Genomic DNA, 57,263 nt, shown 5'->3' with positions numbered 1-57,263 from the left:
CATGTTTAAACCGTATGCAGAAGAAAGGAGGGGTAACCCGTGTCAAATTCAGCCGAACAATCTAACATAATCAGTCCGAAGACAAAAAGCGAATCGGTTTGGGATGTATTTGGCTATCTGTTTTATATTGGATCAATCATTTTTTTGATTGCTGCATGGGGTACATTGCCCGATTTTGGATTATTCATCATTCTTTTCATGCAATTCTTAGAGAGGCATCCCTAGATTTCAACTACCCAAAGCGCCTGAATGAAACAAACGCCGCACAGTTCTACTTGCTCGGCAGAAAACTGATCAACCGGTTAAAAAATGCATTTTTTCTCTAATATTATTTGAATCGGAATCGAACGCTTTAGGCTGGGGAAGCGGATTTGGCAAATGGTTTTCGCCTATAACAATACTCGGTACCTTGGTTCCAGTTGTCATCCATATCATGCAGCAAAGTAAGTTACAATACTCCCTGCAGTATATTCTGAAAACCGTCCATCAGACCCCATTATCTTCTACAAATTAAAGAAGATTAACGGAGGAAACGAAAATCGGACAGCTAATATACCTGCCCTTTTCCTATTCGTTTCATATTAAAACAGTCTCTTCCTTGGAAACATCATCAAAAAGCAAACGAATGGAGCCGATCGAAGTCGTCAATTTCACCTTTAAAGCAGCGGATTAAAACCGCAGCTTTACAATCGCAGGCCGCAATCATTATAGCATGGCTCAATTCCCGCACCTCTTGCCTGCGTTGAGAAAGAAAAGTGAAAAGTGATCACTGCACGTTGTTATTGCTTTATCGTTTGATTTAAAAAAGAGCATTCCGTTGTAGAATGCTCTTCATTAGTTTTATATTACCAATTGATGCAGACTGCCAGTCCGCCGACGCCTGTAATTTCAGCTGCTAAACTCTTAAACGCACTGCCTCCGACCCTTAGTTTTTCTTCCCATGTCGTAGCACCGGCTAGAAGTTTAGCAGTTTCTTTAAGTCCACCAAGTTCCTTTATATATTTCTTCACTCTTATTATTTTTGCAGCTGCAAACAAGTTTGATCCAATGAACCACGCTATAGCTGCAGAACAAGCTCCGATTTTAGCCCAATCAGGATCTGCGATAACTGGAAATGCGGTGTTTTCATTGAAATCTATTACTTGAATCAATGAGTTTCCCTCGACTCTAAAATGAGAAGGAACATCATTTTTATTCGCATCTTTTGCCCAAGCTGGACTGAAAACACTTGTCACAATGTTATTAGAATCAACAACAAACACTTCTCCCGTGTCAAACTCTTCACCTAGGTATTCTGCTGCAGTCATTAGTTTGCTGCCTTCAGGCAATTGCAAATCATATTTATATTCTTTAGGAGCCGTTTTATTTTTTATTTTAATTAAATTTCTTACTCCGTCTTTTGTTGGTTGAACGCCAAAACCCACACTGCTATTTGGATGATCAAAAACTATTGTTCCATTTTTAGTTGCAACACCCGGTGCGTTTACTTTTTCAGCTGGTAAATGGATGCTTGTTGATACATTAGTCAATTGTATTGCTTTTTTTGAATCTTTAGGTATTTTTATGATTCCAGTCTCATTTTTAATGACTGAGTATGTATCGGTACTTTCGTTTGATTTCATTATGTTTTGAATTCCTGTAACATGTTCAATATCCTGGGCTGTTTGCTGAATTTCCTTATGAATCTCAGTTGTTTTAGCACTTGATGCTTTTGGCTGGATAACTGAAATGACCAGTGCCAAAGACAAAATTAATGGTAAAGACACAAATAAACGTTTCTTTAAACTTCTCATTTTTGTCTCCTTTCTTATACAAGTAATTTTATAGTATACTTATTTTTAACATAAAATATAATTACTGTAAATGGAGGTATTGTATGTTTGAAGCAATTATTCTGCTAATTTTAGGATTATCGGTTCTCGCGGCTGGCTTTTTAACTTTAAAAAGAGAGTTGTCGATTGAATCTGTTTCTATATCTTCAGCTGATGAAGCAAAATCAGAAATGAAAAAGATTTTAGACGACCATGGCTGGTTTTACCTGTCTGGAATCGCCCTTTTCATGCAGTTTGTTTTTCGGGGATTTGAATTCACATTTGAGTATTTCTTTCATGCATTTTTAATTAGCTCCGGAATCCAGTCCCTATTTTACCTTTTCAATAAAAAGGAGATGGGCTATAAAGTCTGTGCGGTTATTGTTGTTAGCTTTTTAGTTATTTATTTATAACAAACAAGAAAAAGAGTGATGAATCGTCCATCACTCTCTTTTTCTATTCCTTTATCTTCTTCCTGCCAAACGGCCACCAGTTGCCTTCTCCAAACGTGACGATGATGGCCGGAATAAGCAGCGGAAGGACGACGAGTCCGTAAAGCAGCAAGCCGACAATGACAACGGTGGCGACCTGCATGAGCGTATTGACACCTGAAGGCATCATCGCCGCAAATGTTCCGGCTAAAATGATGGCTGCTGTCATGATGACAGAGCCCATCTTGCTCATTGATCTGACGACGCCTTGATGGATGCCGAGGTGGACCTCTTCTTTAAACCGGTCAAGCAAGAAGATCGAATAATCCACCCCTAAAGCAATCAAGATCACAAAGCTGAAGAATGGAACGGCCCAGCTCACCCCGTCATTTCCCATGATATCGACAAAAATGAATTCCGTGATCGACATCGACGTATAATACGTGATAAATAGTGATGCAATCATATAGACAGGCATGATCATGGAACGGAACAAAATGGTTAACACCGCAAACAAACCAATGACCATAATCAGCATCGTACGGGATAAATCCATTGTCGATAGTTCTTTTAAATCTGCATTCTGGCTGGTCACCCCGCCGTACACGATCACCGCATCTTCCAAAGGTGTACCGGCTGCTTCGTCAGCTAAGGCTTTTTTTATCTTATTGACTGTCTCAATGGCTTGTTCTGAATAAGGATTGATGTCCAATACCACGCTCAATTGAACTCCCTTGCCGTCTGAAAAGGAATAGTTATCAATTGATTTTTGAAAATCTTTGTTTTCCATGACACGATTCGGTATAAATATCCCCGTGTCTTTCACGGTTGAACTGTTGCTCATGTCCTCCAGCATATCACTGGATGCCGTGATGCCGTCGGAAATTTTGGCCAGCCCGTCTTTCGCACTCTTTACACCGTCTGCAAGCTGCCCCAGACTTTCTGTAAGCGTTCCGGCTTGCTTTCGCTGTGCTTCAAGCCGTTGATTTGCCTGTTCAAGCCCGCTTTGAATTTTTCCCAACTGGCCGCTGATGGCTGTCAGCTGCGGCACCGCCTGTGAAGCGTTGCCCGTTTGTTCCATCTGCCCGCTGACAAGCTGCAGCTGGCTATTGATTTTTCCCAGCCCATCGGCCGCATCCCCAAGCGATCCGCCGGAGTCGCCATTCGCACTTGAACCTGCGGTCTGTCCGGCTATTTGTCTTAGCCCTTCTTCTACATCTGTTAAACCGCTTTGAACATCGCCAAGTCCTTTCGTTGTCTTATTCAACCCGTCTGCTACCGCCCCCAGCTGATGGTCAATAGATAAACCTTCGATTTCCTTTCCAGTTGGCTGTGTGATGGTCATGACAGAATCAACATGTTCCACTTTCTCGATGGCTTTGCTGATATTTCCGAGATAGGGGATTGTTTCAGCTGTCGTTAACTTGTTTTCTCCTTTCATCACGACATTCACAGGGAACGCTTTTCCTTCGCCAAGACCTTCTTTAATCGCCTCGAGACCTTTAACCGATTGATAGCTGCTGCTGATTTCTGAAGTAGAATCAAAGGAAATTTGATCATCATACGTCAGAATAAACGGTACGGTAATGATGGCTGTGATGACGATAAATAAGAATGGACGCGCCACCGAATGCTTTCCAAGAAAAGCCCATAATTTATTATCATTATGCGAAAGAACCTTCTTCGATGGCCAAAATAATGTTTCACCCAGCGTCACCATAAACAACGGCAGCAACGTATATAAAATAATCATTAAGACGCCCACGCCGACGGCGACTCCTACGGCAGATTGGAATACAGCAAACTTTGCAAAACCAAGAACAGAAAACCCAACTAATACAGCAAAACCGCTGATAAAAAGTGTTTTCCCCGCCGTGCGGTAAGCGATCAGCGTCGATTCGACCTTGTTATGTCCGTTGGCCAGCTCTTCGCGGAAACGTGTGAGGAGGAGGATGCAATAATCCGTCCCTATCCCAAACAATATGGCGACGAGAAACGTTTGGGTGAAGGTCGAAATCGGAAAGCCAACATTGTGGACTAAAATCGCTAATAAGGATTGGCTGATGAAATAGGAAAAACCGACAACGATAATTGGTACGAAAGGCGTGACGACTGAACGGAAAACGACCAGCAGCAAGCCGACAATTAAAATGACCGTGATGACTTCTGTTTTCTTCAACCCTTCCTCTGAGCTGTGGGCGAAGTCTTGATTGATGAGGGATGCTCCTGTAATGTATGCAGTCAAATCATCGGGAACAGCCTTATAAATGTGATCCGCAATCTTTTCCACTTGTTGATCAGATCCCGTCACAGTGACAGGAATCAGGATTGTTTTCTGATCCTTTGACATGAGTTGATCGCGAATTTCCCGATCGCCTGATAAAGGAGATGTCACACCTTCTATACCATCGATTTTTTTTGTTTCAGTGATGAATTCGCGCAGCTGATCTTTTTCATTTTTCTTTAAAGCGTGGTCTAATGTAACGACAACGCTTATCACATTATGGTTTTCCCCTGCATCTTTTAAAATCGCACTTGCTCTTTCCGACATCGAATCCGCCGGAAGCTGAGCCTGCCCCTTTTCATTGGCCAGCTCAGTCAAGTTTGGCGAAAATAGACTCAATATGACCGTCAATGCTAAAACAACCGCCGCGATGACCCATTTAAATTTGACGATAAATCTCATTCCGTATGGTCTCCTTTAAATTTTCTTTTTAAAATGGTGAAAATAGCAATAAAGGAATCTAAATGCTCCTCATCGGCATCATCAATCAGTTTTCTTAAAGCCTGAAAAATGGCTGAATCGAGTTCTGCCATAATGTGTTCGCCTTTTGCCGTAATTTTAATATGCTTAGAGCGTTTATCATGATTGATGTGGGATTCATCCCATTCCACAAATCCTTTTTCTAAGAGCTTTTTCAGCCTGTTGGAAACAGCGCTTTTATGTACGTTTTGTATTAAAGCCAAGCTGCCTGGAGAAGTAGGGCCTTTTATCTTTAGAATCGTTAACAAGTCGGCCTGTTCTCTGGAAATGTGTTGAAATACATCCTGGTTGATTTCACGCTGCACAAACTCCGTGCCTTCAAACAATACTTCCGCGAAGAGATCGATTGCCCGGCACAATTTCTTTTCATCCAACAGTTTTCACCTCTGCATTAGTTTATACCGCTAAACTTGCTAATATGCCATATAGTTTATACCGTTAAACTATATGGTGTCAATATCGTATTTAGACATAAAAATGGCTGAATGTTTTGCCGTTATAAACAAAAAGAGCCTGAATGATTGTGTAATCATTTACAGGCTCTTCTAAGGCGGAAAGCTTATGATAGCGCCGCTTGATCAGGCCGCTTCATGTTTTCTTATTTCTCAGAAATACTATCTGCGATTTTCGCCAATCCTTCTTTAATCGGTGTTAATGGACGGCCTAAGACTTTTTCGAAATCATCGCTCTCGACTGCGAGTGTGCCTTCGCGAATGCCTTTTTGGATATCAACAAGCATTGGAATAAGGAAGTCGGGTAAGCCGGCGTTTTTCATCACATCGGCATAGGCAGCATCATCTACCTGTTGAACAGGCACTTCTTTGCCCAATACCTCGGCAAGGGCTGAAACGAATTCTTCTTGAGTCAATAATTTGCCGGAAAGCTCATAGACGGTATTTTCGTGGCCATTGCCGGAAAGCACCGCTGCCGCTGCGTCTGCATAGTCCTGCTGCAGCGCCCAGCCTGCCTTTCCATTGCCTGCCGATGTCACCCAAGGAGCTCCTGCCAGAACGCCTTGGATGCTTGACGTTTCATTTTCCAAATACCAGTTATTGCGCAAGAAAGAATACGGTATTCCTGTTTTTAGAATGGCCTCTTCTGTCGCCTTATGCGTCGGCGCAAGGAAGTTTTTGCTTTCGCGCGCATTCGCGATGCTCGTATAAGCGATAAACTTGACCCCGGCGCGCTCTGCGGCAGCTACCGCATTGCCGTGCTGCCGGATTCTTGTTTCATTGTCTCCATCCGCAGAAATCATCAGCAAACGGTCGATGCCTCTAAACGCCGAATCCAATGATTCAGGACGATCAAAATCTCCTTGGCGCACATCTACCCCGCGAACTCTTAAGCCTTCCGCTTTTTCCGGATTACGCACACTGACAGCCAATTGATCAGCAGGTACTGTTTCAAGCAATCTTTCTACAATTTTTGAACCTAATTTTCCTGTTGCCCCTGTTACTAGCATTTTCATGTTTTATTCCTCCTGAATAATTTGTCGCAATCTGTAACAAAAAATGTTACACCAATATGTAACTATAATAATTACAAATGAGTCCTTTGTCAACAGATTGTTGACTGGTGCAGATCGTCATGCGTTATATTTATGCGCAATTTTTTACATATATTGTGTTAATATCAAATCAGATGTGAAAGGAGGGAAAAATGTGAGAAAAAACCTCGGCACGGAAGAAGCTATTAAAAGGTGGGATAGATTCGCTGATACATATTCCGCACTTCATACAGAACAAGGCGACATTCATAAGAAAGTACTTTTAAACCCCGCTTTATTGAGCTTAATGGGAACCGTAAAGAATAAAAATGTGCTGGATGCCGGGTGCGGCGAAGGGTATTTAAGCAGAATGCTGGCCAAATCGGAAGCTCATGTAACGGCAGTGGACTACTCACCGCGAATGATAGAAATCGCCAAGGAAAGAACGCCGAATGACTTGCCCATTCATTACAGAGAGGGCAATTGTGAGAACCTGCATTTTTTAGAGGATAATAGCTTTGATTTAATCGTATCGAATATGGTCATTCAAGACCTCGCCGATTACGAAAAAGCCTTTCAAGACATGTATCGGCTATTAGCAGACGGGGGATGTTTTATTTTTTCAATCTTACACCCTTGTTTTGTTACGCCAGACAGCGGCTGGGAGAAGACAAACGACGGTAAAAAACTGCACTGGAATGTAGATCAGTATTTTTATGAAGATGCATACGAACAGAGGCTGGGTGATCAGGAAAAAATGCTGTTCTTCCATAGAACCTTGACAAGCTATATCAATACGATCATCAAAACAGGCTTCCATTTGGAAGGCATCATAGAACCGAAACCATCAAAAGAGATGCTGAAACTATACCCTTCATTTGAAGAAGATTTGCGGTGCCCTGATTTTATCGTTTTTAAATTAAGAAAGCCTTTAAGAATTCAAGATCAATAAAAAAGCAGGCGGCTTCGCCTGCTTCATCAAAGTCATTTTTCTTTTGCTAACTTGATAAATAAGAAAAAAATCACGATTGCGATACAGTAATTTAAAGGGTTTTTAAAAATGCTCATATGTAATGCTAGCTGCAATAGAATCCACAACATAAAAATGACGATTACAGAAGGCAATATTAACTTATTCATATGACATCACCTTTTAACATATTAGATTAAAATAACGAGGGAATTTTCATTTCCTCTCGTTTTTAACAGTTATTCAAAACAAGATGCCGCAGCACCAGTAGTCCTCCGCCTACAATCGTTCCTTTCATGGTTATAAATACTTCTATTAAAGAACTTTATTGCTATTTTTATAGAAAAAACAAAAAAGGTAGGCTCTTGCCTATCCTTTTTTCATCTCATCTTTCTTCGCGACCAAATGACAGCTGGGATAAGAGCTAAGGATAACAGCCCTCCTGTCAAAGATAATGCGGCATAGCTTGAATGAGCGACAACCATTCCGGAAAGAGCCCCGCCGGATGCTCCTGCTAACGCAATAAAAACATCAAGTGTTCCTTGAACTTTTGCACGTGTTGAAGGCTCTGTCGAATCAACAATTTGAGCAGTACCGCTGATTAATCCAAAATTCCACCCTAATCCAAGCAAAGAAAGAGCAACGATTAAAAGCACCATTGAATCACTCGCCGCCAGTGCTGCTACTACACCAGCCAGCAGCAATGTAATACCAGAAGCAATACTCATGGCTGTCCGGCCAATTTTATCAACAAGGACCCCTGTTACAAGTGAAGGAAGATACATTGCACCTATATGAAAACCTATCACAACCCCGACTTCACCTAAACTATGTCCGTGGTTCTGCATATGAACCGGGGTCATGGTCATAATGGCAACCATCACAATTTGAGTAAGTACCATCACTGTTGCGCCCACTGTAATACCCTTTTTATCATCCGCAGCACCAACAGATTTCGAATGGTCCTCTGCTTCATTTGCTTGTTTATAGGTTTCGATTTTACTCGCGATTTCTAATGGATCCGGCCGAAGCATTATATAAAGTACAAGCCCTGCCAAGATAAAAGCTGACGCTGATAAAATAAACGGTCCTGCAAGCGGCGGAACACCGATCATTGAAGCAAATTCCCCCATTACATTGACCAAGTTGGGGCCTGCAACTGCTCCAAATGTTGTCATCACCATTGTGACGCTTATCGCAGTAGCCCGCTGTTTCTTATCAGCCAAGTCTGTACCTGCATACCGGGCTTGTAAGTTTGTCGCTGTACCTGCTCCATAAATAAACAGGGAAACGAACAACAAAATAATGCTGTTGATCATAGCTGCAGCAACAACCCCAATTGCGCCAAATCCCCCCGCAATAAAGCCGGCAGCTAAACCTGTACGGCGTCCATAACGTTGAGACAATCTTCCTACGATCAAAGCAGCTCCTGCTGAACCTAAAGTAAATAAAGCGGAAGGCACACCTGAAAATGCATCCGTCCCAAGCATTTGCTGTGCTAAAAGGGCACCTACTGTAATCCCTGCGGCCAGCCCTGCACCCCCAAAAATTTGTGATATGCTCACAATGATTAATACTCTTTTATATAATTTCTTTAATTTTTCCGGTGAATCTATGTAACTCTTAGCGGTACTATCAGAATAGCTCGTCACTTTAAACACCTTCTTATCAAAAATTTGATCATCTCTCCACCGCCCTTTCTCTCAAGATGTTCTCCTCTTCATCACAGTGCATTGATGCCTTTAGCCGCCTTCTGCAGCTTTTGTTGGCATTAGATCCGCATATGCGGTTATTTTCACATTTTTCATTAGGTATAAAAACAGCATCAGCAATCCTGAATGAAAAAGAGTTTTAAATGTGGAGACATATTTGCACTTTTTACTAAAGCTTCTGCAAACTTGAACCTTGTACTTCAGCCTATTCTGGTGAACTCTTTCGTTTATGAATAGTTGAATTTTACTACAAAAGAACCTTTTGTCAATTTCGTTATTCCAAAATGTTGAGGAGGCCATTATTTTAATGGCATGGCCTTCTCAACATTTTATGAATTGAATCTATCTATATTCCGGCTTTAGTTGATGAAGTTCATCATAATGAGCATTATGATCGTATTTAATTGAGGGAGTTCGATAGGATATCTATAAAGGTAAAAAAGAAACTAGTCACGAATCGGCAACTAGCAAGGGATTTTCACATATATCTTTATTTCTTTATCTTTGAAACGGTCATCCCGTCACCGATTGGAATCAGCAGGGATTCTAATTGAGGATGTCCGGCCACAGTTTTATTGAATGCCTTCATGAATTCAGTATGGCGTTTAGGTGCAGCACCCTGGTCTGCCACGCTGCCGCCCGCTAGTACGTTGTCGGCAACGATTAAAGCGCCCGGTTCCGCCAGTTCAACACAATACCTCAAGTAATTTTCATAATTATCTTTGTCAGCATCGATAAAGAAAAAATCAAATCGTTTTTGATCGCCGGCCAGTTTTTTAAGGCTCTCTAAAGCTGGCCCTGTCATATATGATACTTGCTCTCCCAAGCCGGCTTTAGAGAGATTGCTGTGCGCCAGCTTTGCATAGCTGTCTTTTAATTCAAGGGAAGTTAATGTTCCTTCTTTACCGAAGCCTCTCGCAAGGCAAATCCCGCTATAGCCTCCAAGAGCGCCAATTTCAAGAATATTTTTAGCCCCTGAAATGGATACAAGCATCGTTAGAAGCTTTCCAGATGAGGGAGATACCGAGATGGAGGGCATTCCGTTTTCTTGTATCGATGAAATGACTTCCTCCAAGAGAACATCTTGGTTAGAAAACACCGAATCGATATAACTGTTAATTTGTTTCATCATTCTCACCTTTATCTATAGACGCTTCACTTTCCGATACAAAAGCTTTCGTTTCTTCATGTTTCTTATCGGGTAATTCCATTGCTTCGCTTTCGTGCATTTCAAATAATTGACTAAATTCGTTGATGACCATATCAATCGCTTTTAATTCACCGACTAAAATCGGCTGAATCGACTGAAACTCTGGTTGATCCAACTGCTGCTTAATGGTTGAGCGCTTAAGATTCATCATCTCCAAGAAAGCAATCGCCCTCCCCCGCCGGAACGTTTTCGGCCCGCCTTTTCCTTTGTGACGCTCACCGCGATGATGTCCTTCCTTCTTAAAATCCTTATGTTTCATGATGAATCACCTTCCCTTGTATATTTGACGCTTATTGTATACAAATGTATACATTGTGTCAATCCAAAACAATCACAGAGCAATGGAATTTATTGTTCAGAAGCAAGCGGCAAGAGACTAGCAATCTGTTATATTAATATAATTAATACTGTTTCATTTATTTAAACCCTTATTTTTGATGATCATTTCCCTTTTAATTAAATCTGTATTATATTATAATAAAATTCTGTAATAATATATAATGGCTCACCTGCACGCAGAGGCAATTAATTTAAACGGGATTGGGAGGGAAAGTTTTATGACTAACCATTCACCTTTTATTCCAAAATCAAGTGACAGCGGCACTCACTATTTTCAAACCTATGATGAAAGCCTTGCTCTTTGGCCAGTCCCCTGCAAAACATTCTACGTTCCTACTCGTTTCGGCCAAACACATATTATAGCAAGCGGACCAAAGGATGCCCCGCCGCTTGTATTGCTTCATGGGGCACTATTCAGCTCCACCATGTGGCATCCCAATATTGCCGATTGGAGCAGCAAATACCGAACCTATGCAATTGATATCATAGGTGATAAGAACAAAAGTATTCCCGCCGATTTATGTGGTACGAGAACGGGTTACGCCGACTGGCTGCTTGATGTGTTTGAGAATCTAGGGATCGAAAAGTCACACATCATTGGACTTTCGCTTGGCGGGCTTCATACCATGAATTTTATTTTACGTGCGTCAGAGAGAGTGAAGAGCGCAGTTATACTTAGTCCCGCGGAAACGTTTTTACCATTTCATCACGATTTCTATCGATACGCTCTTCGTCTTGCAGAACCTAATGGGGTTGATCATTTTTTAAAGTGGATGATGACAGATCGCAATGCGCTGCACCCGAAGTTTGCGAAGCAGTTTCATGCAGGAGTGATGTGGCAGAATGGAACACGAAATCAAAAGCCTAATGCCGACGGATTTCCGTATGTTTTCACCGACGACGAATTACAATCTGTAAAAGTACCTATTTTATTATTACTAGGTGAACACGAAGTCATCTATGATCCGCAATCAGCCTTCAATCGCGCTTCTGCATTAGTTCCTGGTATTGAAGCGGAAATAATAAAACATGCCGGCCACGTCTTATCAATGGAACAGCCTGAATACGTAAATGAACGTGTTTTGCGTTTTTTCAGTAAATAAACCACAGTCTTGTAGTTGTGTAAAAGAACCTCAATCGTTATTCGTATTCTGGATATTTCTATTAATATAGAAATAGAGTCTCTTAGAGGCTCTATTTCTTTTGCGGGATTAATAATTAGATTCAGCCTGCTCCGCATAGAAAGTCCCCCACTCAGACAAAGTGCTTAAAATCGGCAAAAGGCTTTTGCCCATTTCAGAAAGAGAGTATTCTACCTTAGGCGGTACTTGATGATGAACAAATCGATTGACTATACCGTCCTCTTCCAATTCCCTCAGCTGCTTTGTTAACATTTTTTGCGTAATTTGCGGTAAAGCTCTTTTTAATTCGCCAAAGCGCATATTTTTTTCGCCTAAATACCACAAGATGAGTACTTTCCATTTACCCCCTATTAACTTCAATGTCAATTCTATTGAACATCTATACTCGTTATCCTTGTATTTCACCAGCATTCGCTTCCCTCCCCAGATTAGTATCAAAATGGATACTGCGTGTCACAAAAGTGCCTACTTGTTATTTTATACCATAGTTCTTATGATAGTATCAAAACAACGGAGGTGCAGGCTATGTACGTGATTACAGGGGCAACCGGACGAACAGGCAGTGCAGTTGCAAACTATTTATTAGACAAAGGACAGCCGATCAGAGTAATTGGCAGAAACCCGGAACGCTTACAGCCGTTTGTGCGTAAAGGAGCTGAACCGTTTGTCTCTGAACCAGGAGATGCAACAAGACTGATGAAGGCTTTTACCGGCGCGAAAGCTGTCTACGTGATGCTTCAGCCTAATTACATTGTGACGAGCACTGATTTTCGCGCTTACCAGACTCGCATTATCAATGCATTAATCCCTGCTCTGGCACAAACAAAAGTTAAGAATGTTGTTTCTCTCAGCAGTTGGGGAGCAGATAAAGAAGAAGGCACCGGACCGGTAGCAGGATTACACTTGCTCGAACAACGCCTGAATCAAATAGAAGGGTTAAACGTTTTGCACTTACGGGCTGGATACTTCATGGAAAATTTACTTTCACAAATACAAAACATTTTAATTCATGATGCTGCAAAAGGTCCTTTTCTCCCCGATGTCCAGTTTCCTATGGTTTCTACACGGGACATTGGACAAATTGCAGGAGAAGCGATGCTAAAAGTTAACCATCAAGATCAACAAATAAGAGAGTTGCACGGCAGCTGTGACTTGAGTATGTCTGAAGCGGTGAGGCTCATAGGAAAAGCGATCGGCAAACCAAACCTTGGCTATATACAAACAACCGAAGAAGCAGCCCGAAATGAAATGAGAAGTCAAGGGTTTTCAGAACATATTATAGACCTTGTTTTAGAAACAGCACATGCTCTGAATACAAAGCACATTCGAATGTTGGAACAGCGATCATCCGAAAATACTACCCCGACGTCTTTTGACACGTTTATAAATGAAGTATTTATACCTCAATACGAGAACGAAACACGGGTAAAATAAAAACTCCATTACTCTTTTATCCAGTTGAACAAGAATCTTATATTATTGATAACACTCTCTGTAAACTTTCAAGATGAAACCCTCTCAATACAATATTTTTTGAGAGGGTCCTTCACTAACTTGCCTCCGAATGAGGCGTTTTACATTGTTTATTTATTTTTTGGCCTTCTCCCCATAACCCAAAAGCATTGGCGATCTTAAAGACAGGAAAAGGGGTAGGAGACTGACTAATACCGCCCCTCTTTGTAAGTTGCTCTCGAGTCCATCCTTTCTCGTAAATAACTAATTTGTTTTGTACCAATAGCAACAACAAGAATAAAACACACAGCATTAGTTAAACTCGAAAAGCAATACATTTAATAAATGAAAGCAGGCGATCCCATGCCAACGAACAGATTAATCAATGAGTCACCTACTTACTCCAACACGCCCACAACCCCGTTGATTGGTTACCTTGGGGCGAAGAAGCCTTCGAAAAAGCAAAGCGCGAAAAACAAGCCGGCACTTGGCAGCATCGGCTATTCGACCTGTCGTTGGTCAACGGTTGTATTCTCTTAAGACATAATAAAAAGAACCTGAAAAGTTTCAGGCTCTTTTTATTGATTTGATTTTTTTCCACTTTTGACTTCTAGAAAATGAATCTGCCGTCCATCAATTTTTTGCACTTTAAAAATATAACCCTCGGCTTCTAATTCAGAACCAACTTTTGCATCAATGTTTTGTGTCATGAACCAGCCGCCTATTGTATCTACTTCCTCATTGGATAAATCAATTTCCAAAAGATCGTTGACATCTTCAATCAACACCTTTGAGTTTATCATAAAGTGACCTTCATTTAACTTTCGAATATCCGGAATTTCATCAACATCAAATTCATCTCTAATTTCTCCCACGATTTCTTCAAGGATATCTTCAACTGTTACTAAACCTGACGTACCTCCATACTCATCCAATAAGATAGCAATGTGAATTCGTTCTTTTTGCATTTTCGTCAGCAGATCATGAATAGGGACAGATTCAATAACATGTATAACAGAATTGATGTGTTTTTCAATTTTAAATTCCTCTTTTGCTTTTTTATCTTCATCAATATACGCAGACAAAAACTCTCTGGCGTTAATAAAGCCGCGAACTGTATCCTTATCTCCATTTACAACCGGATATCGGGTATAACCCTCGGTTTTAATGGTTTTAATAATATCTTCATAAGAATCGTCAAGAGAAATCGTCACTATTTCTGTACGGGGAACCATAATCTCTTTTGCAATTCTCTCGTCGAATTCGAATATGTTATTGACATATTTCAACTCATTCTTATTGATTTCTCCGCTCTTATAGCTTTCAGACAATAAAATCCGCAGCTCTTCTTCTGAATGAGCCAGTTCATGTTCTGCGGCAGGTTTTAAACCAAAAAGCCCCACTAATACACGAGCAGAACCATTTAAAAACCAAATAAACGGGTACAGTACTCTGTAAAACAATCTAATTGGCTTAGCAGTTAAAAGTGTAATCGCTTCTGCTTTTTGAATGGCAAGTGTTTTAGGAGCCAGTTCTCCAACTACAACGTGTAAAAATGTTGCGAGAATAAACGCAATGACTAAGATTAAGATATGTGTGACTTGCTCGCTCACATTGAAATAAGCAAAGATCGGATGCAGGATGACTTCGAATGTCGCCTCTCCAACCCATCCAATACCCAGCGCTGTAACGGTTATGCCCAGTTGGCAAGCCGATAAATATTCATCTAAGTGGGTAACAACTTTTTTGGCGGATACCGCTCCTTTTTTTCCTTCAAGTACAAGCTGGTCAATTTTAGTTGTCCGCACTTTTACGATCGCAAATTCCGTTGCAACAAAAAACGCCGTTAAAGCAATCAATACCGCAAAAATAATTAAATTAATGGCTGTCAATAAGTCGTCTTACTTTAAAGTAAGACTTACACCTCCCATAAAAGAGTTACTTTTATCGTTCCTTAAAAAGGGGTTAAGTAAACAACAAAAGAAGTTTTTGAATCAAAGAAAAACTTTACTGTGATATTTTCTTTTTGATCTATTCGCCTCTCTTTACCCCTGCTTTCTCAAGACTTGTCAGAAATGCAGATACATCTCGGTTCAATTCATTCATTTTCAGTCTTAGTTCTAATAAATCTATTTCCTCGGAATATATTTTTAATTTCGTCTATTGTTAATTCTGCCTTTTAGCGGTTTTCAATACATTTAATACGCTTTATTGAAGAATGATCATAAAAACGATAATTGGAACTGGAACGTTCTGCATTTAACAAACCCAGCTTTGTATAATAATCAATTGTTCTCTTCGTTACCTTAGTTCCTTCCGCCAACTCGCCGATTTTCAGCTTTCCAGCCCCATCAAATCCCTCCAAACCATAACGGTTATTGTCGTAAATTATACGTTCTAATGAACTTAAAATCAACTAATTTTTTGAAAGTTCTTGCGAATTTATTTATGCACTCATGGTATTTTTTTATCCCAGTGTGGTAAGTTAAAACAAAGAAATTATTGTAAAGAAAGAAGGTGATCCCATGCCAACTAACAATAAACCCAATAGATTAATCGCTGAGAAGTCCCCATATTTACTTCAACACGCTCACAACCCTGTGGACTGGTTTCCTTGGGGAGAAGAAGCATTTGATAAAGCGAAACGCGAGAACAAGCCTGTACTCGTATCTATTGGGTATAGCTAGTTTGGTTATTCTAATGCACATGCCATTGGTGTCACGTCATGGCCCACGAAAGCTTTGAAGATGGAGAAGTTGCAAAGCTTTTAAATGAGAATTTCGTATCGATTAAAGTCGATCGCGAGGAGCGGCCTGATGTCGACTCGATTTATATGACGATCTGCCAGATGATGACGGGGCAGGGCGGCTGGCCGTTGAATGTTTTTTTGACGCCTGAGCAGAAGCCGTTTTATGCTGGTACATATTTTCCGAAGACAAGCCGTTTTAACCGTCCGGGATTTGTCGAAGTATTGCAGCAGCTTTCTGATACGTTTGCGAAAAACCGCGATCACGTGGAAGACATTGCTGAAAAGGCGGCCAATAATTTAAGAATCAAAGCGAAAAGCGAATCCGGCGAGTCGCTTGACGAGGATATTCTGAAGCGCACGTATCAGCAGCTGATCAACAGCTTTGACGCAGCATATGGCGGATTCGGCAGCGCACCGAAGTTTCCGATTCCCCATATGCTGACCTTTCTGCTTCGCTATCATCAATACAGCGGTGAGGAAAACGCCTTGTACAGCGTGACGAAAACGCTGGACAGCATGGCGGACGGAGGCATCTATGACCATATCGGCTTCGGATTCGCCCGTTATTCGACCGATAATGAATGGCTCGTTCCCCACTTTGAAAAAATGCTCTATGACAATGCTTTATTGCTGATCGCTTTTACAGAGGCCTATCAAATAACGAAAAACGAACGTTACCGCCGGATTTCCGAGCAGATCATCACTTTTGTCCGCCGTGAAATGACGGATGAGAAAGGCGCTTTTTATTCTGCGCTTGATGCGGACACTGAAGGTGTAGAGGGCAAGTATTATGTATGGTCAAAAGACGAAATCCTTGAAACGCTCGGAGATGATCTTGGCGAATTATATTGCGCCGTTTATAACATCACGCCTGAAGGGAATTTCGAGGGGAACAATATTCCAAATCTGATTTATACCAGGTTGGAAAATGTGAAGGTCGAGTTCTCATTAACAGATGCAGAACTTCAAGAGAAGCTTGAAGAAGCGAGAAAAAGACTCTTTGAAAAACGGCAGGAAAGAACATATCCACATGTCGATGATAAAGTGCTGACATCTTGGAACGCCCTGATGATTGCCGGTCTCGCCAAAGCGGCGAAAGTCTACAATGCGCCTGAATATCTGAAAATGGCGCGGACTGCCGCTGCATTTATTGAAGACGAGTTGATCAAAGACGGACGCGTCATGGTCCGCTACCGTGATGGCGAAGTGAAAAATAAAGGGTTTATCGATGACTACGCATTTCTGCTGTGGGCTTATCTGGAATTGTATGAAGCAACATTTGACTTGGCTGAATTGCGCAAAGCGAAGGAACTGGCTGCAAAGATGACCGACCTGTTCTGGGATGAAGAGCATGGCGGATTTTATTTTACCGGGAGCGATGCAGAAGCGTTAATCGTCCGGGACAAAGAAGTATATGACGGCGCTCTCCCTTCAGGAAACGGCGCAGCGGCCGTTCAGTTATTGCGGCTCGGGCGGCTGACGGGTGATTTGTCATTGATTGATCAGGTCGCGAAGATGTTTTCAGCGTTTCACGGAGACGTCTCATCCTATCCAAGCGGTCATACAAACTTTCTCCAAAGCCTGTTAAGTCATGTGATGCCGCAAAAAGAAATTGTCGCGATCGGAAAGCAGGATGATCCGGACAGGCAGAAAATCATTGCGGCATTGCAGCAGGCCTTTCAGCCGAATTATGCCGTCCTCGCAGCCGAATCGCCGGGTGATTTTAAAGGAATTGCAGATTTTGCGGCAGACTATAAAGCCATAGATGACAAAACAACGGTTTATATTTGCGAAAATTTCGCCTGCCAGAAACCGACGGCAGATATTGATGGAGCGCTTAAACGGCTGCTATCCGTTTAAGCAGCGGCGACCGTGGGAAAACAAATACAAATCCATCAATAGAAAGGGGTTTAGAGCATGAAGCAGAAAAACGTCATTTCGGGTCTCGCCGTTGTCGCCGGAGTCGCCGCTTATATGTTAAAAGATCAGTCAAACAGACAAAAGCTGAAAGCGTATATGCAAAACGCAAAAGAAAAAATCCCTTATTTTTCGGAAAAACAAAACAAAGATTCATTCCCGGTCGAAAAAGCAGGCAATCCGTCCCCGCAGGATGTTGAAGACAATAAAATGGTTTCGGAAGGGTCCATGTATCCGGTTCATTATTATGATAAAGAGAAAAAATAGCGTCCCGTCATAAAAGCTGTCATATCAAGTATGGCAGCTTTTATTTCTTTTTTTCCCGCCGCTCTAAAAATTCGAGGCGGTTGCCGAATGGATCATTGATATAAAACCGTTCTGCACCCTCTAAAGGTTCATCTTCTTTTATTTCAATTCCATTAACCTTTCTTTCAGCTTTTTTAGATCGGCAACACTGAATGCCGGATGGGCTTTTACTGCCGGAGTAAAATTTTCTTGAATTCCTACATGAAGCTCCTGTTCGCCGCATTGAAACCAGCCCCCCCCTCGCTTTCTCAAGTTCTCAGGCTTCGGAATTTCCTTCATTTCAAATATGCCGGAAAAGAATTCCCTGCATAGATTCTCACTGTTTTGAGGAGCGGCAATTTGTACGTGGTCAATGCCTTTCAAAAACATAACATAGCCTCTCTTCCTTTAAGATTTCTCAAAACTAATTTATCATAAATTCCCAATAATTTAACAATTTGTCCGATGTACATATCCTGCTTCGTCAAAGAAAAAAGCTGCCAAGAAATAGGGCAGCCTGGTTGGTTTATATTTTATTCTCATAGCAATAATGATTTACCAGCTCTTCGATCAGATCATGCTCTGGAATTTCTCCGTAAAATTCGAATGGAATCTCCTCGACAAACTGACCGCGCCGGTACACATGAATCGCTCCGTTTTGCCTTGTCACGCTGTACTCCGGTTCAAACGTATAGCCGTTCCGTTCTATTGCACCCATCTACCCCGCCCGCCTTTCAAAACAGCAGTTCATACACTTCGTTTAATTCTCTCGTCCGTTTATGATCCTGTTCATTCATTGCATATTTCATCTCATGTTCAAGCACTTGATTCAGAAAAGCAATTTCCCGCTCATCCAAGTGTCTGACAAACTCTTCCTCATTCGCATACTGCCGGGATGCGATTTTTCTGTAAATGCTCTGTCCTGTGCCATGTTCAAGATGATTTGACAGTGATTCGCGCAAATAGCCTAATGTTGTATCCATGTTCCGCGCTCCTTTTTTACCCATTAGGTTGGTTGAATTCCCCAAAATCATGCATTTTTTTAGAAAATCGCACCGCTTTAGTTAATTGTCTATCAGCTCTGCCTCTTTACACAGCTCTAGCAACTGGTGAACACCGTAGAACTGCCTGCGGTTGCGCTGATTGATGCTTTTCAGCGCATTTTCGGTGACTTCCTTTGCTTTTTCAATGCTTTGATATTCAACAGCCTGAACGATTTCCTTCATATTCTCCAAAAAATAAACGGTCCTTCTCAAAGTGCGGATCAATAAAATTTGCCTGATATGCATCGGAGTGAATAGACGGTAGCCATTCTCCTGATCCCGTTCCGGCGAGATCAGCCCTTCTTTTTCCCAGTGGCGGATGGCAGAGGTTTCTACATTTGTGAGAGAAGCCGCTTCACCGATCGTCATACGGCGTTTCAACCTTTTACCTGAAACAACCGGGAGTTCCGGATCTCGCAATACGGCAAGCGTTTGATCGGCAACAGCTTTTTCCTCCTGCAAATCGGCTTGTTCTTTGTTCACAAGCCAGAAGGCGGCGTCCATGTCGCCGTTTTGGACATGACGAAGCACTTTGCAGGTGAGCCCTACGCCAAACGCCGGAAACATGGCGCGAAGGCAGCGGAAATAAGCCAGATGCAGACTGGTATAGAGGCGATAGCCATTCTCCGCGCGCTCGGGTGCAGGAACGACTCCCCAAGACTCATAATGCCGCAACGCGCTCGTACTGATGTCAAGCTCCCTGGCGATCTCAATCGGTTTGTAATAGCGCATCTCGGGTCCTCCCCATCGGTTTTATCGGACCTTCACTATACCAAACTGCAGACGCTCAGACAAACTTTAGAGAAAAACATTAAAGTGCTAAGATAATCTAACTCCCAATAAAATTAAAGACATAAACATAAACCTTATCACTTGCATTAACCTTGTAAAATAGATGGTGAAAGTGATAAATCTATACAAAGGAGGCTATGATGAAGATTTCTTATGAAGTTCCAAACCCAAGTGAGTATAACGAATTGCGAACGGCTGCCGGTCTAAGCGAAAAGGAGGTCTCTTCAGCCAAAACGGCTTTGAGCCGCTCGGTTTTTTCGGTCCTGATAAGGGATGAAGAGTCAAAGCTTATCGGAATGGCCAGAATTGTCGGGGACGGCGGCTGCTATTTCCAAATCGTCGATATTGCTGTCAGACCCCCGGACAAAGAGATCAAGAAAGCCATCATGAACGAAATCACAGACTATCTCCGGGAAAACGCACCAAAAGACGCCGATGTGATCTTAATGGCAGATGTCCCGTCAATCGGTTTATATCAGACATTTGGCTTTGATTATACGTATCCAAAATCAATCAGTTTGTCGGGAACGCTTTAAAACAAATCCCAATTGTTCATTCCGAGCAATTGGGATTTTTAATGCGGGCTTTTAAGAAAGAAGTGCTGCATAAAATACGTCTCAGCTTACTCAAGATAGACACCGAACAGCCGAAGGCTTTCTTCCAAGGTTTAAAATTTGTTGCAGCTCATCGAGCTTTTGGATTTGATATGTCGGCACAATGTCCGTATCATTTGCTTTCTCACCAGGATTGACCCAGCATGTATCCAATCCGGCCAGCCGGCCTCCTTTTATGTCCGCTGTCAATGAATCCCCGATGATCAGCCCCTGTTCTATAGAAAAATGAGGAATCCGCTCAAAAACATAATCAAAGTATTCCTTCATCGGCTTTTGAAAACCGGTATCCTCCGAAACGAAAATATCCTTGAACATCGGATACAGCCCTGAATCACGCAAGCGCTTATACTGCGTTTTGGAAACACCGTTCGTCACAATATATAAATCATATTGTTCGTGCAGTCTTTCTATCAATTCATAGGCTCCGTCCATAAGCTGATGCCCTTCCTCAAGGAAGCTGCGATACTTCTTCTCTAACAAAGCGCCGTCAGCCTCAAGGCCATATTCCTTGAATAACAGAGAAAAACGGGTGTTCACCACTTCATCGCGGCTGATGCCGCCGTCTTCAAAAGCCCTCCATAAACGCTGATTGATTCTTTTGTAATCGGCTTTGATTTGATCTGTGAAAGGAATGTTCTGTTCCTCAAAGAGCAGGCGCAGCGCGGTGTTTTCCGCAGCGCCGAAGTCCAATAGTGTATCATCGACATCAAACAATAAAGTGCGATACGTTTTCATAGATATGCCTCCGCTTTTGTCTTTTGTTGGCCAGCGCCCTACTGCCAATGCTCAGGGGTCTTTAAAGCAGGCGGTAATTGCGTTTTGCGATCACCCTTAGCCGAATTGACCTGAACTTGCGTGAGAAAAATGCTTCCCAAAAGGTTAGCTCCGCTCAAGTCAGCGTCTCGAAGATCGGCTCCAATCAGATCCGTCATCCTCATATTAGAACCTCTAAGATCCGCCGCAATCAAAAACGCCCCTCTGAGATCTGCCCCCTGAAGGTCGGCTCCCTTTAACTTTGCGCCGATCATATCGATTCCCCTGCCTATTTTCATCCGCTGGTTCTTCTTTTTCACTTTTGCCCGAACGAATTCGCTTGTGCGCAGAAGCAGGTCATTCACCATCGCCCGATGCCCTGGAACATCAAGATCCAGAAGTGATGCTGGATTCAGATTCGTGAGGGACTCCGTTTTTTCTATAGCAATCTGCAAATCTGCTTGAATGGGCTGGGCAGCTTTCACATGAATCGCTTCATTTAAATAATAAAGCATTTCATGAAGCTGCTGCATCACGGGAAACACGGCAAACATTTCTTCCGCCAATGCCGGGTGATCCCGCCAATCGTTTGCGTGATAGGCGTCTTGCGATACCTTTTGACCGGCTCCGAAGCATTCATAAACAGCACAGCCCCGAAACCCTTTTTCCCGCAAATCGTGATGAATGCCGCACCGGTAATCCGCCTGCAAATTGGGACAAGGATCGCCTCCGTCTTTATCAAAAGCAAAGTCAGCAGACTTTGCATAAGGCAAAGCAACACAGCACAGCCCGTAACAATTCTCACAGTCCGCTCTTAAATGACCGGGAATACTGTCATTGTTCATACTTACACTTCCTTCTGAAGTTAATGGCTATGCTTAATCATAGTCTGATCTTGGAAAAAATACAATCGGGAATTGAAACAAGCCTTGCACGTCGTGTGCAAGGCTTTCATGTCAGCTAAAATCAATCTCCTTGGCGCCGGATGGCAGATGCTGAACATACGCGAGGTACCGCTTGACGTTGTCAGCTTCTGCAAAAATATACGAAAAATCGATCTGTTCAGCCACTTCGACAGCCGTCTGCTCAAATAAATCCGCCATCTGGAACAAAACGTTCCACACCTGTTCATCATCTGCTGCGGGATAAGTCAGCAAAAGTCTTCCCCACGTTTTCTCATCAAGATAACGATTAAGAAATTTTGCGTTTTTTCCAATGCTCAGTGAAAAATTGGTTTCGATGCCGACCTTCCATTCAAGCATTTTCAGCAGCATCGCCCTTACAAGGTTTAAATGATCCAAAGCATAAAGAATTTCCTGCCGCCACAAACCTTTTGCCACATATGTCGATGTCCACCAAAATTCATTGCAGCAGTCGGCAAAACATTGTGCGGACGGCTTTTGCACCCAATACTCCTGATCCGTCGGCTGAGGGATCGCGGGCAAGACATCATCCTTATCGAGCAAGATGACAGTCAGTCCGTCTTCACGGCAATATTGATCCTTTTCTTCTAAAGGAATGAGCATCAAGTCGATCCGGCTGCCGTCCGTAAACAGCATCAAATACGAAAAACGATTGCCGAGATCATTCGGAAACAGCTCCATGTCTTCCGGCGTCTGCATGATAATCCGCTCGCCAAACACATCGACCCAATCGGGATCATCATCGAGAAAGGACTGCATGTCTGTCACCAGATACGCAATATCAAAATCGCGAAAAGGATCTTTCGGAACGTTTGGGTTCGTTCGCGAGCCGTTCATGCCGACAGCTCTGACGCGGCTGTCCTCTTCTGCAACTCTTAGCACCAAATCCATGATTTCTTTTTCTGAACGCATTTTCTTCAGCCTCCTATATCGTGATTGTTTGACAAAACACACGAACATTTGGAGGTCCCCGAATACATGGTTATATGAAATGCTCTAAACATGTCATTGATATGTCCTCCCGCTTTTAGCGTATGGCCTTCAGGTGATCGTCAAGGCGCTCCATCTGTGAGGAAAACCCTTCGACCATCCCCTTATCCATCAATTGCTGAAGCTCCTCTGGTGAAGAAAATTGAGAACGTGTAATCAGTTTTGTTTGATCTTCGTGTTCCGCGAAATTCACCTCGATCAAAATCTCCGGCATCCCGGGAACAACATTCCCTTCCTCGTCTGTAAACATATCCGTGTACACGATTTTTTCAGGGGTCACAATCTCCTGATAAACAGCCTTGCCGCAAGACTTGCGCCCATAAAATTCGCCCTGGTTCTCATCTTTACACTCCATGCAATAATGCCATACACCATGCGGCTTAAATTCAAACTTATAATTTTCGGTTTGCCACCCCTTAGGCCCCCACCAGCTTTCCAATTGCCCAGACTCGGAAAAAGCCTTAAACACAAGCTCCCGCGGAGCATCGAAGACCCGCTCGATGACGAGGGTTTTTCCTTCTGCTTTCGCTTTAATGCTGTTTACTGTTTTGTCGGACATCATGATTCCTCCCTGAAATGGAATGTTTGTAAACCGGTAAGAAAAGAAACATGAAGAACATATGTAAGCGCTTTTCCACAGAAGTGTTCAACATTTCTTCATAAATCAAATATAACGAAAAAGGGTTTTTTCGCCAACATAAAAAATCCCTATAGATGAATTTCATCTATAGGGATTATATGCAACATTCATTTCCGTCAATATCGCATTGCCTTCTATTGCTCAACCTTTTAGCAGCGAAAGAAAAAACGCAAAGCTGTTACGAATTATTCTGTTCAACATTAACATTTGCTGGTGTTACTTTTTTAAAGAACAAAACCCCATCATATTGCTGAACCGGCTTAAAAGAAATGCGCAAACCTCCTCCTTCAAAAGCCTTCCACTTATTTTCTCCCCACCTTGAAGTGCATGGTATAAAAAAATTTTGGTGGGGTGAATGGCTGAGCAGCCATTCCATGTGCTTTTTGTTCGTTTTTTTAATAGGATAGTCGCTCCCTTTGTAATCTCCCATTCTTCCCTCTCCTGCATAAAAACCAATAACAAAGCTGTCCTCTTTCATGAATAGCGGAAGGTTTTCTACAAATGATCGATATGGGGAAAACCGATTGGCACTGCTCTGTTTTTTGATGTGAAGATTGTGAGCCCATATGATAAATTTCTCATCGGGATAAACATGCTGAGATAAAAATTCAAGATTCTTCGCCATTAATTCATCTCGATACTCAAACAATTTGGAAAAACCTTTTGTAAAATTCGCCTTAAAATAATTCATTCTGTTTTTCATTGTCTGTAACACGACATCACGAAGCATGGCAGAGGGAAAAGTCTGTTTTTCAAGCCCATTCATCAGTTCTTGGCCCATGCCTTCAATCTCTTCTACTGTTTTCCTAAAACGTCTTTTTAATATGTAATCTTTATCCAGCATCTCATTTGTGCGCGTATCAAATGCTACATACATCTTCCTGAGGTCCCCTGTCAAATGCGAACGCATGTAGGAGGAAAAGTGCTTATCCATGCTCTGCTGAACATCAACGCCTGTTAAATGCAAAGGCTGCCGCTGTTGAGTTTCCTTCATATACTCAAACAAATCGAGCATAAATTCGTTTTGCCAAACTTTCCCGATGGAACCGGACATAAACTCTTTGGAATTGAGTTCTGTTGAAAGGTCATTTCCTATGGTGCAATCCCCCAATTCACTTTCAAAAGCAAGAATACGAAATCCTAATTCCTGATGCAGATATTTGATCAAGCTTGCCTTCGCCTCAATGTATTCTTTGACACAATGACTGCTTTCACCAAGAAAAACAAATCTTTTATTTCCCAATATCTCTTTAAAGAAGTCAAATTTATAACCATCAGCCCCTCCAATATTAATCGATTCATCTCTTATTTCAGCAAATAAATCATCCACTGTTTTAACACCTCCATTTTAGATTGATTGCTCATTGTTTGAATTGTACAGCTTACTGTAAAATCCTTCATTACGCGAAAAAACCCTTTAGATTGTCTCATCTAAAGGGTTCCAAGTAGACTGGTTTTTGTTAACAAGACTTCCCGTCAACATCGCATTGCATAGCTTCAGCAAAACGGTTTTTTTGGCTTTCCTCTTCAAGCACCTGTTCAAACACTTCTTGAGCCGCAGCTCCGGCGATCCGCTCATTGCCGATGATAAAAGTCGGTACGGCGGTAATCCCGGCTTCTTCATAGGCATGCTGAAGCGCTCGGCGCTGCACGTCTTGATACTTTCTCTCCGCCAAAGCATCTTTAAACGCCTTTTCATCCAATCCCGCTTCTTTTGCGAGCTTTGTCAGCACATCGATGTCTCCAATATTTTGATCTTCTTGGAAAAACGCTTCGTAAACCCGGTCATTGTACGTTTTCGCTTTACCATGCTCTTTCGCAAAATGATAGCCTTCATGGGCTAAGTCTGTATAAGGATGCGGGGAGATTTCAGGCAGCTTCATATTGACGCCCCATGCTTCAATTCTCGGCTTAATCGCACCATCCCACATCGCCAATTTTGAAGGATCGTTCAACGGGTCCAATTGTTCAGAAGGACGAGGCCTCAGTTCAAACGGCATCCACTCCACTTCGACGTCCTTTCCTTCGATCGCTTTCTCAAACTGGTCTTTTCCCAAAAAACAAAACGGGCATACGTAATCGGAATATACTTTTATTTTGATTGTCATGTCTTGATTCCCTTCTTTTGTAACAACATCTGTTACAAATATACGATATGTAACTATAATAGTTACAATCGAGACTTCTGTCAATACTTTAATATGAGATTAAAAATTTGCGGCTTTAGAAACTTTCCGCCATTCAAATCGTAGTATGAGGCGTTGCAAGTTACCGGTTTATTTTCTTTGAAGTACATTAATTGATAAGGAGTCCAGCAAATGGAAACAAAGAACAAAAATAGCTTAAAACCGTTCTTCTCATTGATTCTCTCGGGCAAGATTCCCAGATTGGCGCTTGCCATCGGATTAACCGCAAGCTTCATCACAACGTTAGTCGGACTGTCCATCCCGTTACTGACGAGGGAAATGGTTGACGGCTTCTCCGCCAATTCCATCAACATGGCCTTAGCGGGAATCCTTGCAGTCGTTTTTATCATTCAAGCGATCTGCGACGGGTTTTCAACCTACTTTCTTTCCTATGCCGGGCAAAAAGTGGTCGCTTCTTTGCGGGAGCGGATGTGGTTTAAACTGCTGCGGCTTCCTGTCCGTTACTTTGATGAAAAGAGGAGCGGCGAAACAGTCAGCCGTGTTGTCAATGATACCGGTATCGTCGAGAGTTTAATTTCCGACCATTTTCCACAGTTTGTTTCAGGGATCATCACCATTGTCGGATCGGTGATCATTTTGCTGATCATGGACTGGAAAATGACGCTCCTCATGCTCGTTGCGGTACCGATTACGACCTTCATCATGATCCCGCTTGGCATGAAAATGCACAACATCTCAAAAACATTGCAGGATGAAACGGCTTCTTTCACCGGAAATGTCCAGCAGACATTAAGCGAAATCAGATTAATGAAAGCATCGAACGCGGAGCATACAGAAAAAACAAAAGGGTTGTCAGGCATTTCAAAGCTGTTTGAATACGGCCTGAAGGAAGCCAGGATTTTTGCGCTCGTCTCCCCGTTCATGCACCTTGTGATTATGATTGTCATCGTTGCCATTATCGGTTATGGCGGCATTCGCGTCGCCGACGGTACGATGTCAGCAGGCTCGCTTATCGCGTTTTTGCTCTATCTCTTTCAAATCGTTTTTCCGATTACATCATTTACAATGTTTTTTACCCAACTGCAAAAAGCAAAAGGAGCCACAGAGCGAATAATCGAGATTCTCAATACGGGAGAGGAGGAGGGGCAAAAAGGAATCGAAAGGGACATTGCAAACGAGCCGGTACGTGTTGAAAATGTTTCATTCTCCTACAGCAATGATGAACCCGTCCTGCACAATGTCTCCTTTGACGTCGAACCTGGGCAAATGATCGCCTTTGTCGGCCCGAGCGGCGGCGGAAAAACGACGATGTTCGGCCTGCTCGAGCGTTTTTACGAACCGAGCTCAGGAGTGATTAAAATCGGTGAAACGCCGATCGGCGAACTGTCAATGAAATCGTGGCGCAGCCAAATCGGCTACGTATCTCAAGACAGCCCGATGATGGCGGGGACAATCCGTGAGAACCTTTGCTACGGATTGGATAACGCCGACGAAATTGACGACCAGAAACTGTGGGAAGTAGCAGAAATGGCCTTTGCCGCTGATTTCATCAAACAATTCCCAGACCGGCTTGACACGGAAGTCGGCGAACGCGGCGTCAAGCTCTCAGGAGGTCAGAGGCAGCGCATCGCCATCGCCCGCGCCTTCCTGCGCGACCCGAAAATGTTAATGATGGACGAAGCGACAGCCAGCCTCGACAGCCAATCAGAAGGCATCGTCCAGCAAGCCCTCGCCCGCCTCATGGAAGGCCGCACAACCTTCGTCATCGCCCACCGGCTATCGACGATTGTGAACGCGGATCAAATTATGTTTATCGAAAAAGGCGAAATTACCGGGATGGGGCGGCATCATGAGCTGATTGCTTCGCATGCGCTGTATCGGGAGTTTGCGGAGCGGCAGTTGACGTAGCCTATAAAAAAAGGTGTCCCGAGGGAATTTTGGGATACCTTTTTGTCTTTTCTATCAATCGGAATCGTCATTCACCTATAAAGAGCATACGCCGAAACAACCTCTATAGATTTCTCTTCTTCTATTCATATTTTCTCTTTTATTTCATGTGCATACTTCCAGGCTTTTCAGGGAGATCACACAAAGGTTGGCCGCGGCCTGCGAATACTGTGATCACCGTTACAATATTCGATCAATAGGTCATACCGTGCTTCAGTTCGACGACGCCTTCAGCTAGAGATCTTATTTTTAATCCAGTTAAAACTTTGAACCTTCTATTTATTCAACCCCAATAGAATAACGAAGTAAGCGTTTCTCTTTTCCAACTGTTCTATTAAAATAAATGTAAATCACGTCGGTCTTATCTCATCTATTATTGTGGAAATCAAACCTTTTATTTTAAATTGAATATGGAGGTCATATACATGAACTTTCAACTCAAAGAAACAATCGAAATCCTGGAGCGCACACCGCAAACATTGAGTCATTTGTTGACTGGATTATCAAGCTCGTGGATTAGCTGCCATGAAGGCGAAGGTACTTGGAGCGCCTTTGATGTCGTGGGGCATCTAATCGAAGGTGAAAGGAATAATTGGATTCCGCGGATCAAAGTGATCCTCACAAAAGGAGAAACAGAAACTTTTCCGCCGTTCGACCGCTTCAGCCAGTTGAATCAAAACGCCGGGAAAACGATTGAACAGCTGCTTAGCGAGTTTGCCGAACTTCGGCGGGCGAATTTGGAGACATTACGGCAACTCGTTGATCCAGAAACCGACTTCGAACAAACGGGGGTGCACCCTGAGTTTGGGGTCGTCAAGCTTAGAGAACAGATTTCAACATGGGTGGCACACGATCTCAGTCACATCTCGCAAATCGCAAGGGTGCTGGCGAAGCGGTATCAGGATGATGTCGGGCCTTGGAAGGCTTATCTTCGGATTTTGGCGGACTGACAAAACGTCCGCTCGCTTTAGCGAGCGGATATTTTCACTGAAGAATTTTTAGCGTTCCCAAATGTAATGAATAAACCTTAGGTTTTGGCCGTTCATTTCAAACTCGTTATCACTGATACAGACTTGATTAAAACCGTTTTTTCGAAAACCTTTTGGGAGGCAAGATTGTTTGTTGTTGTTTTTTAGATTTAATTCCGATTGTAATAACAGCTTTAAGGCGCTAGTTGCTATTCCTTTCCCCGTATATTCTTGTCCCACTTCAAACCGACTTCAGCCGCATGATTAGCTGCATCAATATCAACTACATTAATCCTTCCCGCAATATTGCCTGAGTGATCCCTTATGATATAGAATGTTGCCTTTTTTCTTTTTGCTCAGCTAATCGTTCTCTATGTTTGATTTTAAACATATTAAATTGAAAATAATCTTCCTCTCGACTGGGTACCATCTTTTCAAAAAACAGCCTATTCGTCTTTTCAAACTGAAACAATTCTTCTGCATCGCATTCATGTAATCTATGAATTGATATTGCCATATGAACTCATTTCCTTTTTTGTTTGTCGAAACAACAACCTCTTACTATTAAATAAATCAGTATTAAAAAAAGTCTTTAGCCGCAGGGAACTTCAATTTGGCACACTTCAGTAAACATTGGAGGGAGAGGATATATTTTTAGAAAACAGTTGTAATTGATCCATACTTTGTGTATATTGTACATATTGTGTATATTGTGTATGTTGAAGCACAGATAATGTAAAGAGGTTTTGAAATGAAAATTATAATTTCGAACAATTCAAAGCAACCCATTTATGAACAAATTTACACTCAAATTAAGGATCATATTCTTGCAAATGAATTGAATCCGGGACAGCCGCTGCCTTCTATGCGCCAATTAGCAAAGGATATGAATGTAAGTCTTATTACGTCAAAGCGTGCCTATGAAGAACTCGAGAAGAATGGGTTCATTTATTCTGTGGTCGGGAAAGGCTCTTTTGTATCAGATCAAAATGACGAAATAATGAAGGAAGGAAAAATGAAAGCAATTGAAGAGCAATTGCTGGCAGCAATAAAAAATAGTAAAGACATTGGCATTACCCTTACAGAATTAAAAGATTTGCTTACCATTTTATATAGGGAGGAAGAATGATGGACAATGTAATTGAACTCCACCATGTTCATAAGTCATTCGAAGGTTTTCATCTAAAGGACTTTTCAATGACGGTAAAAAAAGGTTTTGTCACCGGGTTTATAGGTGGAAATGGTGTAGGGAAATCGACAACGATTAAATTGATCATGAATTTATTGCAACCTGACAGCGGAACGGTTACGGTATTTGGCTTGAATTACAAGGAGCATGAGAAAGAAATAAAACAACGAATTGGTTTTGTATTTGATCACAATATATTCTATGAACATTTAACGTTGGCTGAAATGAAAGAAATTGTGAGAAGATCCTATGTAAATTGGGATGATCAAGTATTCAATGATTATGTGAAAACATTTAACTTGCCGCTAACTAAAAAAATCAAGACGTTCTCAAAAGGTATGATGATGAAAGCTTCATTAGCCGTCGCTTTGTCCCATCATGCGGAATTAATTATTATGGACGAACCTACGTCCGGACTGGATCCGATTTTCCGCCGGGAGCTGTTGGATATCTTGCATCAACTCATTCAGGATGGGGATAAAACGATCTTTTTTTCGACTCATATTACAACTGATTTAGATACGATTGCAGATTATATAACGTTCATTCATAAAGGAGAGCATATCTTTACAAAGGACTTTTACGAAATTGAGGAAGAGTATGCCATTGTAAAAGGCGGAATGGAGTTATTAGACCGGGAGACAGAACAGGAATTTATAGCGGTTCGAAAATCAACTCATGGATTTGAGGCATTAGCTGCGAATAAACCACGAATAAAAGATATTTTTGGAGAAATGGTGTTAATTGAAAAACCCACACTCGAAGATATTATGTTTTATACGGAGAAAGGGGCTGAGCAGCATGTTCAACTTAATACGTAAGGACATTGTCTTGCAGAAAAACACATTAGCGGCTTTGTTTCTTGGTTTATGTGTTTATTTAATATTAGATGCTTCTCCCATCTGGGTTGGAATTGCATTTAGTATAGCTATTTCTATGAATGCCTTTTCAATAGATGAAAAGTCTTCTATACATATACTTCTCAATTCTTTGCCTTATACACGAAAAGAGATTGTCAGTTCAAAGTATATTGTCGTGGCTCTCTTTACATTTATGGTGGCTGCATCCATATTTATTGGAAACATAATGATTCATGGAGAATTCATTTTATGGAAAGAGATCTTGTTAATGGTTGCCATTGTGATAGTAGCTGCCTCATTCATGCTGCCATTCTGTTATAAATTTAAAAGTAACTATTTGTTGATTGCTTCTATTGTTGCATTTGGCGTGTATTTGCTGGCTGTTAATTTTGTTTTCCATAACTTGAACGATAAAATGAGAGAGTTCATTCACATGCTTCTAACCTTACAAAATACTCCGTTGTATCTGATCGTCGCCATATCGGTTATTACCCTATATGGATGTTCATGGCTTCTGTCGGTTCGTATTTATAGAAATAAAGTGTTTTAAGATATTTAAGGAGAAATGATAAAGAGGCTATCCAAACAGGATCGAAGCTGGATGCTCACCCATGGGGCTTAAATCATTTTTTCATCATTGACAACTCTTCATGGTCACTGGTTTCAAGCATTGTCAAGCTTAGAGAGCAGATCTCCGCATGGGTTCACATCTCGCAAATCGCAAGAGTGCGTTATCAGGACAATGTCGGGCCTCGGAAAGCTTATTTGCGGATTTTGAACAGCTAATGGCCATTCTTGTAAAAAACATCCGCTCGCTTTTGCACCGAGCGGATGTTAGATCTTTCAGTTTGTAAAGTTCGATGACAAATGAAACCTTGAATCTCCAAAGCTAATCAATGCAGCGTATCATTGATTAATTTCTTCTAAATGTGATGCTTTCTCTTTAGGATGTGAACTGAAAATCATCAATGAAACTACAATCGCAATCATAACCCCCAATGCCCCAATCCAGGTAATCGAAGCCAGTGATACGTTCTCTACAAAAACTCCCCCTATTCCTGCACCTGCAGCCATAGCGAATTGCATCATCGACTGATTGATGCCAAGCAATACACCTGACAATTCCGGTTCTATAGTCGCTAAGTGATATTGCTGTGTCGGGCCGGTAGACCATGCCGCCAACGACCATAATATGAGAATCACCAACACTCCGATATATGAGTGGGTGACGAATGAGAGCAAAATCAGTGTGATGATATGTAATATCATCCCGCCAGCCAGTGTAAGGGACACTCCCCATCTATCGGTGCTATATCCTCCAAACTTCGATCCAACCAAACTGGCGATTCCAAATATAAGCAAAACGCCGCTAAGCAACTTGTCGCCTATCCCTGAAATGGTCAGGAGATATGGTGATAGATAGGTATAAACAATGGAATATCCCCCGAGCCAGAAAAAAGTAATAGATAATCCCATCGCAACTCTTCGTTTCTTCAAAAGAGAAAGCTGTTGAGATAAAGGTACAGGCTTATCCCCTTCAGTATGCGGGAGAGTCAAGAAGATAATGACCATGGCTATTAATCCCAATAGAGCAATTCCGCCGAACACAGATTTCCAGCTCAACGCTTCTGCTGTCATTCTTCCGAGTGGAACACCAATGATGAGAGAAGCGGTAAACCCCATGACGACAGTAGCAATCGCACTACCCTGCTTCCCTTCCGGTGCAATCTTGGCGGCAACCGTTAATGCGGTTACAACAACCATACCTGCTCCCAATGCCATAATAACTCTTGCTGTAATAAACCATCCATAACCAGGCAGGGCAAAGGCCAGGATATTTCCTATCACAAACAAACCGAGAGCATAAATCATTAACTTGCGTCTATCCATACTTGCTGTCAATGCCATGAGAATGGGTGTGAAAATAGCATATACAAGTGAAAAAATCGTAATGAGCTGGCCCGCGGCAGCTAATGTGATCCCGAGTGTATGAGCAATCTGATCCAAAATACCGGAAATGATGTACTCTGAGGTTCCTACCAAAAAACTGATGATGGCTAAAATATAAATTTTCCAGGTGTTAGACATAGTCGTTCACTCCTTAATCAATTATAAATTAACATATCGTGAAATGTAGATATGATAATTAAAAAATAAACACTTCGCAATATGTCGATGTGTTTGCCGTAAAAATAAACATCTAGAGATGCTTATTTTCTATGATCATATCTCCGTTTTAAGAAAGTCAGCAAGTTTCCCAATGGCCTCTTCATCTCTTTTGTAGTACGTGTACTTTCCTATGCGTTCCGCCTTAATTAGGCCGGCTCTTAAAAGGATGGTGAGATATTGGGAAGCAGTCGATTGCGTCATTTTCAATTTGTCTGTGATTTGACTGACACATACCCCGATTGTATTCATATCAATCCCTTCATGGGGCGTAAAATGACGATCAGGCTCCTTCAGCCATTGCAAAATTTGCAGCCTTGATTCATTTGATAAAGCTTTGAAAACTTCAATTGGTTCCATATGAATTATTATATCGTGATATTCCGATATGTCAATTTATATTTTATCTTTAGATGTCCGTCTTTCTTTGAACATCAAAATACCCCTTTGATTAAGCATAACCAAAGGGGTGAATTCGAATCTTGAGTCAATGTTGATTTGTAATAATTGAACCGAACCCCGAATAGTCGACACTTAAAAAAAGTGAACCTATTCAGGGTTCAGTTCGCCCTTAATCATCCGATTTTTTTATTTCCGCCAAAAAGTTGAACAGTCTGTCTTATCCTGAATATTAAATTCAATCATTTTCTCAAGCAATTCGTAATTGACCGGCTCATTCCATGGAATTCGAAACAAGCCTTTTGTAGCGGTGTATCCGGCTTGGGCAATGTCGTCGGCAAAGTGCGCAATGCCTGCTTCTTCGGGTGAAACGCTCAAATGATGCTTCGCTGTGGAAAAGCCGATGATAAATGTGCCGTGATCGGAAAACATTGGCGTATTCCATTTGATTAGCGGTTCCAAATTCGGGAAATGCTCAGCGACCCACGCCAAAATTTCCTCCGTTTGGTCGCGGTGGTCAGGGTTATCGATACCCGTTAAATATTTAGCGAAAACTTCCACGTCATTCCCTCCTAAAATAAAAAATTATTTTTGAACGATGTAATTTTTCATGCCAATACGCATGACACTCAATTGCACCATTCACAACCTTATCCGTATTTATTACTTAGACAACCCAAAAATCGCCTTTTGTTCAGTCATAGCTTTTTACTTCTTTTCAATTTCGGCAAAGCCCGCAGACTCTTTTTAGGTCCTATATGCACAATCAGTTTGTAATCTAACCTCGCTGTATAATTTCACCCTTAAAAATGCAGCAATTACCTACCGACAGATTTGATATAAACAACTTTATTGTCACTAATCCATTTCTCCAATTTGGATGTTTTTTGGACATAAAAACACCCCTTTGGCTAAGCATAACCAAAGGGGTGAACCTTCGCAACTTTTTTATAACCATCGTGACTTTTTTTAAAAGTCACGTATGACAACAACCTTACTCCACCGTCACACTCTTCGCCAAGTTCCGTGGCTTATCAACGTCACAGCCGCGGTGCAGCGCTGCATAGTATGCGATCAGCTGCAGCGGGATGACGGAGACGAGCGGTGCGAGCTCCGGATGCACTTCAGGCAAGACGAAGCGATCGTCTGCTTCTTCCAGGCCTTTCAGGGAGATCACGCAAGGGTTGGCACCGCGGGCTGTCACTTCTTTGACGTTTCCGCGGATGCTTAAGTTGACGTGCTCCTGTGTCGCAAGGGCAATGACTGGTGTGCCGTCTTCGATCAATGCGATCGTACCGTGCTTCAATTCGCCGCCGGCGAAACCTTCAGCTTGAATGTAAGAAATCTCTTTCAGCTTCAGGGATCCTTCGAGGCAGACGAAATAGTCGAGGCCGCGGCCGATGAAGAAGGCATTGCGTGTTACGGTCAAGTATTCACGTGCGATCATTTCCATTTCGTCTTTTTGGTCGCAAAGGGCTTCCATCGCGTTTCCAATAATGCCGAGCTCTTTGACAAGATCAAAGCCGAGTTCTTTGCCGCGGCTTTCCGCAGTCACGGCTGCCAAAATAGCGAGAACTGCGATTTGCGCCGTATATGCTTTTGTTGACGCTACCGCGATTTCAGGGCCGGCATTCAGTAAAAGCGTGTAGTCCGCTTCACGGGAAAGCGTGGATCCCGGTACGTTGGTCAATGTCAGCGCTTTATGTCCGAGCTTTTTCACCTGTACGAGAACCGCGCGGCTGTCAGCCGTTTCTCCGCTTTGAGAAATAAAGATAAACAGCGGCTTCTCAGAAAGCAATGGCATGTTGTAAGAGAATTCGCTGGCAACATGGACTTCAGTCGGAACTTTTGCCCACGTTTCAATGAATTGCTTGCCGACAAGTCCGGCATGGTAGCTCGTTCCGCAGGCGATGATATACACGCGGTCAGCTTCAGCGACAGCATTTGCGACATCTCCCGGTACGGAAAGCTTTCCGTTCTCGTCTTGGTATGTTTGAATGATTTTCCGCATGACAAGCGGCTGTTCATCAATTTCTTTTAACATGTAGTGAGGGTATGTGCCTTTTTCGATATCGCTGGCATCAAGCTCTGCAATATAAGAGGCACGGGACATCATTTCACCTTCAAGGTTTTTGATCACAACTTTTTTGTCTGTGACGATGACCATTTCTTTATCCATAAGCTCCACATATTCATTTGTCACTTGAAGCATAGCCATCGCATCAGATGCGACAACATTGAATGTATCTCCAAGACCGACGAGCAGCGGGCTTTTGTTTTTTGCGACATAGATTGTTTCCTTGTTTTCATGATCGAATAGTGCAATCGCATAGGAGCCTTTAAGCAGCATCAGCGTTTGGCGGAACGCTTCTTCTGTATCAAGTCCTCTATTGACGAATTGTTCGATCACCTGAACAACAACCTCTGTATCCGTATCACTTTTTAAGTTTACATCTTGTAAATATTCGCGTGTCAGCTGTACATAGTTTTCAATGACACCGTTATGAACAAGTGTAAATCGGCCTGACGCGCTTCGATGCGGGTGGGCGTTTAAGCGGCTTGGCTCTCCATGAGTCGCCCAGCGTGTATGTCCGATTCCCGCCTGGGAGACTATGTTCTCATCAACGGCTGCGCGAAGATCGGCGATGCGGCCTTTTTCTTTAAACACGTGCACGCCATCTTCGTTTGCTACAGCGATTCCTGCTGAATCGTAGCCGCGATACTCCAATTTTTCCAACCCTTTTAGTAAAATTTCCTTTGCATCAAGCTGGCCAATATAACCTACAATACCACACATAATTTTCTTCCTCCTGAATCGCAGGCAGGAGACAAAGAAAGTCTGCTTTAAGGCGGGGACATTTCTTCGTCCCCTCCTACATGTTTTTGTTGGAAGATCATGTGATTTCCCTTTGTTCAAAGAGTCGCCTCTTTGGTTTGAGGAAATCCTTGCGGCTGTGATCTTTTAGGTCAGCCGGGAGGCATCCGCCGAACATTTCGATAACCTCCATCCTCGTCAACTAAGCCTTTATCCGTACGCTTAGTCCGGGCGCTATAACTATAAAATAATCTTTCTACCCTGCCTTTCCTTTTGAATAAAACAAGACAAGCTGATTTTACTATAAGCAGAAAGGAACCGTCAAACCATTTTTAAAATGGTTCACATTTTTTTCAAGATTGAACCGGTTCCCTTTATCATATGCCGAATCAGCATGTCCTGTTCATTAGTCTTTTGCGGAAGATTACTCCGCTCCCATTTCCGCCTTCACGACATCAACAATGCGGCTTACATATTCCTCGCAAAGCTCCTTCGTTCTGGCTTCAGCCATCACGCGGACTAGCGGTTCCGTGCCTGAGGGGCGCACAAGGATGCGGCCGTCGCCGTTCATTTCCTTCTCCACTTGTTCGATGACTGCTTTCACTTTTTCGTTATCTGTCACTTTATACTTATCCGTTACTTTGACATTGATCAAGAGCTGCGGAAACTTCTGCATTTCCGCTGCAAGCTCTGATAACGGCTTGCCTGTCATTTTGATCGTGTTCATCAGCATGATCGCTGAAAGCAGACCGTCGCCTGTTGTATTGTAGTCAAGGAAAATCAGATGGCCCGACTGTTCGCCTCCTAGCGTATAGCCGTCTTTTTTCATGGCTTCCACTACATACCGGTCGCCGACTGCCGTCTGAACACTTTTGATGCCTTCCGCTTCAAGCGCTTTGTAAAAGCCGAGGTTGCTCATCACCGTGGAGACGACGGTATTATCTGCAAGACGGCCTTCACTCTTCAAATACTTCGCACATATGTACATGATTTGATCGCCGTCAACAATATTTCCTTTTTCATCTACAGCGATCAGGCGGTCGCCGTCGCCGTCAAACGCCATGCCGACGTCCGCACCCTTTTCCTTCACAAACGCGGCCAAAGCTTCAGGATGAGTCGATCCAACACCGTCATTGATGTTTAATCCGTTCGGAGACGTTCCCATCGTGGAAACATCTGCGTCAAGATCGGCAAATAAATGGGTTGCCAGTGAAGATGTCGCCCCATGTGCACAATCCAGTGCGATATGAATGCCCGTGAAATCCTCGTCAGCCGACTGCTTGAGAAACTGCAAATATTTCTGTCCGCCCTCAAAATAGTCGTTCACCATTCCAAGGTCAGCGCCGACAGGCCTTGGCAGATTGTCTTCCGGCTGATCCATGAGACGCTCGATTTCAAGCTCCTGTTCATCGGACAGCTTGAAGCCGTTGCCGCCGAAAAACTTGATTCCGTTGTCTTGGACAGGATTGTGGGAAGCTGAGATCATCACCCCTGCTTCCGCATCCATTGCTTTCGTCAAGTATGCAACACCAGGCGTCGAAATGACGCCAAGACGCATGACCTCCGCTCCTATCGAGAGGAGACCGGCGACAAGGGCCCCTTCCAGCATATGTCCGGAAATACGTGTGTCACGGCCGATCAGCACCTTGGGACGTTCTTTATCTTTTGTAAGGACATAACCGCCAAAACGTCCGACTTTAAAGGCCAGCTCGGGTGTAAGTTCACTGTTCGCCACACCTCTCACACCGTCTGTTCCAAAATACTTGCCCATTAATATCGCTCCTTTTTGATTCATGAAGGTTGTGAATCTGTTTCATTATGATCCTGCTCTTCATCCTGACCTTTGTCATTTTCATTTTGAGATGTTTTTGAAGAAATTCTGACTTTAACGCTTTTTTGCGGCAGCGACCATGCTACATTTTGCGGTCCGTTGACTTCAAGTTTGACATCGTGTTCGCCGTCACTCAGATCCGCCACATTGACATAGAGCTCTATGTCTGACGGCTGAAGATTTTCAATCGAGGCTGCTGACCCCTTGGCCGTGAGATCGAGCTTGCCTGTTTTCGGATCTAGAAACTCAAGATTCCGGCTGTCATTCATTCCCACGGTTTTAATTGAAACGTCTTTTAGTTTCTTTTCTTCTTCCTTGTCAACTTTCACCTTAATTTTCACTTTTTCAGGCGACACTTTTTTAGCCCCGTCAGGCACTGGAATATCAGCTTCCAATTCAGTATCATCTTTCATTTTACTTAAATCAATCTCGGGGCCGTCGACAAATTCTAACGAATCAAGAACATTTTGCGGTCCGTAGACGGTCACTTCGCCCGGGCTTGTATCCAAGCTTGATATGCTGATGCCGTCCGGAAGGCTCCCTTTCCGATCAAGCTTAATCGGAACTTTTTTGCTGGGGCTTGTGACCGGAACGGTGATTTTGACGACAGAAGGATCAACTTCAACCGGAAGAACATTGCCGTCCCGGTCATAGACCGTAAGCTTCGCTTCCTTTTCAACCGACTGGTCTACGCCTTCCAAATTAATCGTCGCCTTAATGTTTTCGATTCTGTCGATCACGGCTTTTGAGCCTGTGACACTGACATTTTTCGGATTGACAATCGGCTGTTCCGGCGTGTAGCCGTCTTTCATCTTGTTTTTATTGTAAAAGTCGACTTCAACCGGAAATTCCTTCGTCGTTTTTTCTTCGATCGTCACCGTTGTTACCGATGGGTTGATGGAAATGCTGAGTCCGTCGGCAACATTTCTGGCTTTTAACTCTACTTTGTGTCTGCCGGTCTTCAGGTTTTCCATGTCTGCATAAATCTCAAAATCCTTAACCTGTCTTACTTTCTTTACAGTTCCTGTCGGTCCTTTGATCGTGACATTCACGGTTTGCGGTACACCAGTTACGACGTAGTTTTCATCATCATAATACGACTTCACCGGTATATCGGTCAGTGTCGCTTCATCTGTTGTCGCTGTAGGGAAAAACGATTCACCTGGTTTCTTCGGGGTCGGCGCTTGTGCACTGTGGACCGCAAAGTAAAGCAGAAACGCGAACAACAGCGCGACTACTTTGACAGCCCAAGGATTGTTTAAGAACTTATCCATTCTTCTTCCCCCTCCAATACCAGCGATTTGAGGAAGCTTCCCGCGTATTTTTTTTGAATTCCGCCTCAAGCATATTTTTCAAAGCTTCTTCCGATAAATCACGGTGAAGGTCTCCGTTTTTGGCGACACTGATTCCGCCGGTTTCTTCGGAGACGATGATCGTCAGGCTGTCGGTTACTTCACTGATCCCTACCGCCGCTCTATGCCTTGTGCCGAGCTCTTTAGAAATAAAAGGGCTTTCGGACAGCGGGAGATAACAGGCGGCTGCGGCGACTTCGTCATTTTTCATAATCACGGCGCCGTCATGAAGCGGTGTATTCGGAATAAAGATATTGATCAATAGTTCAGAGCTGACCTTTGCATTCAAAGGAATCCCTGTTTCTATGTAATCGCCCATGCCAGTTTCCCGCTCAATCGTTAACAGCGCACCGATGCGCCGTTTTGCCATATATTTAATCGCTTTTGTAATCGCATCAATCGTTTTCTGCTGCTGCTCTTCTTCAGGGGTTCCGCTCCGGGAAAAAAAGCGTCCTCGTCCGAGCTGTTCCAGCGCTCTCCTTAATTCAGGCTGGAATATGATGATAATCGCCAAAAACCCCCACGTTATCGCCTGGTCAACCAGCCATTGCAGTGTACTCAAACCTAGATACTGACTGGCCAGCCGGACGAGAACAATGACTACGATTCCCTTTAAAAGCTGAACCGCCTTCGTTCCGCGGATAACCATCATTAATTTATATATTACGTACCAAACAAGGAGAATATCAACGGCATCGCCGAGGTACTGCAAGAAAGGGATATCCTCAAAAGCCATTTCCTCGTCCTCCAAGAATTCAGTCATTAGTCAAGTGAATATGTTTTAAAATGGTGTGATATATCATTATATATACAGAGGCTATTATAGCACAATTTGAATTCCCAAGTGAAATGACCGCCCTTTATAAAAAAAGAGCAAAGCTCTTAATGTCCGCTTTGCTCTTGATCTTTTGAATCATCCGCGCCGAAAACCGTTTTTCCGGTCGATTTGATCTTGTACCAGACCCAGTCAAACACCGCGTTGATTTCGTGAATCTGACCGGTGACTTGTCCGGCTGAAGCCGTATATTTTTCTCCGTTTACAATAGTGACGTCACCTTCAATTTTGCCTTTTATAATAAGCTTGCCGTTTTTCACGGTTACATCGCCTTTGACAACCTCGCCTTCAGGCACGATAACCGTATTGTTTTTCACAACGAGATTAGGCTGGTTGGATACACTGAAATCATGATCATTTTTCCAGCTTGAAAAAAAGCTGCCGCCCATCAAAATCATAAATAAAGCTGCCGCCACAATAAACGGATGGGCTTTCAGCCATCTGTTAATGGAAACCGTCCGTTTTTCCTTCGGTAGATTCGCCAGCACATTGGCCGTAAAGTTTGCCGGAGCTGTAAGATGCGACGTACTTTGCACAAGAGCGATGGATTTTTCCATTTCATGAAGGCGCTTTTTACATCCTTCACATGATTGGAGATGCTCTTTTAATCGCGTTTCATCTTCCGGAAGAATGTCTCCATCAAGATATTTATGCATAAGCTGAACAATGTGCTCCGGACAGCTCATTTCATCACCCCACTTAAAGATCCCTTAATTGTTTTCTTAGAGCCTCTCTGCCCCTGTGTATTCTCGTTTTCACAGTACCTACGGGAATATTCAAGATTTCACTGATCTCAATGAGTGAGAGCTCATCAATGTACTTCAATACGATGACCGTCCTGTATTTATCGGGAAGCCTTAAGATTTTTTCCTGAATGGTGCTGTGCAGCTCCAAAGAAATCACTTCGTCCTCCGGAAGCGCAGCATCCGCCGCAACCTGGGAATACATCGTTAGTCCTTCTGTCCCTGCCACCTCTGCATCCAAGTAATAGTCCGGCTTTTTTTTACGGATACGATCGATGGTTAAATTCGTTGCGATTCGATAAAGCCATGTGGAAAATTTCCGGTTTATATCAAAACTGTCGATATTCACGTATGCTCTGATAAATGCTTCCTGTGCAATATCTTCCGCCTCATGCGCATTCCCGAGCATACGGTAGCAAAGCTGATAAATTTTGTCTTTGTAAATATCCACGATGTCTGCAAATGCGTTACGGTCGCCTTTTTTCACCTGTTTGATTCTTTTTTTTATCATTGTTTCCATATTTATCTAACCTCTGCCTTCACCGGTCTTTATGTATACGAATAGATTTTTTAAAAGGTTTCATGAAATTCATAAAAATAGTTTATCAAATTTTTGGGAGGGTGTAGATGGTTTCAATAAGATCGAGCCCTTAATATTAGCTTAAAAATATTAAACATGATAAATGGTTTGAAATTGAGACTTTCCTCCAAAAATAACAGCGGCCTCCGGAGCCGCCGATATCGAACTTCTTATAATAATTTTTCGCCAAACAATGAACCCATTAAAGCAACAGCCGTTTCAGCCGTTTTGTTTCTCTCATCCAATATCGGATTCACTTCAACAAACTCAGCCGATGTAATGAAATTGGATTCTTCAAGCATTTCCATCGCCAAATGGCTTTCCCGATAGCTGATTCCACCCGCCACAGGGGTTCCGACACCCGGCGCATCATTTGGGTCAAGAGCGTCTAAATCAAGCGACAAATGAACACCGTCCGTCCGCTCCCGCAAATAGTCAATCGTTTCCTCCATCACCCTCGTCATGCCGAGGCGGTCGATTTCATGCATTGTGTATACTTTGATTCCTTTTTCACGAATCAGCTTCTTCTCCCCATCATCAAGAGATCTCGCTCCGATGATGACAATGTTTTCCGGTTTAATTTTGGCATCTTTTCCGTACAGGCCGGTTAACCCTTCATGGCCGATCCCAAGACTGATAGCCAGCGGCATACCGTGAATATTGCCTGAAGGAGATGTTTCCTTTGTATTTAAGTCAGAATGCGCATCATACCAAATGATGCCCAAGTTTTGATAGTGTTTCGCAAGCCCGGCAAGCGTACCAATCGCAATGCTGTGGTCTCCGCCAAGAACGAGAGGAAATGAACCTGATGCTACAATTTTGTCAACGGCTGCTGCCAGCTTCAAACTCGCATTTGTAATCGCTTTCAAATTGCGTAATTCTTCGGATGCTGTTTCTTCGCCTTCCTTCTCATCCTCTCTCTGGCCGATTGTCAGATCCCCCAAATCTTCAATCCCTCCGAAAAGGCCTTCCAGCCGTTCATTAACTCCCGCACAGCGAATCGCACTCGGCCCCATATCTACTCCTCGTCTCAGCTGTCCGAGATCCATCGGCACACCGACCATTGAAATCTGTTGTTTTAACATGTGATATCCCCCTTCCAGACCTTCATTGTACCGTTCAACACAAAATTGACTCAACAAGACATTTTTTTGAATAGTTATACAAAAAGGCAAAATAAAAAGGACATCCGCACAGGATGTCCAAAAACTGGGCTAGCTGGATTCGAACCAGCGCATGACGGAGTCAAAGTCCGTTGCCTTACCGCTTGGCTATAGCCCAAAAATGGTGGAGGGGGACGGATTCGAACCGCCGAACCCTGAGGGAGCGGATTTACAGTCCGCCGCGTTTAGCCACTTCGCTACCCCTCCGAAAAAAACAGTGCCGGCCAGAGGACTTGAACCCCCAACCTACTGATTACAAGTCAGTTGCTCTACCAATTGAGCTAGACCGGCATGATGAAGAATAAACATTATATAAGAAATAAGTTTAAATCGTCGTCCCGAACTCAGCAGGCTCAATCACAGAAGCCTTTCCTTCGGTACGCTGAAGCCAAGCTCCGAAGCACATTCGATCGTGCTCTACCAATTGAGCTAGACCGGCATATCAATATATCTTATGCTTTCACACTTGCGGTTGTGAATAACCGCTCCGCAAAAATGGTGGAGGATGACGGGATCGAACCGCCGACCCTCTGCTTGTAAGGCAGATGCTCTCCCAGCTGAGCTAATCCTCCGCAGTACAGGACGTACAAGTGCATGCGTTGCAACAGGATGTTGCGCCTTTAGCATGCCTTCCATTAAAAAGCCCCGGTATGCACCTTACGCTTTTTAACATGCTGTCCTAAAAAATGGTGACCCGTACGGGATTCGAACCCGTGTTACCGCCGTGAAAGGGCGGTGTCTTAACCGCTTGACCAACGGGCCAAAACCTTGTTTTCAAACAGCTCTCGTAAAGCTGACAAAAGTTATTATATACAGGTTCCTCCCCATTTGTAAAGGGGAAATTAAAAATTTTTATTTTCAAACTTCTTGCGTGAATCTTTTTAGAAATGGTTTAAAATATGAGTATCTGAATACAGGAGAGGGGAAGACGGACATGATATTGGTCAGCTCGTGTTTAGCAGGTGTTGAATGCCGCTATAACGGGACGCACAGCTATGTCGAAAAAATAAATAGACTCGTTGAAGACAATAAAGCGATGATCGTTTGTCCTGAATTGCTCGGCGGTTTTCAAACCCCGCGGGAACCTGCCGAAATTTCAGGCGGAACGGGTGAAGATGTTTTAAACGGTGATGCGGTCATCATGACGACATCAGGAGAAAATGTAACAGATCTTTATTTAAAGGGTGCTTACAAAACACTTGAACTCGCCAGGCAAATTCAGGCTGATACCGTTGTTTTAAAAGAAAACAGCCCATCCTGCGGAAGCAGCCGCATTTACGATGGCAGTTTTTCAAGCCAAAAAATAGCCGGAAACGGAATCACAGCAGCCCTTCTCAAACGAGAAGGCTTTCGCGTAGTTTCCGAACATCAAATAGATGAGCTGTAAAAACACGTGGCGAAAGCGCAGTCAAGACTGCGCTTTATTTTATTCTTCCGCCGTCTTCATTAGAACCGTTTTAAAACAAAATTTCATTATTTTTCTTTTCTTGTTGAAATAAATTTCCAGAGTGAATATACTGAAAATTAAGAAATATATGCTATTCCGTGTCAGGAGGATTGGTTAATGGAAAACAGCAGCCTAAGCTCCTTAACGACCGAGCTTCGCAATGAAAAGTCAAAGCGTATTCACCAAGCGGAAACAATCGATATTCTCACAATCATCAATGAAGAGGACAAAACAGTGGCTGAAGCAGTAGAAGCCGTTTTACCCGATGTGAAAACTGCCGTTGATTTTGCTGTCGAGTCGTTAAAGAAAGGAGGGCGGATCATTTACATTGGCGCCGGAACAAGCGGAAGGCTCGGCGTACTCGACGCAGCGGAATGCCCGCCGACGTTCAGCATTTCTCCAGATACAGTCAGAGGAATGATCGCCGGCGGAGAAAAAGCTTTGTTCGAAGCTGTCGAAGGTGCCGAAGATCATGAAGATTTTGGAATGCGCGATCTGCAATCGATTCAACTTTCAAAAAACGATACGGTTATCGGAATTGCCGCCAGCGGCCGGACCCCCTACGTACACGGCGGGCTGAAGTATGCCAGACAGACCGGCGCCAAGACAATCTCCTTGACCTGCAACAAAGATTCGGCGATCAGCAAAGCAGCCGACCACAGCATTGAAGTGGTCGTAGGACCTGAAGTCGTTGCGGGATCGACGCGAATGAAGGCTGCAACCGCTCATAAAATGATCTTGAACATGATCTCGACAACAGCCATGATCCGAATGGGCAAAGTCTACGAAAACTTGATGGTAGATGTTCATGTCAGCAACGACAAACTGAAAGAGCGAGCGATTCGAATCATCGAAACCGTCACCGGCGCCGATAAGAAAACGGCCGAAGCAGCACTGGATAAGGCCGGCAATCAAGTCAAAATCGCAATCATTATGTTGAAAACAAAAACGGATGCAGACACAGCACAACATCTGCTGAAGCAATCAGAAGGCAATATTGCAAAAGCATTAACGATTCATGGAGAAAGCTCCTAAAGGAAAGGAAGAAACAATGGCTACAGGAGGATTGGAAATCATTCAAAGCATGCTTCACAAACTCCCTCAGTCTGAACGGAAACTTGCTGAATACATTTTAGAAAACCCACATCACATCGTAAACAGCACGATTCACGAAATCAGCTCTTCCGCAAAAACAAGCGGCGCGGCGGCGATCCGCCTCTGTAAATCACTTGGTTTAAAAGGATTCAATGACTTAAAAATGCGCGTCGCCGGCGATCTGATGAAACCTTCTGATCAAGGGTACCGGGATATTGAACCGCAGGAGCCGCTTTATTCAATCGTTCAAAAAACAACAAGCAATTCGATTCAGGCGATTCGCGATACATTTGACAACATTGACCATGAGCAGCTTCAAAGAGCGATTCAGCTGCTCATCGATGCAGGGACGATTCACTTTTGCGGAATCGGCGCCTCAGGCATCGTCGCACAGGACGCCCAGCAAAAATTTTTAAGGATCAAAAAAAAGGCGACGGCATTTACAGACATGCATCTTGTCGCAACATTAATCGCCAATGCAGATGAACATGACATCGTATTTGCCATCTCACATTCTGGAGAAACCCGGGAAATCGCCAATGTACTAAAACTTGCCAAAAAATACGGCGTCACGGCCATTGGATTGACCCGCTTTTCACAGTCTGCCGTTTCATCTTTAAGCGATATCGCGCTGTATACGTCATGTTCTAATGAAGCACCGTTTCGAAGTGCTGCAACCTCCTCTCGTTTAACACAGCTGTATATGATTGACATTTTGTTTTTAGGAATGGCCGCGGAGAAATATGAAGAAGTCATTCGATATATAGATAAAACAAAAGCGGCCATCAGCTTGATGGGAACAAATGGATTGTAAGGGGGAAATATAGATGACCGATGAAAAAAAATACGCGATCTTGGCTAGGCATATTTTGGAACAAATTGGCGGCGCGGAAAACGTCGCAGACTACACCCATTGCATGACCCGGCTGCGGATCACGCCTGTCAGCAGTCAAAAGGCAAACATCAAATCCATTAAAGCGTTGGAGGGCGTCATCGGCGTCGTCCAAGGAGAAACGCTACAAATCATTCTCGGCACAGGCGTTGTTCAGCATGTATCAGATGAATTCGGGAAGCTTCTCGTTTCATCAGACCTTGATGATTTAAAAAAAGCCGCAGCCAAGCATAAATCGGCGGTCTCAAAGAAAAACGCAACACCCTTTAAACTGTTTCTGCGCCGGATCGCAAGCATTTTTATCCCGCTTATCCCCGCACTCGTTGCTTCCGGCTTAATTACGGGCATCACAAAAGCCATTGTCCAAGCCGGCTGGCTCTCAGAAACGTCACAAACCGCCATTATCTTAACGGTGATCGGCTCCGGTTTATTTGCTTATTTAGGCATCCTTGTCGGAGTCAATACGGCGAAGGAATTCGGCGGTTCCCCTGCACTTGGCGGATTGGCGGGTATTCTGATCCTGAATCCGGCCGTGGGCGACATCAAGCTGTTCGGCGAAGCCCTGCTTCCGGGCAGGGGCGGTTTGATCGGCGTTTTATTCGCAGCTGCTTTTATCGCTTTTATCGAAAAACGAGTCAGACGATACATTCCTCATTCACTCGATATCATTGTGACACCTACTGTCTCCCTTCTGCTCACCGGAATCGTCACATACGTCATCTTCATGCCGGTCGGCGGCTTTATTTCTGACGCCATTACCTCAGGACTTTTAGCCATACTAAATATCGGCGGCATTTTCGCCGGATTCATATTGGGCGCCACCTTTCTTCCGCTCGTTGTTACCGGACTGCATCAGGGGCTTACACCCGTTCATATGGAATTAATCAACTCGATCGGCGATGATCCTCTGCTGCCGATTTTGGCAATGGGAGGCGCCGGACAGGTAGGAGCCGCTTTTGCCATCTACTTTAAAACGAAAAAAGCCAGGCTGAAAAGAGCGATTGCAGGCGGACTCCCGTCAGGCATGCTCGGCATCGGTGAACCGCTCATTTTCGGTGTGACCCTTCCTCTCGGCCGGCCGTTTTTGACCGCTTGCCTTGGAGCAGGCGTCGGCGGAGCTTTCCAGGCCTATTTCAAAATCGCAACCGTTTCGCTCGGCGTCTCAGGACTCCCTCTTTCATTCCTTGTTCATACACATCAAATCTTTTTGTACGTGATTGGTCTATTGATTTCATATGCTGCCGGACTTTTCTTTACGTATGCATTTGGCTTCAACGATGATATGGCAGTTGAATTTGATTAAACGTTTGTTTAACATTTCCACCATATGGTTTTAACAGGAAAGGAGTGACAGCATGAAAAAAATCATCGCCGGAACCATCACCGCCCTTTTATCACTTGCATTCATTTTACCTTCTCCATCACCGGCCCAGACAGTCATTGCAAAAGACAGGCAGCATCAGACATATCCGGTTTTAAAGAAAGCAAAAAATCCTGAAGAAGCCGGTTTTTCTTCAGAAAAACTAAAACAAGTTGACCGCCTGATTGAACAGGATGTGAACAAAGGATTTCCCGGTGCATCCCTGATCGTAGTCAAAGACGGAAAAATTGTGAAAAAAGAAGCCTACGGCTACAAACAAAAATACAGCGGACTCACGCCGCTCAAGCATCAGAAAAAGATGAAACCAAGTACGATGTTCGATCTCGCCTCCAACACAAAAATGTATGCCGTCAACTATGCGCTGCAGCATTTGGCAAGCCGGGGAACGATTGATCTGAATGCAAAAATCTCACATTATATTCCCTGCTTTAAAGACCTTCCAGAAGACATCATCAAAGGAAAAGACCGCCTTCGTGTGATTGATTTGCTTCATCATACGGCGGGGTTTCCGGCAAGCTGGAACTATTACGATCCGCAAACGGCCGGAAAGCTGTACTCTCAGACAAGGAAAAAAACGTTGGCATTTCTTTCAAAGACCCCCTTGGCCTACGAACCAGGCACAAAGCAGCTATACAGCGATATCGATTATATGCTGCTCGGGGTGATCATCGAGAAAATCACAGGCCAGCGCTTGGACCAATATGTTGAAAAACAGTTTTACCGGCCTCTCGGCTTGCGTCACACCATGTTTAAGCCGCTGCAAAAGGGCTTTAAACCTTCTCATTTCGCCGCTACCGAGCTAATGGGCAATACAAGGGACGGCACTGTGTGGTTTCCTAATATCAGAACATATACGCTGCAAGGAGAAGTTCATGACGAAAAAGCATTTTATTCGATGGGTGGCATTTCAGGGCATGCAGGCCTGTTTTCAACAGTGGATGACATGGCAGTACTTCTGCAGGTCATGCTGAACGGAGGCGGCTATGGCGATCGGCAGTTATTCAACAACACGGTCATTTCCGAATTTACAAAACCGTCAAAAACAAATGCCGCATATGGACTAGGATGGCGCCTCAACGGCAATACCGATATGGAGTGGATGTTCGGAAAGCATGCGAGCAGCAAGGCATATGGACATACCGGCTGGACAGGAACCGTCACCATCATCGATCCGGCATATCAATTGGGTATTGTCTTATTGACCAACAAAAAACACTCACAGGTGATCGATCCTTCAAAAAATCCGAATCAGTTCGAAGGTGATTTATATTCAACAGGAAAGTACGGAAGTGTGATCACTGCTGTCTATGAAGCGCTGAATAATAAATAGGAGGCGATTCTCCATATGAAAAGATTTTTTCAATGCACGCTGATCGCTGTATTGCTGTCAGCCCTCGCATTGCAGCCCGGCACCTCAGAAGCTGATGCAAAACAGCATTCAGAACAGAGTGTCAAACAAATGGTCAGCGATATGACGCTTGAGGAGAAAATCGGGCAAATGCTGATGCCTGATTTTAGAAATTGGAAGAAAGAAGGCGATTCGAGCGCCAAAGAGCTAACGGAAATGAATGACGAAGTAGCCGGAATCATACAAAGATACCACCTTGGCGGCGTGATTCTTTTTGCCGAGAATGTCACAGGCACGGAACAAACGGTTCGCTTAACTGACGGCCTCCAAAAAGCCAGTCCGGATACTCCGCTCTTCATTACGATTGACCAGGAAGGCGGAATAGTCACCAGGCTGGAATCAGGCACAAACCTGCCCGGCAATATGGCAATCGGCGCTTCAAAAAGCAGTAAAAATGCTTACCGTTCCGGAAAAATCATTGGAAAGGAATTAGCAGCGCTAGGCATTAACGTTAATTTCAGCCCTGTACTTGATGTGAACAACAATCCCAATAACCCGGTAATTGGCGTTCGCTCGTACAGCTCCAAGCCGGAGTTGGCCGGCAAGCTCGGCATTAAGACGATGAAAGGCCTTCAAGACGAGCGAATCATCGCCACCGCAAAGCATTTTCCCGGCCACGGTGATACAGCGGTTGACAGCCATTACGGCCTTCCGCTTGTCCCACACGATGAAAAGCGGCTCAGAAGCGTAGAGCTTGCCCCCTTTCAAAAAGCGATCGATGCAGGAATTGATATGATCATGACAGCGCATGTCCAATTCCCCGCATTTGACGATACAACCTACAAAAGCAAAAAAGACGGAGAAGATATCATGGTTCCCGCAACACTCTCCAAAAAGGTGATGACAGACCTTTTACGGAAAGATCTCGGCTTCGACGGAGTTGTTGTGACGGATGCCTTAAACATGAAAGCCATCTCCGACAATTTTGGGCAGGAGGAAGCTGTCGTCATGGCCGTCAAAGCAGGGGTTGATATTGCGCTTATGCCAGCTCAAGTCACCTCTCTTGAGACAGAGAAAAACCTGACCGGTGTATTTGAAGCCCTTCTCAAAGCCGTCAGACAAGGAGACATTCCGATTGAACAAATCAATCAATCGGTTGAAAGAATTCTTACGCTAAAAATGAAGCGGGGCATACTCGACAACACTGCGCCCGAATCTCTTCAGAAAAAAATCAAATACGCCTTGAAAACAGTCGGCAATCAAAAGCACGCAAAGTCAGAAATGAAAATGGCAAGAGAAGGCATCACCGTATTAAAAAACAGCAGCGGCACCCTTCCATTCAAACCGAAAAAAGGGGATACCATTCTCATTCTCGCTCCATATGAAGACCAAACAAGAGCGATCTCAAAAACAATCAATAAGATAAAGAAAAAAGCGGTTTTAAAAGAATATCATTTTGCAGAGAAAGTATTTAATGAAGAAGTTGAAAAACAAATCGACCAGGCCGATTATGTCATCACAGGATCATATGTCGTCAAAAACGACCCTGTAGTGAACGACGGAATCATCGATGATAACATTCAGGACTCAAGCAGATGGGCAACCGCTTTTCCGCGCGCCGCAATGAAATACGCCCAGTCCAAACAGAAAAAGGTTGTCTTAATGAGCCTCCGCAATCCTTATGACACGGCAAATTTTGAAGAAGCTCAAGCGGTGATTGCGGTTTATGGATTTAAAGGCTATACAAACAGGCGTTTCAGGCAGCCGAACATCCCGGCCGGGGTTGAAGTCATCTTCGGCAAGGCAAAGCCTAAAGGAACATTGCCGGTTGATATTCCTTCTGTTACCGAGCCGGGAGAAATTCTTTACGAATTCGGATTTGGATTAAATCTGAAAAACGGCAAACCGCTTAAATAAGGAGGGGATACGATGAGAAAAAAAGCGCTTTGGCTGCTCGCAGGAATGGTTGTCTTAGGCACCTTGACGGCAGCTGCAACCTATCCGGGCAAGGAAAAGAAACCGAAAGTCACACCAGGCATCGAAATGCTCATGAACAAGAAAAGCTTATTAAAAGGAAAAAGGGTTGGGCTGATTACAAACCCTACAGGTGTTAATGCAAGCTTAACGAGCAGCATAGATTTGCTTCATCAAGACCCCGATATTGAGCTGACCGCGCTTTTTGGACCTGAACACGGCGTACGGGGGGACGCTCAAGCAGGAGATGAAGTTGAATCATATATTGACGAAAAGACCGGTCTTCCCGTCTACAGTCTTTACGGTGAGACAAAAAAGCCCACACCGGAAATGCTGAAAAATATTGATGTCCTGCTATTTGATATCCAAGATGTCGGAACACGCTTTTACACTTACATCTACACCATGGCATATGCGATGGAAGCAGCCAAGGAAAATGACATTCCGTTTATCGTATTGGACCGACCAAATCCGCAGAGCGGAACAAAAGTGGAAGGCCCGGTTCTCAACCCGGATTATTCATCATTTGTCGGAAGATATCCCATTCCTTTAATACACGGAATGACGGCAGGAGAACTGGCAAAACTGTTTAATAAAGAGTTTGACATCGGCGCCGACTTAACCGTCATCAAAATGAAAGGCTGGAAACGGCAGATGTTTTTTGAAGATACAGGGCTTCCTTTCGTCCTGCCTTCCCCAAACATGCCGACGGCTGACACAAGCATTGTCTATCCCGGCACAGGCTTAATTGAAGGAACCAACATTTCTGAAGGAAGAGGGACGACCAAACCTTTTGAATTAATCGGCGCACCTTACATGAAAAGCACGGAACTGGCCGAGAAACTAAACAACATGAAACTTCCTGGGGTTCGATTTAGAGCCGCTTCGTTTACTCCGACATTTTCAAAGCATCAAAATAAACTGTGTCACGGCGTGGAGCTTTATGTGACAAACAGATCGGCCTTCAAGCCGGTAAAAACCGGCCTCTCGATCATTAAAACTGTCCATGACCTGTATCCGAAAGACTTTGAGTTCCTCCCTTCGGGCAATTTCAACCGCCTGATCGGAAACGGCTGGGTCAAAAAAATGATCGAGCAGGGTGAGTCAATAGAAAACATCGTCAAAAAATATGAGGCAGAGCAAAAACAGTTTATGAATACCAGAAAGAAGTATTTGCTTTATTAAGAAGGGCGGCAGCCGCTCTTCTTTATTTTTTGCCGCAGGTTGGGCTGTTCAATAACCCTCATCTCATGTAAGATATGTAAAACTGCCTTTGGGCATCTGTATTATTTTGAGGGGGAGAGATTCATGGAATTTTATCTTGTAGATGTGTTTGCAGAAACAAAATATGCGGGAAACCAACTCGCTGTATTTAAAGCAGAAAAAAACTTATCGGGTGAAGAGATGCAAAAAATCGCAAGGGAAATCAATTTCTCCGAGACAACATTTATTTTATCCGGAAAACAGGAAAACGGCGGATATGACGTCCGAATCTTCACCCCGGAAAAAGAAATTCCGTTCGCTGGCCATCCGACATTGGGCACAGCTTTTATTATTAAGAATGAAATCGAAACAGAACCTTCTTCAAATGTCATTTTGAATGTGAAAGCAGGCGCGATTCCCGTGGCATTTGACAAAGGTGGTGATCATGTTATTTGGATGAAACAAAACCCTCCTTTGTTTAACCGCACTTTTGACAAAGAAATGCTGGCGGGCGTACTGGGAATCGACCCAAGTGATATAGATTTGAATTTTCCGATACAGGAGGTTTCCACAGGTCTTCCTGCGGTTATTGTGCCATTAACATCACTAAGTGCAGTTAAAAAGTGCAAAATCAACAGTGATCAATATGAAGCTTTTATAAAAGACATAGAAGCCAGTCTACTCGTTTTCTCCCCGGAAACATATCATGAAAAAAACGACATCAATGCACGGGTATTTTGCGATTGTTTCAGTGTTCCCGAAGATCCGGCGACAGGCAGTGCAGTTGGGGATCTCGCCGGATATTTACTGCATCACCGTTACTTTGATAAAAGTCAGATCAGCATAAGGGCTGAACAGGGATATGAAATAAACCGGCCTTCCCTGCTTTATATTGAAGCTCAGACAATGGAAAACAGCATTGAGATTCATGTCGGCGGAAATGTCCACCTTATCGCAAAAGGAACTTGGCGAGTTTGACACCGAAGTCTGGCCTTCTATGAAGGCAGACTTTTTTTATCGAAAGTCAGCCCGCTGAGACTTTGCCGACGAACGAAAAGCTGCGAAGAACCAAATAACATTTACGATGGTTAATACAACGCAGAGACTTATAACTCCCCATAATGCAGATTGAGTTCCGCTAAATGAGCCAAACAACAAAATAACTGGAATCATTGCAACAATGATCAATAGTCCAATTCCGCAAAAAACGGCCATTACAAACTTCATTGCGTCAATTCCGATCATATAAACAATGAGAGGAAGAATATAAAATACCAAAACGGTTCCAATTGCCGCCCACATGCCGAAAGTGCCAAACTGATTGGCATGTGGGCCTGAATCGGCGAGCGGTGAAAGTGAAGCGGTGACTAACAAAGAGGAAAAGAGAAATGCAGAGATTAATGTCATGATAACAACGCTTGCTTTATTTTCCATGATGCTTTTTACTCCTTTAATGTATTGGATATTTGCTGGGTGTCCGCCGGAAAACGGTTCATCCGGGATTTGCAGAGGCTGCCGTTTAAATAAGTTCTTTATCCGCGCAATTGCAAAGAAGCATGGCAAAGTCTGTTGATCAGAGTCTGGTCTTCTATGAAGGCAGACTTGTTTTTTCATCGAAATGATTCGCTTTCTTCAGCTCGCTTCTTGCAAGCAAATGTCCAAACAACGCAGCCAGGATTTGCTGGAACAGCATGCCGATCACAACCGGCACAGCCACTTTCGCCGGAAAGAAACTGGTGGCCAAGACTGCGCCTGCACTGATATTCCGCATTCCTCCGGTAAAGATTAAAGCAACGATTTCCTCTTGCGGCCGTTTCAGCATCCGGCCTAAAAGCCAAGCCGTTAAGTAGCCTGTGAATGCGACTAAAAAAACCGTTAAAGCTATCGTTAAAAACTTTAAATCGACCGTTTTCAAATAGGGAGCGACCACTGAGCTGTTAATCGCCACCACTGCAGCTAATCCCATTTTAGAAAATGGTGCGCAATTCGCGCTTAAACGCGCTGTCCTCTCCGGAGTTGAAAATTGGTTGACGAGCATCCCTAATAAAGAAGGGATCACCACCATTCCGAATAAACCTTTCATCATACCCGCTACATCCATTTCGACCTGGGCGCCTGCAAGAACTGAAAGACTGAAAGGGACAATAAAAGGAGAAAGAATCGTGTCAATTAAAATGATCGATAGGGTCAAGCCGATATTCCCTTTATACATAGCTGCCCAAATCATACTTGTAATACCAGTTGGGATCACAACGCCGAGAATAAGCCCTGTAATCGTAAATGAATCGCCATTAAACACAAGATGCCCCGTGCACCATGCCAACACCGGCATAAATACATGCAAAACAAATAAAGCCAGCAGCATTGGCAGGGGATGAACCACTGCAGCTTTAAGCGACTGAAAGTTGGCCCCCAAACTTCCAGCAAACGTCATAAAAGCAAAAATCCACGGTACAAAAGCAGCAAACCCGTGTAAATGTTCTGACAGCAATACCCCGCTGACAACGCTTATAGGCGTCAGTAAAGGCATGATTTTCCCAAGTGTTTTATTTATTGACTGAAGCATAGATGTTAAACGCCCGCTCTCTTTGAATTATATATATTGATTATAACAAAAGATGGAATATCAAAACAGGAAGGCAAAAGAAAGAGGAAAACTGTGGATTGAAGTTTTATGCATAATGTTTTCTTTTTTTATACGGAACAGCAGCCAAAATGGCATCAATCTTAAACATTCTGATCTGCTGTTTTTGGAAGCAAAATGCCTTTACATAACCGTTTTTAATTTCCTTGATGAGAATCGTTCGTTTGGAGAATTCGCTCTTCTTCATATAAATCATTTCTACTGGAGAACCGTCTTCCATGGCCCGGTAAAGCACTTTTCTCATCTTCTCACTCCTTTCTTTTACCATTATTTTATACGAACATTCGTTCCATTTCAAGTGTGGATTTATAGTAAATATTGGGACTCTTTAAGTTCATGTATGAAATTATTAGCAAAAGGAAGAAACTTTTTAAGGAGATTATGCGTCAGTAAATACGTCACATCTTAAAGAAGGAGTCCCGCCATGGCCAGAACCTATAAAACTCGAATGAAGAAAAGGAAAAGGCAAAACAGAAATAAAAGGCTTCTCATATTTGCCTTTCTGCTTATTTGCGGATTGATTTACATTGCTTTTCCGGAAACCCCATATGATCATCAGGAAAAACATTTGCAAGCAACTGAAAAACAGACAAAGCCTGAAAAGAAAGAGGATCAACATCCTGATCAAAAAGAGGAAAAACAGAGCCGCATCGTAACAAAAGACGATAATGCACAATTGGATGAGTATTTAAAAAGCATTGAATTCAGCGGTACGGCATTGATCGTGGATGAAGGAAAAATTGTTACAAGCAAAGGCTATTCATATGCAAATCGCAAACAAAAGGTGCCAAATACACCGGATACCGTTTTTTATGTTGGTTCTTCACAGAAAGCGATCATTGCAGCTGCGATTCTTCAGCTTGAAGAAAAAGGTCAGCTGTCGGTAAACGATCCCGTATCAACATACCTGCCGGATTTTCCAAATGGCTCAAATATAACTCTTTATCATCTTCTGACACACACATCAGGAATTCGGGGCCACAAAGAAGGTAATGGATATATTTCACCAAAAGATCTGATTCAAGACATTGAAGAACAAGGCATTAAAAATGGGCCGGGGAAGTGGGATTATAAAGATTCCAATTATTCCGTGCTGGCATACATCGTTTCAACGATAAGCGGCGAACCTGTCGATCAATATGTTACAGAGCACGTTTTTAAACCTGCCGGTATGAAGCATGCTGGCTTTTATAAAACTTTCGCAAAACAAGCACATCAATCAACAGGCTATAAACTGAATGCACTTAAAAAGCTGTATACACCTGATATACCGGATTTGTCTCAGCTTTACGGAGCAGGGGATATTTATATGACTGCTTATGATATGTATTTATTTGATAAAGCGCTTTATGAAAGAAAAATTATTTCGGATGAGAGTTTCACAAAAATGTTTACACCCAACAAAGCGACATACGGGATGGGCTTTTACGTTTCTCCTGGAAGCTATTCAAGCCACGGTGTGATGCCCGGTTATAACATTTTAAACAGCTTCAGCCTGACAGGGAGCAGATATGTCATTCTATTTTCCAACATCCAAAACAACATAAAGTCTTTTGGGAAAGTGAACAATCGTATCTACTCTATATTAAACGCATATTAAAATGAGCTTTCTGTCTGAAGACGACAGAAAGCTTTTTTATAAAGACATTTTTTCAGTCAGAAAAGAAAAAAGGATTTTTTTCATATTTATAGAAATAGGAATATTGATGAGATTTCAATATGAAGGAAGGTTATAATGTCAGCTTTAACAATTTGCAAAGTTGTGATGATCATTGCGGTTGCAAGTTTATTTATACGAGCTTTCAAAGGTCAAAAACATCATGAACCTGATACGTTAAAATACGGAAGTTACATGATGTTCCTTCTTGTTTTGGAAGTAGCGATCACCGTTTTATATGAGTTGGTATAAAAACAATAAAAGCAGGCGTTGTGCCTGCTTTAAACATCGTAATACAACAAAAAAGCTTTCCCCTCATTTGGAGAAACCTTGTCATATCAACGTATTCACTTAAGCTTCCAAGCGGGCTCGAACCGCTGACCTCTTCCTTACCATGGAAGTGCTCTACCTGCTGAGCTATGGAAGCATTGGCTCCGCAGGTAGGATTCGAACCTACGACCGATCGGTTAACAGCCGATAGCTCTACCACTGAGCTACTGCGGAATAAGTTAAGCTTCATTTCATGCAAGGTAAAGATATAAATAAACAGCTTGGCGGCGTCCTACTCTCACAGGGGGAATCCCCCAACTACCATCGGCGCTGA

At 43.2% G+C, this 57,263-nt stretch carries 57 protein-coding genes, 7 tRNA genes and 3 pseudogenes; 25 read left to right on the top strand and 42 right to left on the bottom strand.

The features are described 5' to 3' along the window. Positions 1-39: 39 nt before the first annotated feature. Positions 40-454 (top strand): annotated as a pseudogene (locus BTA30_RS23580) (DUF1648 domain-containing protein); the annotation flags it as partial. Between the two features lie 391 nt (positions 455-845). Here the strand turns inward: BTA30_RS23580 and BTA30_RS22645 are convergent. Then, entirely contained in the window at positions 846-1,793 is a 948-nt protein-coding gene (locus BTA30_RS22645; protein ID WP_076757906.1) for a hypothetical protein, read from the bottom strand. 83 nt (positions 1,794-1,876) lie between these two features. On the opposite strand from BTA30_RS22645, the gene BTA30_RS00320 reads away from it, so the two are divergent. After that, a complete protein-coding gene (locus BTA30_RS00320; protein ID WP_076757904.1) occupies positions 1,877-2,224 on the top strand; it encodes a hypothetical protein in 348 nt (115 codons plus the stop codon). A gap of 43 nt (positions 2,225-2,267) precedes the next feature. Here BTA30_RS00320 and BTA30_RS00315 read toward each other — a convergent pair whose 3' ends face one another. The 3 genes from BTA30_RS00315 to BTA30_RS00305 all read right to left on the bottom strand — a co-directional run bounded on the left by BTA30_RS00315 (position 2,268) and on the right by BTA30_RS00305 (position 6,474). Continuing rightward, positions 2,268-4,928 carry an MMPL family transporter gene (locus tag BTA30_RS00315; protein WP_076757902.1) on the bottom strand — a complete coding sequence of 887 codons (2,661 nt, stop codon included), beginning with the start codon at positions 4,926-4,928 and terminating at the stop codon, positions 2,268-2,270. Beyond that, complete coding sequence (locus tag BTA30_RS00310; protein WP_076757900.1) at positions 4,925-5,380, bottom strand: MarR family winged helix-turn-helix transcriptional regulator; 456 nt, start codon at positions 5,378-5,380, stop codon at positions 4,925-4,927. Before BTA30_RS00310 ends, BTA30_RS00315 begins: the two co-directional genes overlap by 4 nt. A 224-nt stretch (positions 5,381-5,604) precedes the next feature. Then, a complete protein-coding gene (locus BTA30_RS00305; RefSeq protein WP_076757897.1) occupies positions 5,605-6,474 on the bottom strand; it encodes an SDR family oxidoreductase in 870 nt (289 codons plus the stop codon). A gap of 193 nt (positions 6,475-6,667) precedes the next feature. Between BTA30_RS00305 and BTA30_RS00300 the strand changes: the two genes are divergently transcribed. Further along, complete coding sequence (locus tag BTA30_RS00300) at positions 6,668-7,444, top strand: class I SAM-dependent methyltransferase (RefSeq protein WP_076757895.1); 777 nt, start codon at positions 6,668-6,670, stop codon at positions 7,442-7,444. 32 nt (positions 7,445-7,476) lie between these two features. On the opposite strand, the gene BTA30_RS23575 is transcribed toward BTA30_RS00300, so the two are convergent. From BTA30_RS23575 to BTA30_RS00280, 4 genes are all read right to left on the bottom strand, one after another. Next, positions 7,477-7,632, bottom strand: coding sequence for a hypothetical protein (locus BTA30_RS23575; protein ID WP_094777256.1), 156 nt, complete (start codon positions 7,630-7,632; stop codon positions 7,477-7,479). A gap of 210 nt (positions 7,633-7,842) precedes the next feature. Next, positions 7,843-9,114: an MFS transporter gene (locus BTA30_RS00295; RefSeq protein WP_076757893.1), complete on the bottom strand. Its 1,272-nt coding sequence runs from the start codon at positions 9,112-9,114 to the stop codon at positions 7,843-7,845. A 550-nt stretch (positions 9,115-9,664) separates the two neighbouring features. After that, a complete protein-coding gene (locus BTA30_RS00285) occupies positions 9,665-10,303 on the bottom strand; it encodes an O-methyltransferase (RefSeq protein WP_076757888.1) in 639 nt (212 codons plus the stop codon). Continuing rightward, the gene (locus BTA30_RS00280) at positions 10,290-10,643 is read right to left on the bottom strand and encodes a hypothetical protein (protein WP_076757886.1); all 354 of its coding nucleotides are present in this window, start codon (positions 10,641-10,643) and stop codon (positions 10,290-10,292) included. The genes BTA30_RS00285 and BTA30_RS00280 overlap by 14 nt, the downstream gene beginning before the upstream one ends. Before the next feature lie 298 nt (positions 10,644-10,941). Here BTA30_RS00280 and BTA30_RS00275 point away from each other — a divergent pair, with 298 nt between their 5' ends. Beyond that, positions 10,942-11,826 carry a carboxylesterase gene (locus tag BTA30_RS00275; protein WP_076757883.1) on the top strand — a complete coding sequence of 295 codons (885 nt, stop codon included), beginning with the start codon at positions 10,942-10,944 and terminating at the stop codon, positions 11,824-11,826. A 108-nt stretch (positions 11,827-11,934) separates the two neighbouring features. Here BTA30_RS00275 and BTA30_RS00270 read toward each other — a convergent pair whose 3' ends face one another. After that, positions 11,935-12,276, bottom strand: a complete 342-nt coding sequence (locus tag BTA30_RS00270; protein WP_158027587.1) for a winged helix-turn-helix transcriptional regulator — start codon at positions 12,274-12,276, stop codon at positions 11,935-11,937. Between the two features lie 114 nt (positions 12,277-12,390). Here BTA30_RS00270 and BTA30_RS00265 point away from each other — a divergent pair, with 114 nt between their 5' ends. Then, on the top strand, positions 12,391-13,299 hold the full coding sequence (locus BTA30_RS00265; RefSeq protein ID WP_076757881.1) for an NmrA family NAD(P)-binding protein: 909 nt from the start codon (positions 12,391-12,393) through the stop codon (positions 13,297-13,299). A 381-nt stretch (positions 13,300-13,680) separates the two neighbouring features. Next, positions 13,681-13,848: pseudogene (locus tag BTA30_RS24360) on the top strand (DUF255 domain-containing protein); the annotation flags it as partial. A 47-nt stretch (positions 13,849-13,895) separates the two neighbouring features. Here BTA30_RS24360 and BTA30_RS00255 read toward each other — a convergent pair. Next, on the bottom strand, positions 13,896-15,209 hold the full coding sequence (locus BTA30_RS00255; protein WP_076757878.1) for a hemolysin family protein: 1,314 nt from the start codon (positions 15,207-15,209) through the stop codon (positions 13,896-13,898). A gap of 287 nt (positions 15,210-15,496) precedes the next feature. Continuing rightward, the gene (locus tag BTA30_RS22635) at positions 15,497-15,640 is read right to left on the bottom strand and encodes a MerR family transcriptional regulator (protein WP_094777260.1); all 144 of its coding nucleotides are present in this window, start codon (positions 15,638-15,640) and stop codon (positions 15,497-15,499) included. Positions 15,641-15,842: 202 nt separating this feature from the next. On the opposite strand from BTA30_RS22635, the gene BTA30_RS24045 reads away from it, so the two are divergent. From BTA30_RS24045 to BTA30_RS00235, 3 genes are read left to right on the top strand one after another with little or no spacing between them, the layout of a single operon-like run. Then, the gene (locus BTA30_RS24045) at positions 15,843-16,004 is read left to right on the top strand and encodes a DUF255 domain-containing protein (protein WP_023857722.1); all 162 of its coding nucleotides are present in this window, start codon (positions 15,843-15,845) and stop codon (positions 16,002-16,004) included. A gap of 38 nt (positions 16,005-16,042) precedes the next feature. Then, positions 16,043-17,926, top strand: a complete 1,884-nt coding sequence (locus tag BTA30_RS00240) for a thioredoxin domain-containing protein (RefSeq protein ID WP_076757874.1) — start codon at positions 16,043-16,045, stop codon at positions 17,924-17,926. Positions 17,927-17,983: 57 nt separating this feature from the next. Next, positions 17,984-18,250, top strand: coding sequence for a YbyB family protein (locus tag BTA30_RS00235; protein ID WP_076757872.1), 267 nt, complete (start codon positions 17,984-17,986; stop codon positions 18,248-18,250). 40 nt (positions 18,251-18,290) lie between these two features. Here BTA30_RS00235 and BTA30_RS00230 read toward each other — a convergent pair. The 4 genes and pseudogenes from BTA30_RS00230 to BTA30_RS00215 all read right to left on the bottom strand — a co-directional run bounded on the left by BTA30_RS00230 (position 18,291) and on the right by BTA30_RS00215 (position 20,043). Further along, positions 18,291-18,658, bottom strand: a pseudogene (locus tag BTA30_RS00230) (VOC family protein). 136 nt (positions 18,659-18,794) lie between these two features. Further along, complete coding sequence (locus BTA30_RS00225; RefSeq protein ID WP_076757869.1) at positions 18,795-18,986, bottom strand: YbxH family protein; 192 nt, start codon at positions 18,984-18,986, stop codon at positions 18,795-18,797. Positions 18,987-19,002: 16 nt separating this feature from the next. Continuing rightward, positions 19,003-19,251, bottom strand: a complete 249-nt coding sequence (locus BTA30_RS00220) for a sigma-G-dependent sporulation-specific acid-soluble spore protein CsgA (RefSeq protein WP_076757866.1) — start codon at positions 19,249-19,251, stop codon at positions 19,003-19,005. Positions 19,252-19,332: 81 nt separating this feature from the next. Then, positions 19,333-20,043 carry a TioE family transcriptional regulator gene (locus tag BTA30_RS00215; protein WP_076757864.1) on the bottom strand — a complete coding sequence of 237 codons (711 nt, stop codon included), beginning with the start codon at positions 20,041-20,043 and terminating at the stop codon, positions 19,333-19,335. A 200-nt stretch (positions 20,044-20,243) separates the two neighbouring features. Here BTA30_RS00215 and BTA30_RS00210 point away from each other — a divergent pair, with 200 nt between their 5' ends. Further along, on the top strand, positions 20,244-20,639 hold the full coding sequence (locus BTA30_RS00210; RefSeq protein ID WP_076757863.1) for a GNAT family N-acetyltransferase: 396 nt from the start codon (positions 20,244-20,246) through the stop codon (positions 20,637-20,639). A gap of 90 nt (positions 20,640-20,729) precedes the next feature. Here the strand turns inward: BTA30_RS00210 and BTA30_RS00205 are convergent, their stop codons facing one another. The 6 genes from BTA30_RS00205 to BTA30_RS00180 form a co-directional block, all read right to left on the bottom strand. Next, entirely contained in the window at positions 20,730-21,452 is a 723-nt protein-coding gene (locus BTA30_RS00205) for a YjjG family noncanonical pyrimidine nucleotidase (protein ID WP_076757861.1), read from the bottom strand. A gap of 38 nt (positions 21,453-21,490) precedes the next feature. Then, complete coding sequence (locus BTA30_RS00200; RefSeq protein ID WP_076757859.1) at positions 21,491-22,315, bottom strand: pentapeptide repeat-containing protein; 825 nt, start codon at positions 22,313-22,315, stop codon at positions 21,491-21,493. Between the two features lie 111 nt (positions 22,316-22,426). After that, positions 22,427-23,305 (bottom strand): aminoglycoside 6-adenylyltransferase, encoded by an 879-nt coding sequence (locus BTA30_RS00195; protein ID WP_076757857.1) that lies wholly within the window; start codon positions 23,303-23,305, stop codon positions 22,427-22,429. A gap of 115 nt (positions 23,306-23,420) precedes the next feature. Beyond that, complete coding sequence (locus BTA30_RS00190; protein ID WP_076757855.1) at positions 23,421-23,942, bottom strand: SRPBCC family protein; 522 nt, start codon at positions 23,940-23,942, stop codon at positions 23,421-23,423. Positions 23,943-24,201: 259 nt separating this feature from the next. After that, the gene (locus BTA30_RS00185; protein ID WP_076757853.1) at positions 24,202-25,353 is read right to left on the bottom strand and encodes an erythromycin esterase family protein; all 1,152 of its coding nucleotides are present in this window, start codon (positions 25,351-25,353) and stop codon (positions 24,202-24,204) included. Between the two features lie 130 nt (positions 25,354-25,483). Then, positions 25,484-26,131, bottom strand: coding sequence for a DsbA family oxidoreductase (locus tag BTA30_RS00180; RefSeq protein WP_076757850.1), 648 nt, complete (start codon positions 26,129-26,131; stop codon positions 25,484-25,486). Positions 26,132-26,341: 210 nt separating this feature from the next. On the opposite strand from BTA30_RS00180, the gene BTA30_RS00175 reads away from it, so the two are divergent. Both BTA30_RS00175 and BTA30_RS00170 read left to right on the top strand, forming a co-directional pair. After that, positions 26,342-28,078 (top strand): ABC transporter ATP-binding protein, encoded by a 1,737-nt coding sequence (locus tag BTA30_RS00175; RefSeq protein WP_076757848.1) that lies wholly within the window; start codon positions 26,342-26,344, stop codon positions 28,076-28,078. Between the two features lie 464 nt (positions 28,079-28,542). Continuing rightward, complete coding sequence (locus tag BTA30_RS00170) at positions 28,543-29,067, top strand: DinB family protein (RefSeq protein WP_076757845.1); 525 nt, start codon at positions 28,543-28,545, stop codon at positions 29,065-29,067. 340 nt (positions 29,068-29,407) lie between these two features. On the opposite strand, the gene BTA30_RS22440 is transcribed toward BTA30_RS00170, so the two are convergent. Beyond that, positions 29,408-29,602: a hypothetical protein gene (locus tag BTA30_RS22440; RefSeq protein ID WP_083696900.1), complete on the bottom strand. Its 195-nt coding sequence runs from the start codon at positions 29,600-29,602 to the stop codon at positions 29,408-29,410. Between the two features lie 234 nt (positions 29,603-29,836). On the opposite strand from BTA30_RS22440, the gene BTA30_RS00160 reads away from it, so the two are divergent. Genes BTA30_RS00160 through BTA30_RS00150 form a run of 3 tightly spaced genes read left to right on the top strand, consistent with a single transcriptional unit; the run spans position 29,837 to position 31,684 of the window. Continuing rightward, entirely contained in the window at positions 29,837-30,214 is a 378-nt protein-coding gene (locus BTA30_RS00160) for a GntR family transcriptional regulator (protein WP_076757843.1), read from the top strand. Then, positions 30,214-31,095, top strand: a complete 882-nt coding sequence (locus BTA30_RS00155) for an ABC transporter ATP-binding protein (protein WP_076757841.1) — start codon at positions 30,214-30,216, stop codon at positions 31,093-31,095. Before BTA30_RS00160 ends, BTA30_RS00155 begins: the two co-directional genes overlap by 1 nt. After that, positions 31,076-31,684, top strand: coding sequence for an ABC-2 transporter permease (locus BTA30_RS00150; protein ID WP_076757840.1), 609 nt, complete (start codon positions 31,076-31,078; stop codon positions 31,682-31,684). Before BTA30_RS00155 ends, BTA30_RS00150 begins: the two co-directional genes overlap by 20 nt. A 356-nt stretch (positions 31,685-32,040) precedes the next feature. Here the strand turns inward: BTA30_RS00150 and BTA30_RS00145 are convergent, their stop codons facing one another. The 15 genes from BTA30_RS00145 to BTA30_RS00075 form a co-directional block, all read right to left on the bottom strand. Further along, positions 32,041-33,222: an MFS transporter gene (locus BTA30_RS00145; protein ID WP_076757838.1), complete on the bottom strand. Its 1,182-nt coding sequence runs from the start codon at positions 33,220-33,222 to the stop codon at positions 32,041-32,043. Between the two features lie 135 nt (positions 33,223-33,357). Then, positions 33,358-33,660 carry an ArsR/SmtB family transcription factor gene (locus BTA30_RS00140; protein ID WP_076757835.1) on the bottom strand — a complete coding sequence of 101 codons (303 nt, stop codon included), beginning with the start codon at positions 33,658-33,660 and terminating at the stop codon, positions 33,358-33,360. A 228-nt stretch (positions 33,661-33,888) separates the two neighbouring features. Beyond that, the gene (locus tag BTA30_RS00135) at positions 33,889-34,260 is read right to left on the bottom strand and encodes an iron chaperone (protein ID WP_076757833.1); all 372 of its coding nucleotides are present in this window, start codon (positions 34,258-34,260) and stop codon (positions 33,889-33,891) included. Positions 34,261-34,693: 433 nt separating this feature from the next. Next, positions 34,694-36,496 carry a glutamine--fructose-6-phosphate transaminase (isomerizing) gene (gene glmS, locus BTA30_RS00130; RefSeq protein WP_076757831.1) on the bottom strand — a complete coding sequence of 601 codons (1,803 nt, stop codon included), beginning with the start codon at positions 36,494-36,496 and terminating at the stop codon, positions 34,694-34,696. Positions 36,497-36,938: 442 nt separating this feature from the next. After that, positions 36,939-38,285, bottom strand: a complete 1,347-nt coding sequence (gene glmM / locus BTA30_RS00125) for a phosphoglucosamine mutase (protein WP_076757828.1) — start codon at positions 38,283-38,285, stop codon at positions 36,939-36,941. A 20-nt stretch (positions 38,286-38,305) separates the two neighbouring features. Further along, positions 38,306-39,619, bottom strand: coding sequence for a CdaR family protein (locus tag BTA30_RS00120; protein ID WP_076757825.1), 1,314 nt, complete (start codon positions 39,617-39,619; stop codon positions 38,306-38,308). Further along, entirely contained in the window at positions 39,612-40,433 is an 822-nt protein-coding gene (gene cdaA, locus BTA30_RS00115; RefSeq protein ID WP_076757823.1) for a diadenylate cyclase CdaA, read from the bottom strand. The genes BTA30_RS00120 and cdaA overlap by 8 nt, the downstream gene beginning before the upstream one ends. 146 nt (positions 40,434-40,579) lie before the next feature. Beyond that, positions 40,580-41,218 (bottom strand): anti-sigma-W factor RsiW, encoded by a 639-nt coding sequence (gene rsiW, locus BTA30_RS00110; protein ID WP_076757821.1) that lies wholly within the window; start codon positions 41,216-41,218, stop codon positions 40,580-40,582. Between the two features lie 13 nt (positions 41,219-41,231). After that, positions 41,232-41,795, bottom strand: a complete 564-nt coding sequence (gene sigW, locus BTA30_RS00105) for an RNA polymerase sigma factor SigW (RefSeq protein ID WP_026585614.1) — start codon at positions 41,793-41,795, stop codon at positions 41,232-41,234. A gap of 230 nt (positions 41,796-42,025) precedes the next feature. After that, complete coding sequence (gene rocF / locus BTA30_RS00100) at positions 42,026-42,940, bottom strand: arginase (RefSeq protein ID WP_076757819.1); 915 nt, start codon at positions 42,938-42,940, stop codon at positions 42,026-42,028. A 124-nt stretch (positions 42,941-43,064) separates the two neighbouring features. Continuing rightward, a tRNA-Gln gene (locus tag BTA30_RS00095) sits at positions 43,065-43,136 on the bottom strand. A 4-nt stretch (positions 43,137-43,140) separates the two neighbouring features. Further along, positions 43,141-43,225: transfer RNA gene (locus BTA30_RS00090), tRNA-Tyr, on the bottom strand. An 11-nt stretch (positions 43,226-43,236) separates the two neighbouring features. Further along, positions 43,237-43,309, bottom strand: a tRNA-Thr gene (locus tag BTA30_RS00085). Between the two features lie 205 nt (positions 43,310-43,514). Continuing rightward, positions 43,515-43,590: transfer RNA gene (locus tag BTA30_RS00080), tRNA-Val, on the bottom strand. 115 nt (positions 43,591-43,705) lie between these two features. After that, a tRNA-Glu gene (locus tag BTA30_RS00075) sits at positions 43,706-43,780 on the bottom strand. A 172-nt stretch (positions 43,781-43,952) separates the two neighbouring features. On the opposite strand from BTA30_RS00075, the gene BTA30_RS00070 reads away from it, so the two are divergent. From BTA30_RS00070 to BTA30_RS00035, 8 genes are all read left to right on the top strand, one after another. After that, complete coding sequence (locus tag BTA30_RS00070) at positions 43,953-44,405, top strand: 2-thiouracil desulfurase family protein (protein WP_076757817.1); 453 nt, start codon at positions 43,953-43,955, stop codon at positions 44,403-44,405. A 177-nt stretch (positions 44,406-44,582) separates the two neighbouring features. Further along, positions 44,583-45,500: an N-acetylmuramic acid 6-phosphate etherase gene (gene murQ, locus BTA30_RS00065; RefSeq protein ID WP_076757814.1), complete on the top strand. Its 918-nt coding sequence runs from the start codon at positions 44,583-44,585 to the stop codon at positions 45,498-45,500. A 16-nt stretch (positions 45,501-45,516) separates the two neighbouring features. Continuing rightward, entirely contained in the window at positions 45,517-46,374 is an 858-nt protein-coding gene (locus BTA30_RS00060; RefSeq protein WP_076758332.1) for a MurR/RpiR family transcriptional regulator, read from the top strand. Positions 46,375-46,387: 13 nt separating this feature from the next. Continuing rightward, positions 46,388-47,755 (top strand): PTS transporter subunit EIIC, encoded by a 1,368-nt coding sequence (locus BTA30_RS00055; RefSeq protein WP_076757811.1) that lies wholly within the window; start codon positions 46,388-46,390, stop codon positions 47,753-47,755. A 52-nt stretch (positions 47,756-47,807) separates the two neighbouring features. After that, positions 47,808-49,163, top strand: a complete 1,356-nt coding sequence (pbp4b, locus tag BTA30_RS00050) for a penicillin binding protein PBP4B (RefSeq protein WP_076757808.1) — start codon at positions 47,808-47,810, stop codon at positions 49,161-49,163. Positions 49,164-49,178: 15 nt separating this feature from the next. Next, positions 49,179-51,098, top strand: coding sequence for a glycoside hydrolase family 3 protein (locus BTA30_RS00045; protein WP_076757806.1), 1,920 nt, complete (start codon positions 49,179-49,181; stop codon positions 51,096-51,098). 12 nt (positions 51,099-51,110) lie between these two features. Next, a complete protein-coding gene (locus BTA30_RS00040; RefSeq protein WP_076757803.1) occupies positions 51,111-52,340 on the top strand; it encodes an exo-beta-N-acetylmuramidase NamZ family protein in 1,230 nt (409 codons plus the stop codon). A gap of 123 nt (positions 52,341-52,463) precedes the next feature. After that, complete coding sequence (locus tag BTA30_RS00035; RefSeq protein ID WP_076757801.1) at positions 52,464-53,336, top strand: PhzF family phenazine biosynthesis protein; 873 nt, start codon at positions 52,464-52,466, stop codon at positions 53,334-53,336. A gap of 36 nt (positions 53,337-53,372) precedes the next feature. Here BTA30_RS00035 and BTA30_RS00030 read toward each other — a convergent pair whose 3' ends face one another. The 3 genes from BTA30_RS00030 to BTA30_RS00020 form a co-directional block, all read right to left on the bottom strand. Continuing rightward, positions 53,373-53,792: a DUF5391 family protein gene (locus BTA30_RS00030; RefSeq protein ID WP_076758330.1), complete on the bottom strand. Its 420-nt coding sequence runs from the start codon at positions 53,790-53,792 to the stop codon at positions 53,373-53,375. Positions 53,793-53,946: 154 nt separating this feature from the next. Beyond that, a complete protein-coding gene (locus tag BTA30_RS00025) occupies positions 53,947-54,924 on the bottom strand; it encodes a bile acid:sodium symporter family protein (protein WP_076757798.1) in 978 nt (325 codons plus the stop codon). A gap of 106 nt (positions 54,925-55,030) precedes the next feature. Further along, complete coding sequence (locus BTA30_RS00020; protein WP_076757796.1) at positions 55,031-55,246, bottom strand: WYL domain-containing protein; 216 nt, start codon at positions 55,244-55,246, stop codon at positions 55,031-55,033. Positions 55,247-55,426: 180 nt separating this feature from the next. On the opposite strand from BTA30_RS00020, the gene BTA30_RS00015 reads away from it, so the two are divergent. Next, a complete protein-coding gene (locus BTA30_RS00015) occupies positions 55,427-56,602 on the top strand; it encodes a serine hydrolase domain-containing protein (RefSeq protein ID WP_076757793.1) in 1,176 nt (391 codons plus the stop codon). Positions 56,603-56,737: 135 nt separating this feature from the next. Further along, positions 56,738-56,911, top strand: a complete 174-nt coding sequence (locus BTA30_RS23130; protein ID WP_158027585.1) for a hypothetical protein — start codon at positions 56,738-56,740, stop codon at positions 56,909-56,911. A gap of 102 nt (positions 56,912-57,013) precedes the next feature. On the opposite strand, the gene BTA30_RS00010 is transcribed toward BTA30_RS23130, so the two are convergent. Both BTA30_RS00010 and BTA30_RS00005 read right to left on the bottom strand, forming a co-directional pair. After that, positions 57,014-57,086: transfer RNA gene (locus BTA30_RS00010), tRNA-Thr, on the bottom strand. A 2-nt stretch (positions 57,087-57,088) separates the two neighbouring features. Beyond that, positions 57,089-57,163 (bottom strand) — tRNA-Asn (locus BTA30_RS00005). Positions 57,164-57,263: the final 100 nt, after the last annotated feature.

Source organism: Bacillus swezeyi (assembly GCF_001969815.1).
GTDB lineage: Bacteria > Bacillota > Bacilli > Bacillales > Bacillaceae > Bacillus > Bacillus swezeyi.
Note: the sequence above shows the minus strand (reverse complement) of the source record. Positions and strands in the feature narration are given on the sequence as shown.

Bases quoted from the DNA above. Each gene is read 5' to 3' on its own strand.
- BTA30_RS22645 (WP_076757906.1), bottom strand. From the start codon at position 1,793: ATGAGAAGTTTAAAGAAACGTTTATTTGTGTCTTTACCATTAATTTTG.
- BTA30_RS00320 (WP_076757904.1), top strand. From the start codon at position 1,877: ATGTTTGAAGCAATTATTCTGCTAATTTTAGGATTATCGGTTCTCGCG.
- BTA30_RS00315 (WP_076757902.1), bottom strand. From the start codon at position 4,928: ATGAGATTTATCGTCAAATTTAAATGGGTCATCGCGGCGGTTGTTTTA.
- BTA30_RS00305 (WP_076757897.1), bottom strand. From the start codon at position 6,474: ATGAAAATGCTAGTAACAGGGGCAACAGGAAAATTAGGTTCAAAAATT.
- BTA30_RS23575 (WP_094777256.1), bottom strand. From the start codon at position 7,632: ATGAATAAGTTAATATTGCCTTCTGTAATCGTCATTTTTATGTTGTGG.
- BTA30_RS00285 (WP_076757888.1), bottom strand. From the start codon at position 10,303: ATGAAACAAATTAACAGTTATATCGATTCGGTGTTTTCTAACCAAGAT.
- BTA30_RS00280 (WP_076757886.1), bottom strand. From the start codon at position 10,643: ATGAAACATAAGGATTTTAAGAAGGAAGGACATCATCGCGGTGAGCGT.
- BTA30_RS00275 (WP_076757883.1), top strand. From the start codon at position 10,942: ATGACTAACCATTCACCTTTTATTCCAAAATCAAGTGACAGCGGCACT.
- BTA30_RS00270 (WP_158027587.1), bottom strand. From the start codon at position 12,276: ATGCTGGTGAAATACAAGGATAACGAGTATAGATGTTCAATAGAATTG.
- BTA30_RS00265 (WP_076757881.1), top strand. From the start codon at position 12,391: ATGTACGTGATTACAGGGGCAACCGGACGAACAGGCAGTGCAGTTGCA.
- BTA30_RS24045 (WP_023857722.1), top strand. From the start codon at position 15,843: ATGCCAACTAACAATAAACCCAATAGATTAATCGCTGAGAAGTCCCCA.
- BTA30_RS00240 (WP_076757874.1), top strand. From the start codon at position 16,043: ATGGCCCACGAAAGCTTTGAAGATGGAGAAGTTGCAAAGCTTTTAAAT.
- BTA30_RS00235 (WP_076757872.1), top strand. From the start codon at position 17,984: ATGAAGCAGAAAAACGTCATTTCGGGTCTCGCCGTTGTCGCCGGAGTC.
- BTA30_RS00225 (WP_076757869.1), bottom strand. From the start codon at position 18,986: ATGGGTGCAATAGAACGGAACGGCTATACGTTTGAACCGGAGTACAGC.
- BTA30_RS00220 (WP_076757866.1), bottom strand. From the start codon at position 19,251: ATGGATACAACATTAGGCTATTTGCGCGAATCACTGTCAAATCATCTT.
- BTA30_RS00215 (WP_076757864.1), bottom strand. From the start codon at position 20,043: ATGCGCTATTACAAACCGATTGAGATCGCCAGGGAGCTTGACATCAGT.
- BTA30_RS00210 (WP_076757863.1), top strand. From the start codon at position 20,244: ATGAAGATTTCTTATGAAGTTCCAAACCCAAGTGAGTATAACGAATTG.
- BTA30_RS00205 (WP_076757861.1), bottom strand. From the start codon at position 21,452: ATGAAAACGTATCGCACTTTATTGTTTGATGTCGATGATACACTATTG.
- BTA30_RS00200 (WP_076757859.1), bottom strand. From the start codon at position 22,315: ATGAACAATGACAGTATTCCCGGTCATTTAAGAGCGGACTGTGAGAAT.
- BTA30_RS00195 (WP_076757857.1), bottom strand. From the start codon at position 23,305: ATGCGTTCAGAAAAAGAAATCATGGATTTGGTGCTAAGAGTTGCAGAA.
- BTA30_RS00190 (WP_076757855.1), bottom strand. From the start codon at position 23,942: ATGTCCGACAAAACAGTAAACAGCATTAAAGCGAAAGCAGAAGGAAAA.
- BTA30_RS00180 (WP_076757850.1), bottom strand. From the start codon at position 26,131: ATGACAATCAAAATAAAAGTATATTCCGATTACGTATGCCCGTTTTGT.
- BTA30_RS00175 (WP_076757848.1), top strand. From the start codon at position 26,342: ATGGAAACAAAGAACAAAAATAGCTTAAAACCGTTCTTCTCATTGATT.
- BTA30_RS00170 (WP_076757845.1), top strand. From the start codon at position 28,543: ATGAACTTTCAACTCAAAGAAACAATCGAAATCCTGGAGCGCACACCG.
- BTA30_RS22440 (WP_083696900.1), bottom strand. From the start codon at position 29,602: ATGGCAATATCAATTCATAGATTACATGAATGCGATGCAGAAGAATTG.
- BTA30_RS00160 (WP_076757843.1), top strand. From the start codon at position 29,837: ATGAAAATTATAATTTCGAACAATTCAAAGCAACCCATTTATGAACAA.
- BTA30_RS00155 (WP_076757841.1), top strand. From the start codon at position 30,214: ATGGACAATGTAATTGAACTCCACCATGTTCATAAGTCATTCGAAGGT.
- BTA30_RS00150 (WP_076757840.1), top strand. From the start codon at position 31,076: ATGTTCAACTTAATACGTAAGGACATTGTCTTGCAGAAAAACACATTA.
- BTA30_RS00145 (WP_076757838.1), bottom strand. From the start codon at position 33,222: ATGTCTAACACCTGGAAAATTTATATTTTAGCCATCATCAGTTTTTTG.
- BTA30_RS00140 (WP_076757835.1), bottom strand. From the start codon at position 33,660: ATGGAACCAATTGAAGTTTTCAAAGCTTTATCAAATGAATCAAGGCTG.
- glmS (WP_076757831.1), bottom strand. From the start codon at position 36,496: ATGTGTGGTATTGTAGGTTATATTGGCCAGCTTGATGCAAAGGAAATT.
- glmM (WP_076757828.1), bottom strand. From the start codon at position 38,285: ATGGGCAAGTATTTTGGAACAGACGGTGTGAGAGGTGTGGCGAACAGT.
- BTA30_RS00120 (WP_076757825.1), bottom strand. From the start codon at position 39,619: ATGGATAAGTTCTTAAACAATCCTTGGGCTGTCAAAGTAGTCGCGCTG.
- cdaA (WP_076757823.1), bottom strand. From the start codon at position 40,433: ATGGCTTTTGAGGATATCCCTTTCTTGCAGTACCTCGGCGATGCCGTT.
- rsiW (WP_076757821.1), bottom strand. From the start codon at position 41,218: ATGAGCTGTCCGGAGCACATTGTTCAGCTTATGCATAAATATCTTGAT.
- sigW (WP_026585614.1), bottom strand. From the start codon at position 41,795: ATGGAAACAATGATAAAAAAAAGAATCAAACAGGTGAAAAAAGGCGAC.
- rocF (WP_076757819.1), bottom strand. From the start codon at position 42,940: ATGTTAAAACAACAGATTTCAATGGTCGGTGTGCCGATGGATCTCGGA.
- BTA30_RS00070 (WP_076757817.1), top strand. From the start codon at position 43,953: ATGATATTGGTCAGCTCGTGTTTAGCAGGTGTTGAATGCCGCTATAAC.
- murQ (WP_076757814.1), top strand. From the start codon at position 44,583: ATGGAAAACAGCAGCCTAAGCTCCTTAACGACCGAGCTTCGCAATGAA.
- BTA30_RS00060 (WP_076758332.1), top strand. From the start codon at position 45,517: ATGGCTACAGGAGGATTGGAAATCATTCAAAGCATGCTTCACAAACTC.
- BTA30_RS00055 (WP_076757811.1), top strand. From the start codon at position 46,388: ATGACCGATGAAAAAAAATACGCGATCTTGGCTAGGCATATTTTGGAA.
- pbp4b (WP_076757808.1), top strand. From the start codon at position 47,808: ATGAAAAAAATCATCGCCGGAACCATCACCGCCCTTTTATCACTTGCA.
- BTA30_RS00045 (WP_076757806.1), top strand. From the start codon at position 49,179: ATGAAAAGATTTTTTCAATGCACGCTGATCGCTGTATTGCTGTCAGCC.
- BTA30_RS00040 (WP_076757803.1), top strand. From the start codon at position 51,111: ATGAGAAAAAAAGCGCTTTGGCTGCTCGCAGGAATGGTTGTCTTAGGC.
- BTA30_RS00035 (WP_076757801.1), top strand. From the start codon at position 52,464: ATGGAATTTTATCTTGTAGATGTGTTTGCAGAAACAAAATATGCGGGA.
- BTA30_RS00030 (WP_076758330.1), bottom strand. From the start codon at position 53,792: ATGGAAAATAAAGCAAGCGTTGTTATCATGACATTAATCTCTGCATTT.
- BTA30_RS00025 (WP_076757798.1), bottom strand. From the start codon at position 54,924: ATGCTTCAGTCAATAAATAAAACACTTGGGAAAATCATGCCTTTACTG.
- BTA30_RS00020 (WP_076757796.1), bottom strand. From the start codon at position 55,246: ATGAGAAAAGTGCTTTACCGGGCCATGGAAGACGGTTCTCCAGTAGAA.
- BTA30_RS00015 (WP_076757793.1), top strand. From the start codon at position 55,427: ATGGCCAGAACCTATAAAACTCGAATGAAGAAAAGGAAAAGGCAAAAC.
- BTA30_RS23130 (WP_158027585.1), top strand. From the start codon at position 56,738: ATGTCAGCTTTAACAATTTGCAAAGTTGTGATGATCATTGCGGTTGCA.